The organism is Vibrio sp. 10N.261.51.F12, from assembly GCF_041471725.1.
In the GTDB taxonomy this organism is placed as follows: Bacteria; Pseudomonadota; Gammaproteobacteria; order Enterobacterales; family Vibrionaceae; genus Vibrio.
Genome location: NZ_JBFROV010000001.1, coordinates 288,357 through 346,027 on the forward strand (window position 1 = coordinate 288,357; position 57,671 = coordinate 346,027).

A 57,671-nucleotide genomic window follows, 5' to 3' on the forward strand; every position below is an offset into this window, starting at 1 on the left:
CCCCTTGATGGTGAGCCTGATGGTTGTCGAGAGGTCTTGCTGGGATGCTTGGATTACACTAAGCAAGTCAGCTACATGGGGGCGACGGTTGGCCGCTATGCCAATCGCATCAAAGCTGGGCAGTTTTCTATCGAAGCGGATACTTATCAATTGGCTTTGAACCAAGCGGGCAATACGTTGCATGGTGGCAGCGACGGCTTCGATAAGCGTCGTTGGCAAGTGTTGGCGCAGGGAGTCAGTTTCGTTGAGTTGAAACTTTGCTCCGCTGATGGGGATCAAGGCTTTCCTGGAAATCTTACTGTCATTACCCGTTATGATCTGACCGATGACAATGAGGTGGTGATCAGCTATCGAGCGACGACCGATTCGCCAACCGTGGTGAACCTAACCAATCATGCCTATTTTAACTTGCTTGGTGCTGAGAGCGGACAAGACTGTTTGGGACATCGTTTGATGGTCAACGCTGATCAGTTTTTGCCGTCCGATGAAAAGGGGATCCCACTGGGTGAGTTGCAATCGGTGGCGGGCACGAGTTTTGATTTTAACGAATCAAAGCGTATTGACACGCATTGGATGCAAGACGAGCATCAACAGCGTGCAAAAGGGTACGACCACTCATTCTTGCTTAACCATGATGGCTTGGATGACAGACCTGTCGCCTATGTCCATTCTCCTGATGGCGCTTTAACGCTACAGGTATTTAGTAATAAACCTGCGATGCAGTTGTACACGGGAAATTACCTTGCTGGAACGCCAAATCGCTCCAAGGGGTGCTATACCGATTACGCAGGGTTTGCATTAGAAACTCAATTCTTACCTGATTCACCTAACCATCCTGAATGGCCGCAGCCTAGCTGTATTCTCCAGCCAGATCAGGAGTACTGGTATACGACGAGCTACCGCTTTGACATCTCGGGGGAGGAGTCATAGAGGTAGCGCGTTGCCTTTACTTATTACTCGTTTGAGTAAGGGGGGAACAGAATAAGAATAACCCCAGCTCGTCTTAATTTGAGCTGGGGTTCTTTTATTTGATTCTTTCGACTGAATTGCGCTGAACCAAGGTTGGAGAGTAAACCAGCAGATCTTTATCGATGGTTTCATTGTTCGACAAAGAAATTGCAATTTGCGCCGCTTTTTCCGCCATCATTTTAATTGGGTAGCGAATCGTCGTGAGGCGTGGATATAAATATTTTGCAATTAATGCATCGTCAAAGCCGATAATCGACATTTGATTAGGCAGCTCAAATTGGTTTTCTTCGAGCACCGATAGCGCACCTGCCGCCATATTATCGTTGTAGGCCACGATGGCCGTTATCGGCAATGATTTGGTGAGTAGGTTTGTCATGGCTTTTTCGCCACCATCACTGTCCGGCTCACCATATTCGATATAGCTTTTCGAAAGCTCGATATTATTGGCTTTGAGCGCTTCAAGATAACCTGCAAGGCGTTGATCCACATCTTCAATTTGATGAGATGAAGAGATGCACGCAATGTTGGTATGACCGTGACGGATGAGTTGCTCAGTGGCGAGGTAAGCCCCTTTATAATTGTCTAAGGATATACAGCGACCAGGAAGCTCTGGAATATTTCGGTTAATGTATACCAATGCCTTCACTTCTTCGGCATAGCGAATGAGTTCTTCATCAGGCAGTGCCTTCGAGTGAATGACCAATGCATCGCAACGGCTGTTAATCAGCAGCTCAATCGCTTGTCTTTCTTCTTCGGCGTTGTGGTAGCCATTACCAATTAGTATATGTTTACCATGCTGGTGAGCCACATCATCTACCGCTTTCACCAACGTTCCGAAAAATGGGTCGGAGACATCACTTACCAATACACCCACGGTTTTAGTGCTTTGACTGACGAGGGCTCTGGCATTGGCATTTGGTCGATAACCAAGTTTTTTCATCGCAGCAGTGACTGACGCAATCGAAGCGGCACTCGCTTTGGGTGAGTTATTGGTTACTCGAGAAACGGTGGCGACTGACACCCCAGCTTCTTTTGCGACATCTTTTATCGTTGCCATCTGACACCTCTTTTTATTTATAGAGTTATTAAACGCCTGTCGTGTAAATATCGCAATCAATGTTTCACAAAATTGAACGTTATGTGATGTGTGATGGCTTGCCCTGTGTGGTTTTAGGTTAAATGTAAACGTTACACACCGCGAGGGTGTGAGTAGACAAAAAAAGCCCCTCAACGGGGCTTTAGATTTACCAGAAACATCAGGTTTCTGTGCGAGGGTTACCATGTACTATTCAGTTACTATGTACTACTCAGTTACTGCGCAATTTAGTCACTTTGTGTCTTCTTATGCAGTCACTAACTCAGCTTTTGCTGAACGCATTTTTTTCAAACTGATACAAACTAAAGCCGTAACCACAGTACCAGCTGCCATACAAACTAACGCAAGCAGAGGTTTGTTCATCGCACCTAGAAGTGCCACTACTGGACCACCGTGTGCGACGCTGTTTGTTATGCCGAATGAGAAAGCCATCACCGCTGCCACCATTGAGCCTACAACGTTAGCTGGAATGACCGACATTGGGTCTTGAGCGGCGAACGGAATAGCGCCTTCTGATATGCCGACTAGGCCCATCGCTCCAGCGGCTTTTCCTGCTTCTAGCTCCGATTCTTCAAACAGATTGAACTTACGTCCCAATACCGTTGCCAAGCCCATACCAAGTGGTGCGACAGGAATTGCACAAGCCATTGCGCCCATAAACTGAGTTTGACCGCTTGCAATCATGCCGACAGAGAATAAGAATGCGACCTTATTAAATGGACCACCCATATCGAACCCTGCCATGCCACCAAGAACAATACCCAGCAGAACCACACTCCCCGTACTCATGCTAACGAGCATGGCGTTCAGACCGTCCATTAGGCTGGCAATAGGAGCACCGATAACAAAGATAAACAACGCCGAGATAAATAGAGAGCCAGTAATTGGCGCAATCATAATTGGAACAAGTGGTTGAATAAATTTGTGATAGTTACGACTGGTCACCCATTTGACAAAGTAACCCACGAGTAGACCTGCAACAATCGCACCAATGAAACCTGTCCCAGCTTCAGCGCCATAAAATGACCCATTATTTGCAATCCAGCCGCCGATTAAACCCGGAGCAAGACCAGGGCGGTCGGCGATGGCATAGGCAATGTAACCAGACAGGATCGGGATCATCAATGTGAAAGCGACGACACCAACATCGAGTACTTTTTGCCACATACTGCCTTCAGGAATAGCCATGCCAGCTTCTGTTGGTTGCCCACCAATAGCCAAAGCGAGCGCGATAAGTAGGCCGCCAGTCACAACAAATGGGATCATATGAGAAACGCCATTCATTAAGTAGCAGTAAAGATCGGAGCGCTTAGAATTATTGCTATCAGCTTTGGTTGCCTTCCCATCTGCGACGAACTTAGGTGATGTTAACGCATCACTAATGACGCCTTTAGCATTACTAATTGGCGCTTTAACACCCGTTTCAATGAGTTTTTTGCCGGCAAAGCGGTTCATGTCGACTGGCTTATCTGATGCAACAATAATGGCGTCTGCTTGTGCAATCTCCTCTGCCGTGGGGCTGTTTTTCACGCCGATAGAACCATTTGTTTCTACTTTAATTTTATAGCCAAGCTCTGCCGCGCCTTTTTCAAGCGCTTCTGCGGCTAGATAGGTGTGTGCTACGCCAGTTGGACAACCTGTGACGCCAATCAAGAAACCTTTATTGGCTTCCGGTTGGTCCTCATTAGATTCAGGTTTTGCTAATAGTAATTCGAGAGCTTGCGTGGTGCTCGTCGCTTTTAAGATGTTATCAATAAAGCCATCTTCAATGAGTTTAGAGGAAAGCTCGGCAAGCACTTCAATGTGATGATCAGAGCCGCCATCAGGAGAGGCAATCATAAAAAAGAGTTTTGATGGTTGACCGTCTTCTGCGCCGTATTCGATACCGGACTTACTGATGCCGATGGCGACGGCTGGCGAAATCACGGCTGCGCTTTTTGCGTGAGGTAAGGCAATGCCTTCTTCGAAGCCTGTATTGCCAATTTCTTCACGAGCGTAAATATCAGCCAGGAATTGAGCTTTGTCGTTTATTCTGCCTTGATGATGGAGTAGATCGGCCATTTCAGCAAAAACGTCATCTTTGTTGGTTGCTTTTAAATCTAGGCAGATCAATTGTTCATTGATGAGATCCGTGATCATAATGATTGTCCTATTACCAGGTGGAGTGGGGCCTGCATGGTATCTATATATGTCATCGCTTTATGGGCACCAACTATGCGTAATAGCTAAATATGTAGTAGCGATACGTATGATAGTGTTTAGCCTATCTGTGGGCGATGACGGCCTTGATAGATAATGTCACGATGCAGTGCGTCGATAGGGTAATTATGAGCGTGAATCCTTTGATTTTTTAGTGCACCACAGAGACATCTACTGGATTTTTGTAACAACCCTTTTTTAGTGTGAACTGGATCTGTTTTTTATATTGGTATCTACTGTTAGTTATTTTTAATTAAAATTCTTTTTAATTAATTACTTATGGTATTTTTCTTGTGATTTATTAGTGTGGTAATTATCACTATGCTAAACTTGGCTGGAACTTTGTAACCTAGTTGCTGAGCCGAAATACCATGATTTATATCACAACTATTGCCTCATACTTAGCCATTCGCTGGAGAATTGTCTTCGATGTTTTACAACCTAATTGAAGTATTGGTAGCAGAGAGAGAGCACATCAATCGGATTTGGTTTGCTTCTGATAAACAGACTCCGCCACCTTGTAGCTACCAAGTAAACTTTCCTAGGTTAGAGCTTGTGGTCAGTGGTGAGTATGAGAATGAGCTTGAAGATCCAGAGCAAGGCATTTCAACGGTGAAAGTGTTGTCGGGAGATGTACTTTACATTCCACCAAACTGCTGGAACAAACCGAACTGGCAGGGGGATTGTTCAGTACTAAGTTTGTTGTTTGGTAAGCGGCAATTAGGCTTTAGCTTGGTGAGTAAGCGACAGGGAGAGCAAGGGTTTTATGACATACAAAAGCATAGTGTCCCCACTCGAACGGGTCACGCCATTGATCATATTCTTGATGCCTTGAATGCGTTGGCGGAAGAGCCGAAGAAGTCTCCGATGGATGAGCACTTATTGATGGCTTTATTGTCCTATAGCCAATCAATGGTATCAGAACCTTCAGAAAATTTACGCAGTGGCGACCTGTATCAAGGGATATGTATTTATATCCAAGAGAATTTTCATCGTTCAATTACACGATCGAGCATCGCCCATCGCTTTCATATTAGCCCCAATCACCTATCTCGCTTGTTTCGACAGCAAGGCCATATGACGTTGGCGGACTACATTACTTGGGTGAGGCTAGATCGTGCAAAGTTCATGCTAAAAAAATATGATTTCACCTTGAAAGAGGTGGCGATACGTTGCGGCTATCAAGATGTGAACTACTTTTTCCGTGTTTTTAAGTCTCGAACTGGGCAGACCCCAAGCGAATATCGGCAAGCGCTATGATGAAGAACATGCTCTTTGGCCTTTAACCAATTGATGAATCAAGATCGCTTTGATCGCCTCTGGCTCTCTACTGGTGGTCAATAAAGAACAAAATTCATCGTCAAGCAGCGCTTTTGTTAGGTGAGTGAAGCTGACAAGTAAAGCGCGCTGTGGCGGGGAAGGTAAAACCAATGTGATGATGAGTTTAACAGGTCCAAGTTTTATTGATTGCCAATCAACGGGCTGGGGGCTTTGAATTACAGTCAGCGAGGCCGTTTCTATTTTATTCGAAATTAAATGCGGCAGTGCAATGGAATGGCCGATCGCAGTTGATGAATGACGTTCTCGGTCTCGTAAACCAAGCATGATCTCACGATGGTGTTGGATGGACGTCAATTGAGCTATTTGCTCTAAAATCATCGATTTATCCTGGCTTTCGTTGTGAGCAAAGTGGAAATCGATAGGAAAGGGCAACTGAAATGTAGTGAGCGCTTTTAGTAGGGGAAGGTTAGCCTTTTTATTGCTGCGATGCGCCGTGTTGACGAGCATGAAGTGTTCAGCGATAAAATCGGTGAGAACCATGCAAGCCAACTCGGCGTCCGAGCCTTCGATATGCAACTGACACAAATCGTCTTGCTTGCCCGCCAATGAAAGAATGTGGAGTGGGTGCTCGATGTTCGCGTTGTCCCAGCACGTTAAATTGTGCACGATGACGACGGAGCGAAACATGGCACTTAGGGTTTTCAGCCTGTTAATTTTCCAGCCGGAAAAGCCATCTTCGGGTAAAGCAAAAGTAATGCGTCGTTCGATCATAATATTAGCGTTTGACGATGTCACAACAGCGACGAATGACGGCATCAATATCCGTCAGTGCGTCTTCAATGGTTACACAGTGGATCTTACTGCCGGTAAACCGGGCACGATCTTCTATTTCTATATCAGAAGCAATTAGGACTAAATCAGCATTCGCGATATCTTGCGCGGTTAATAGGTTTTCGATCCCCATTGCCCCTTGAGTCTCGACCTTTATACCGATGTTGTCTCTCAGCGCGGCTTTTCGTAACGCCTCTGCCGCCATGTATGTATGAGCGATTCCTGTGGGACACGCTGTGACTGCTACAATTTTCATTGTCTAATCTCTGTAATATCAACCATAGTTGAATAAGTTAGTTAGATTATTAAGTGATTAGAGTACTAAGTTGTTGATAACGAGTATACGTTTGAGTGCAAATTTACTAAGTGAAAATTGACCTTATGATGTCCTAATGACATATTTCAGCTTGTGTCTATATGACTTTTATTTTTTGATTTTTGCATTTAACTTTATGATTATTATTCGTTTTTATTGTTGGTATGATTTGTGCAGATGTGGGTGAGTATTCTGTATTAAGTGAGTTGATATGCTAAATATTACTGATAAAAAAGTTGAGGAAAAAATCCCACCATGGTTACGACTTGGATTTCGTCCTTTCTTTTTAATGGGCAGCGTTTATGCCATTTTTGCTGTGGTTGCATGGGTCGTCATGTTTCAAAAAGGTCAACCCGACATTCTTCATGTGCCGGCGTTGTGGTGGCATGCTCATGAAATGATTTTCGGTTTTTCATTGGCAATTGTCGTTGGATTTGTGCTGACTGCTGTACAAACATGGACGGGGGTCAATGGAACCAAGCACTATCGCTTACTTCTTCTTGTTGTATTGTGGTTGGCACCTCGAATACTCTTCTGGACGCCGGCTCCGCTTTGGCTCACATCAGTGATAGAGTCAATGTTCATCTTACTTTCCGCGTATGAGATTGGAATTCGGGTCTATGCGTCGAAAGGCTGGAAAAATTTATTTTTTGTCCCTCTGTTTTTATTGGCTATTTTCGCAAACTTTGCCAGTTACGCAACAATCAAAGGTATGCCTCCTTTTAGCAGTAGCGCAGTGTGGCAGGCTATGCTTTGGTGGTTTACGATATTACTGTCGGTGATGGGAGGAAGGGTGATTCCCTTCTTTGCTGCGAAGCGCTTTCAGTATGAAAAACCGCAACCTAAGGTTTGGATTGAATGGGGCGCAACACTGCCCTTAATTGGCTTGTTTGCATTGAGCTTTTTCCCATTGTCTTTTGCGACTCTTGGTCAACCATTAATGCTTATCGCGGGCGCTTTTCAGTTAATTAAGTGGCTGCGTTGGAAGCCATGGTTAACACTGTCAGAACCACTAGTCTGGTCGTTGATGTTAGCGTACATGTGTATTCCACTTAGCTTGTTGTATCGAGGACTATTAACGGATGCATTTGCCGCGCATGCCATGTTACACCTGTTTGCCGTTGGAGCACTTGGTGGTTTGATTCTGGCGATGATTAGTCGTGTGACGATGGGGCATACCGGTCGGGCTATTTATAAAGGCCCTAATATGACATTGCCTTTCATTGCCATTACGCTAGCCGCTGTTTTACGCAGTATTGGTGTTGCAATGTGGCCAGAGCATCTGTTCGTTATGGTTGATGTCAGTGCCGCGCTATGGGCGTACGCTTTTTCAATGTACGTTTATCACTTTGGTAAGATGCTGGTGACGGCAAGAATCGACGGCTATCCAGGCTAATACTGCAATATTTCCCATAGGGTTAATCCAGTTACAAAAAAAAGGTCACGATTTCGTGACCTTTTTTTGGACGGCGTCACCTTTATTTGAACACGTTATCAATCGGTAACGACACCTAGATAAAAAGAAACCAGCCTAAAGGCTGGTTTCAGTCACTTGTATTAACTTAGCATCTAGTATTAGCGTCGTTAATAAGCATCGTTGTGAACGGCTTGTACGGCACGACCTGAAGGGTCAACACAGTTTTGGAATGACTCATCCCACTCTATAGCCTTTGCAGATGAACAAGCTACTGAAGGGCCACCAGGTACACATTGTGCAGCGGATTCTAACGGGAACAACTCCTCAAAGATTTCGCGGTACGAGTAACCTTCTTTTGTTGTCGGTGTATTGTAAGGGAATCTAAAGGCAGCGGTTTCCATCTGCTTATCCGTTACTTTTTCTTCAGCGACAGCTTTGAGTGTATCGATCCAATCGTAGCCTACGCCGTCAGAGAACTGTTCTTTTTGACGCCATGCAATGGATTCTGGTAGGTAGTGTTCGAAGCACTCACGTAGGATGTGTTTTTCCATCTTACCGTTACCACACATTTTGTCTTCAGGGTTTAGGCGCATTGCCACATCGATAAACTCTTTATCGAGGAACGGTACACGGCCTTCTACACCCCAAGCGGCAAGTGATTTGTTTGCACGGGCACAATCAAACATGTTGAGTGCAAGTAGCTTACGAACGGTTTCTTCATGGAACTCTTTTGCGTTTGGTGCTTTATGGAAATAAAGGTAGCCGCCAAATATTTCATCAGCACCTTCGCCAGAAAGAACCATTTTAATCCCCATCGCCTTAATCTTACGAGCCAATAAGTACATTGGCGTTGATGCGCGGATGGTCGTGACATCGTAGGTTTCAATATGGTAAATCACATCGCGAATAGCATCTAAACCTTCTTGGATGGTGTAGGTCATTTCGTGGTGAACGGTACCAATCTGGTCGGCAACCTGGCGAGCAGCGATTAGGTCCGGTGCGCCTTCAAGGCCAACCGCGAATGAGTGCAGTTGTGGCCACCATGCTTCTGACTGACCATCGTCTTCAATACGCATTGCTGCAAAACGTTTGGCAACGGCTGAGGTAATCGATGAATCTAATCCGCCGGAAAGCAACACGCCATATGGAACATCCGTCATTAGCTGGCGTTTAACCGCCGCTTCTAGCGCTTCTGTTAGGTCTTCTTTGCTGGTGGAGTTGCCTTGTACTGCAGCGTACTCATTCCAGTCACGAATATAATAGCGTTGTGGTTCAGCATCTTGTGAGCGATAAAAGCTACCTGGAGGGAATTCACTGATGGTTTTACAAACAGGTACGAGTGCTTTCATTTCTGATGCGACATAGTAGTTACCATGTTCATCGTAGCCTTGATAAAGCGGGATAATACCAATGTGATCACGACCGACGAGGTATTGATCTTTCTCTTCGTCGTACAGAACAAAAGCAAAGATACCGTTGAGTTCTTCTAATAGGTCTTCGCCAAACTCTTGGTACAGCGCAAGGATAACCTCACAGTCGGAGTCGGTCTGAAAGTCGTACTTGTCTTCATAACGAGCGCGGATTTCTTTGTGGTTATAGATTTCACCATTAACCGCTAGGATGTGTTTTTTATCTTGGCTGTATAATGGTTGAGCGCCACTGTTCAAACCAACAATTGCCAAACGCTCATGTGCCAAAATAGCTTTATCCGATGAATAAATGCCAGACCAATCCGGGCCTCTATGGCGAAGCTTTTTCGACATTTCTAATGCCACTGGACGTAGCGCAGCCGCGTCACTCTTAATGTCTAAAATGCCAAATATTGAACACATACAACTTCCTTTTCATTGAAATCTAAATCTATTGGATTCAATTTGCCATCTGCTCAAAAAAAAGCAACCGCAATGAATGAAAAAGAAGATAAACCCCGACTAACATTAGATAAAATTTAATGATAGTGGCTTTATTGTAAATATTATCTAATCTTGGTGTGTTAGGTGAGCATTTGGTGGCCGTCCCCTTAAGCTGATGCCATCAGCGTAAAGGGACGTAACGTCTATTTTAGCGTGGGATTAAGCTGTTCACAGACATGTCGTGCAAAACCGCTGCCCGCTTCACTGTAAATATTGAAGGCAGCATTGACGCCCATCGCCTCCAGTTCTTCTAGTTGATCAGGGTAGGCTGCGATAGCGGCGACCTGGCCTTTAAAGTTGGTTTGTTGCAACAGTGATAGAGCCGTTTGGTTCCCTAAATGGTGTGGCATCGCCAATAAAACTAATTTCACATGCGCTGTATCTAAGATGCGCTCCCAAAAGTCGGGGTCAGTTGCGTCGCCAGAAATGACATTTCGTCCTTTTTGCTGATGAACAAGCGCCGCATCTTCACGAACCTCAACGCCGAGACTGACTTTGCCGTAGCGCTCATAGAGTTCGTCGTATGCACCTGTCCCTATTCTTCCCATGCCTAGAATCAATACCTGTGCTTCGCCAGGGTTAATGAACTGATCACGCAGATTTATTTTTTCTGCTGCTTGTTCTTTTAGCCATTTTGACGAGCGCAAATAAATCAGGTGTCCGATTCGATTAAGCGGCGCGGATATGACGAACGATAAGGAAACAGAGATCGCGATAGCGACGAGAATATCGCTGGAGATCCAGCCAAGTTTGTAAGCTAATCCACCGACAATCAGGCCAAACTCACTAAAGTTAAACAGGGTGAGGGTTGTCAATAAGCTGGTACGGACACGGAACTTGAAGGCGTTGATGACCGCAAAATACAGTACGCCTTTTAGAGGCAGCAAGAACAACAATAAGACGCCGAGGATAAAGCCCTCAATGGTGGGTTGATCTGAGAGGCCGATGTTAAGAAAGAAGCAAACGAGGAACAGCTCTTTCAGATTGAATAGTGATTTGGATAACTCGGATGCCTTTGGATGAGAGGCGAGCAACATGCCTAGTATCAGTGCGCCGAGATCGGGCTTCATACCGACAAGGTCAAATAACCCAGCGCCCATTACTAAGGCAAAAAAGATCCCGCTTAACACCAGCATCTCACCATGTCCGGCTTTATTAAGCAGTTTGAACATTAATGGCCTAGCGAGAGGCAGAGCGAACAGGCCAATGGCGTACCACTCGGGTATCTTTCCTGTTGATGCGGTCAAAAAGATGACGGCAAACACGTCTTGCATGACGAGAATACCAATCGCGAGAGTGCCATACGTCGCGTTGAGCTCGCCTTTTTCTTGCAGTGTTTTAACCGCAAAAACAGTACTCGAGAAAGAAAGTGCAAAGCCGAGCAAAATCAGTTGCTCCACTTCTAACGTGGCAAGGCTAGAAACACCGAGCACCTTAAGTCCAAGTAATAGTATGGCGAACAAAAGGGTGGACAGTATGTTGTGGATGGTGGCGCCAGCCCAAATTTCTTTGGAGAGCAAGGTTTTGATATCTAGCTTTAAGCCAATAGTAAACAGCAACAGTGTGACACCGAGATCGGCGAGAGTCACCATGGTATCTGAAGATTCGAAGCCAGCGCTATGCAGAGCAAAACCTGCGAGTAGAAAACCTACCATAGGCGGTAGTTGGCATTTTAATGCTAGAAAGCCAGCTAAGAAAGCAACGGTAACGAGTATAAGTTCCATAATTCAACTAATGTTGGTCTATAAAAAAGACCACACCGAAGTGTGGTCATCCCTTTATTCAAAGTATATCAAACTATTAGTTGATAAATTCGATACAAGTTCTCAATCTTCTAACAATTTTTGTAACAGAACACCGTTGAGCATGGCTCGTTTGATCATCGCAAATGCCCCCATGGTAGGTTGTTTGTCGATCTCAGAGGCAACGATAGGTAGCCCGGTATGGAATGTGGTGAGCGATTGGTTCTCAACATTACGCTGAATTGCCGGGAAGACGATGTCTTTTGCCATGGTAATATCGCCAGCAATCACGATTTTTTGCGGATTGAATAAATTCACTGTCATTGCGATGGCTTTACCGAGTTGGTTCCCGACTCGAACTAAACTTTGTTTTGCCAGTTCATCGCCATTTAATGCATGCGAACATACATCTTCGATGGTGATGTCTTCTTTGAGTGATAATGTTGACTCATAGCCTTGATCAATGAGTTTTTTTACGCGGTGAACAATCGCTGGGTTAGCGGCAACCGTTTCTAAACAACCAAAGTTACCACATTGGCATTGCTCGCCGAGTGGATCAATTTGGATATGACCGATTTCACCAACGTTGCGATTAAAGCCTAAGAATACTTGCCCATTGACAATGATGCCTGCGCCTGTTCCTCGGTGAACACTGACCAGGATTGAATCTTGGCAGTCTCGGCTTGAACCAAAGTAATGTTCAGCGAGGGCCATTCCTCTTACGTCGTTACCAACAAAACATTCAACGTTAAATTGGGTGCGTATGAGATCGGCCAGTTCCAGTTTATCGATATCGGTATTGGGCATGTACTCGACCACGCCGGTGGTCGGATTCACTAAGCCAGGAAGCGTGATACCAATGGCAATTAATTGGTCTATACGACGGCTGTGCTCATTTAAGAAGGCTTGAAGATTAGACACTAACCCTTTTGCCAGTTGATTTTGATCGGCGTAATGGAGTTCTTTTTGAACAAAGGCCAGCTCGTTGCCGCCCAGGTTGTATAGGGAGAGTTGGACATAATCTCGCCCCAGTCTTACAGCAATCGAGTGAAAAGGTGCGACTTCGGTTGTCAATGAAATCGCACGTCGTCCACCTGTTGACGCTTGTTGGGCGACCTCTTTGATGAGGCCACGCTCTAGCAGCTGGCGGGTGATCTTGGTAACGCTGGCTGGAGCCAGTTGGCTTACATCGGCAACTTGAATGCGCGAGATAGGCCCTTTTTGGTCTATTAAACGGTAAACCGCTGCGCTATTCAGTTGTTTTACTAAATCTACGTTACCTATCTGTCCGCCATTCATACTTAACTTTGCTCGTATTGTCCGTTAACAATTGTACCTTGGACGTTGAAATCTCGATCGAATATGGCCAAGTTAGCTATCATGCCTTTTTTGATGCGACCGAGTTTATTATCCAGTCCCATCGCTTTAGCAGGATAGAGTGTTGCCATTCGTAGCGTTTCGTCCAAAGCAATACCGGCGTGTTCAACTGTATTTTGAACCGCTTCTATCATAGTCAGTGCGCTACCGCCTAGCGTTCCGTCTTCGCCAACGCACTTCCCTTCTCTGTAATATACTTTCTTACCGACAAAAATAAAGTAATCCATCTCAGCACCCGCTGGAGCTGTGGCGTCGGTCACTAATACCAGCTTTTCACCCTTCACTTTATGCGCGATACGAATATTCGCGTAATCAACGTGGAAGCCATCGGCGATAACACCAGCGTATACATCGGGTGTGTCATAAATGGCACCAACCACACCAGGTTCGCGACCTGTCATCGGTGTCATTGCATTAAAAAGATGCGTGGCAAATGTGATGCCAGATTCAAACCCTTGACGAGCTTGTTCATACGTCGCATTTGTGTGCCCGATAGACACTACTATGCCAGCTTTATGCAGTCTTTCGATATGCTCTGGGGCATTTTGTTCTGGTGCGAGTGTTACTTTTGCGACTAAGTCGCTATTTTCGCAGATTAAATCGATCATTGCATCATCTGAACGTCGAATGAAGTCTGGGCTATGGATGCCTTTTTTCTCAACATTTAGATACGGGCCTTCTAAATGAAGACCAAGAGATTGATTTTTATATTTATTATTGTATTCACGCGCCGCATCTAGTGCTTGACGCATATTTTCATCCGACGAAGTAATTAAGGTTGGTAGAAAACTCGTACAGCCTGTTTTGATGTTGGTACGGTGCATCGTTTGAATAGTGTCAGCGGTGATTTCGTCATTGAACATAACACCACCACAACCGTTAAGTTGCAGATCAATAAAACCTGGGCTGACGTTGGCTCCGTTGAGGTCGATACGCTCTATGGACTCAGGAAGTTCAGATAATGGTAATACCGCTTCAATCTGGTCACCGTTGATAACAACAGCATGATTATTGAGAACATCACTACTCGTGAAGACCTTACAATTGGTTAATGCATACATAGTTAGCGAATCCTTGTGTTTTAATTCTATTTACCTCACCGCAAGTACCAAACTGACTTCTCGACATCGTCGTATTTGAAACTTAGTTTGTGTTACTTAGCAATGAATTCAATTTTTTATTTAGCAAGTTATAATTAGTTACACTTTTCATGTTAACTCAATGATAAAATGAGAATTATTGTTATTATTTTTAATTTTTGTGGACGTTTATTTATGCATTGCTCATAAAAACGTGACCACGTACTGCAACTCTCACCAATGAAATCTTACCGAGATCTCACCATTTTTTCGTATGATAAAATAAGTTTTATGATCTCGCTAGCAAAAAGCCTCTATTTTGACAAAAACTGGTGATTATGATCACAAATAGGGAGGTTTTAATTTGCGGAGCAAAATTAATTTCATAAACTGAGGAGGACTAAATTGAACGGCTAAAATAAGTCGTCCAAAATTAAAATTCCTATAGGGGGAACACACGGTGAATATATTAGGATATGCACAGAAGCTCGGGAAGGCATTGATGCTTCCTATTGCAACGCTTCCAATCGCAGCACTTCTACTTCGTTTGGGTCAACCTGACCTACTCGACATTGCATTTATGGCGGCGGCGGGTAACGCAATTTTCAGTCAACTACCTTTGCTATTTGGTTTGGGTATCGCGATTGGCCTATCTAAAGATGGCAACGGTGCGGCAGGTCTTGCAGGCGCAGTAGCTTACTTCGTATTAACGGCAACAGCAGCAACGATTAACGCAGACGTTAATATGTCGTTCTTTGGCGGTATCTTTGCAGGTATCATCGCGGGACATTCATACAACGCATTCCACGCGACGCGTTTACCTGAATGGCTAGCATTCTTCTCTGGCAAACGTCTTGTTCCAATTATGGCGGGTCTATTTGCTCTAGTCGCTGGTGCATTATCTGGTGTGATCTGGCCTGGCATTCAATCTGGTCTAGATTCTCTAGCACACGCTGTATCAACGTCTGGCGCAGTTGGTCAATTCGTTTATGGTACCCTTAACCGTGCACTTATCCCTGTTGGTCTTCACCATGTTCTTAACTCTTACTTCTGGTTTGGTATGGGTACATGTCAAGAAGTCCTAATCACTGGCGCTCAAGCCGCTGGTCAAGCACTTCCTTCTATCCAACAATTGTGTATTGACCCTGCTCTTGCGAAAACGCTAGTGGCTGGCCAAACACACACATTTGAGTTTGCTAACTCTGTAACACCAGAAATCACAGCAACAGTAAAAGAAGTAACAGAAACACTTAAGTCTGGTGACTTGCACCGTTTCTTTGGCGGCGATAAAGGCGCTGGCGTATTCATGAATGGTTTCTTCCCTGTCATGATGTTCGGTCTTCCTGGTGCTGCTCTTGCTATGTACCTAGCGGCGCCTGCTGAAAAACGCAGCCAAGTTGGTGGCGCACTGTTCTCAGTAGCATTCTGTTCATTCCTAACGGGTATTACAGAGCCACTTGAATTCATGTTCGTGTTCCTTGCTCCTGCTCTATACGCAATGCACGCTGTGTTCACTGGTCTATCACTAGTTGTTGCTAACATGTTTGGTACGCTGCACGGCTTCGGCTTCTCTGCAGGTCTTATCGACTTCGTGTTGAACTGGGGTCTAGCAACTAAACCATTCGTATTGCTACTTATTGGTCTTGGCTTTGGTGCTCTGTACTTCTTCACATTCTCGTTCGCTATCCGCGCATTCAACCTGAAGTCGCCTGGTCGTGAAGACGATGACGAAGTTGCAGCCGATGTATCTGCTGACGCACCTAAGGGTGACGTTGCTCGCCAATACCTTAAAGCACTAGGCGGACACGATAACCTGACATCTATCGATGCATGTATCACTCGTCTACGTCTAGCAATGAAAGACCGCTCTATCGTTGACGAAAAGGTTCTTAAGAAGCTCGGCGCGAAAGGTGTGGTTAAGCTAGGTGAAAATAACCTGCAGGTTATCCTAGGCCCTCTAGCCGAAATCGTTGCTGGTGAAATGAAAGCAATTGGTGCAGGTGAAGACCTAACAGAAGTTAAACTTCCTTAGGCTATCATTTAAGCGCAATTGACAAGTAAAGCCTCTCTTCGGAGAGGCTTTTTTTTGTTTTATGTATCCTGAATAGTTTGAGGTGGCGTGATAACCAAAAATAATCTCTATAAAGTGCGAGTTCTTGTTGTGGTTTTGCGAGGAATTGTGGATCATTGGAGCCCATACAATCTGACAATACTAAAACATAGAGGTGTTATAGATGAGTGAAGCTGAGGCTCGTCCATCGAACTTTATCCGCCAAATCATTGATAAAGATTTATCCGATGGCAAACATACTAGCGTGCATACTCGTTTTCCGCCGGAACCTAATGGTTACCTGCACATTGGTCACGCGAAATCTATTTGTTTGAACTTCGGTATTGCTCAGGATTATCAAGGTCAGTGCAACTTACGCTTTGACGACACTAACCCTGAAAAAGAAGATGTAGAATACGTTGAATCTATTAAGAATGACGTAAGCTGGTTAGGCTTTGATTGGTCTGGTGAGATCTGTTATTCGTCGAACTACTTCGATCAGTTGCATGATTATGCGGTTGAGCTAATCAATAAAGGCCTTGCGTATGTTGATGAGTTAAGCCCAGAACAAATCCGTGAATACCGTGGTTCGTTAACCGCACCAGGTAAGCCGAGCCCATACCGTGATCGTAGCGTTGAAGACAACCTAGCGTTGTTTGCGAAGATGCGTGCGGGTGAGTTTGCAGAAGGCACAGCGTGCTTACGTGCAAAAATCGACATGAGCTCATCGTTCATGGTGATGCGTGATCCTGTGTTATATCGTGTCCGTTTTGTTGAGCACCATCAAACAGGCGATAAGTGGTGCATCTACCCGATGTATGACTTTACGCACTGTATTTCAGATGCACTCGAGGGGATTACTCACTCGCTATGTACGCTTGAGTTCCAAGATAATCGTCGTCTGTATGACTGGGTTTTGGAAAACATTACGATTGACTGCCAACCACGTCAGTATGAATTTAGCCGCCTTAACCTTGAATATACCGTTATGTCAAAGCGCAAGCTGAGCCAGTTGGTATCTGAAAAATTGGTTAATGGCTGGGATGATCCACGTATGCCAACGATCTCGGGCTTGCGCCGTCGTGGCTTTACACCGGCTTCTATTCGAGAGTTTTGTAAGCGCATTGGCGTGACCAAACAAGAGAACATGATTGAATTTGGCTCATTAGAATCCTGTATTCGTGATGATCTTAATGAAAATGCACCACGTGCCATGTCGGTATTAGATCCAATCCGAGTGGTTGTTGAAAACTTTGCTGAAGACACAGTCGAGACGCTGAATATTGCCAATCATCCAAACAAACCTGAAATGGGTAGCCGTGAGGTACCATTTACTCGTGAGTTGTGGATTGAGCGTGATGATTTCCGTGAGGAAGCAAACAAAAAATACAAGCGCTTGGTATTGGGTAAAGAAGTACGCTTGCGCGGTGCTTACGTGATCAAAGCGGAACGCATCGAAAAAGATGCTGAAGGTAATATCACAACGATTTTCTGTAACTATGATGATGAAACTTTAGGCAAAAACCCTGCAGATGGTCGTAAAGTAAAAGGCGTTATTCATTGGGTTTCTGCTGATAAAGGTCTACCGGCACAGATTCGTCTATACGACCGTTTATTCACGGTTGCCAACCCTGCGGCAGAAGATAATTTTGCTGCTACGATCAACCCAGAATCTTTGGTTGTGCTTAATGGCTTTGTTGAGCCTAGCTTAGCAGCAGCGACAGCCGATCAAGGTTATCAGTTTGAACGTACCGGTTACTTCTGCGTGGATGGTAAAGATTCTCAGCCTGAAGCACTCGTATTTAACCGTACCGTTGGGCTACGTGATACTTGGGCAAAAATAGAGACAAACTAATACTATGCGCCTTACCATAGGCGCTTTTTAGTTATAAAAAAACCAGCCACTCGGCTGGTTTTTTTTGTTTCGAATTATAATCTAACTTGGTTTGTGCGCTTTTGGGTTTTCTTTGCACGCACCGCCAACGCATTTTCCATATAAATAGAGGCTGTGGTTGGTGAGCTCAATGTTGTATCGAGCGGCAATTTCTTTTTGGCGTGTCTCGATCATCTCGTCAGAAAATTCAATCACTTCACCACAATCTAGACATACAAGATGGTCATGGTGGTGTTGGGTTGATAATTCAAATACAGACTTACCACCTTCAAAGTGGTGACGAGTGACAATACCCGCATCGTCAAATTGGTTTAATACGCGATAAACGGTCGCTAAACCAATTTCTTCACCTAAATCGATAAGTTTCTTATACAAATCTTCAGCACTGATATGCTGGTATTCCGGTTTCTGCAAGACTTCTAGGATCTTAAGTCTAGGCAGTGTGACCTTAAGGCCGGCATCTTTGAGTGCTTTGTTATTGTCTGACATATACGTTCCTGTGATGATCTGCAGCAATAAACAGATGTCAATAATCCCATCATTATAGGGCACTAAGGCTTAACAATAAACCACGAACTTCAAGGGGTTACTAACTATTAACATAGAAGTCGAACTTCGTCACTTTACAAACACATCTGACCAGTTACAATTTGTTTACATTTCGTAACGAGCGACGATTGATGGATAGACGATTAGAAAAGATATATAAGCCCAAATACGTCAAGTTTGCACTTAACATATGGCCACCATTTTGGGGGGCTGGTATTCGAATTGTTGATATTAGTGAAGACTTCCGCTCGGTTAAGGTTCGTCTAAAGCTCAGATGGTGGAATAAAAACGCTAACCGCTCTCAGTTTGGGGGCAGTATTTTTGCTATGACAGACCCTATTTATTCTCTGATGTTAATGGGGATCTTGCGTGAGCAGTATTATGTTTGGGATAAAGAAGCGAGTATCGACTTCCTAAAACCGGGTTTTTCAGATTTAAACGCTGAGTTCGTCATTAGCCAAGATGCGCTTGAACAAATCTTACAAAGTACCGCCACAGGCGATAAATGTTTTCCAGAATTTATCACACACATCTGCAACCAAGATAGTGATGTGGTTGCCACGATTCAGCGTAAACTTTACATCCGCAAGAAACCAAAATTTCGCGATATAAGCGATGGTGAGTCGCCATCGGTGCAAGCTTAGATTCAACGACTGTACGATGACCATTGTCTTTTTTTGTTTATTATTAGTAGAAAGTAAAAAGTAGATGAAGGGTTAGGTATGAAGCGAATGACAATGGCATTACTGGGCTGTCTATTAAGTGGGGTGGTTTTTGCCGATGAATTAACACCACAAGTGCTTGATGAGCTGAATCGCGACCTCGAAAAAAGCCATTTTCAGCAAGCGAATCCTGATATTTCAGTGGTGGACATGCGCCTTAGTTTTGCCGATGGTATTTTATTTCGGACCACTCAGTATCAGTCCCGAGGGGAGCCAGAAACGGAATCAATGACGAGCTGGATGTTGGAGACCATGATTCAACAGGTTTGTCAGCAACTCACGCCTTTGCTGAAGGGGAAATTCAGTAACGTTGCGCAAATAGCTGCGACCGAAACGGTTGAGTTTGACAATGGTCAAACCGCGTCTAAAACTCGAATCTGTAGCAACTCAGTTCAATAAACAAGCCGCATAATAATCCGTAAACACAATAAAAAATGCCTCCGATTTGGAGGCATTTTTTATATGGCTAGGAGCAACGAATTAGTCTTCGAGCTCAGCTAAGCACATTTCTTCATAAAGTTGCTTCGTCCACGTAGAGACGCGAGCATCCGTTAGCTCTGGCTGACGATCTTCATCGATGCACAAACCAACAAACTGAGACTCATCGCCTTCAACGAGAGCTTTTGATGCTTCAAATTCATAGCTTTCTGTCGAAGTGTGGCCGATGATGGTGCCACCTTTTGCTTCAACGATATCACGTACTGTACCCATAGCATCACAGAAGTACTCAGCATAGTCTTCTTGGTCGCCACAGCCAAAGATCGCTACCAGCTTCGTTGAGAAGTCGATGCCTTCAAGCTCAGGGAAGAAATCGTCCCAATCTGCTTGAGCTTCACCGTAATACCAAGTCGGGATACCCAAAAGAAGCAAGTCGAAGTTATCAATATCTTCTTTGCTGCTTTTTGCGATATCTTGAACGTGAATGAGCTGTTTACCCAATTGTTTTTGGATCATCTTTGCGATAGCTTCTGTGTTACCAGTGTCACTACCAAAGAATAGACCTACACTTGCCATAGAATCAGTACCTTTTCATTGTCTATTTTTGACTAAAGAAGTGGGGATAGTTAACTTATCCCAGAGCCTTCCCAGCTGAGTTGGATGATGCCTTTGGCAACAAAACCAGCGCAACCAAGAAAGAGCACTAGCCACACAATACGGCGACCAAACGTTGGGACGTTACCTTGCTTGAGAACGTCTTTTATTGCCATACCGATTAAGAAGAAAATCGATGCAAACAACAAATCTAATCCAATAGATTCCAACTTGTCTATGTAGTCGTAAAGCATGCTATTCCTTTATGCCAATATGCTTGCGCGAAACTATACCACTGTTAAAAGATAAAGTTAATCCAAGCTCGTGAACAAGCATTCGTTTGATGTCAAATTAAATGAATTTTCGAATTGCTCGCAGTACTTCGGTTGGTTTTTCTGCATGCAACCAATGTCCAGTGTTGGCGATTACATGTGCTTTGGGGTGTGCGAACTGCGCCTGAATGAGTGGCTGGTGTTCGGCGGTAAGGTAATCAGAGTCGCCACCTTTAATAAAGAGAATAGGTACGTTGGTTTTGGTAATGGGTATCCAATCGAGTATATCCAGATAATTGGACTTGAGTGATTCAACGTTAAATCGCCACGTTAGGTGGTCGCCTCGCTTGAACAGTGATTTACCCAAAAATTGGCGTACCCCTTCCATTTCAACATGCTGCGCTAACAGCGCCATAGCCTCAGAACGGGAAGAGGGCGGGTGCTTGAGCACTTCATCAAGCCCTGCTATTACATTGTCATGGCGCCGTGACGTGTATTTCACGGGTGACATATCTAACACAACAAGCTTGGCGATAGGGTAGTGTTCACTAACCGCCATCGCCACCTTTCCTCCCATTGAATGCCCAATTACGATGGGCGACTCAATACTGAGAGTGGTGAGTAAATGACTCACGTCTTGGGCCATGCTTCGATAGTCGTGAATGTCGCTGTGAAAGGAGCTACCATGATTTCTGAGGTCGATACTGATGACATCAAAATCTTGTTTTAAGTCGCGCGCAAGCACACCTAAATTATTCAGGTCACCAAATAAGCCATGGATTAATACAACGGGCTGGCCGGTCCCTTCTCTTTTATAGTTTAATAGTACTGACATTTTTCTGTTATTCGTGATGCGTTTATCGTAGAGGTTCACGGCGGAACTCGTTATAATCAATCAGAGTTTAAACATAGAGATTGTGAAAAGCGAATGAAAACAATTGAGGTTGATGAGGATCTATACCGTTACATTGCCAGTCAAACCCACCATATAGGTGAGAGTGCTTCTGATATTTTGAGGCGACTCCTTGATGTGGATGCGTCAAAAACGGAACAGAAACCGGCCGCCGCTAAAACTATCGTTGTCAGCAAAGAAGCGCCAAAAGTTGAACAGGTTGATTTTGTTAAAGAAATGCGCACTTTGCTTATCTCTGACGAATTTGCAGGGTTAAAGAAAGCGATTGATAGATTTATGTTGGTGTTATCAACCCTTCATCGCTTAAACCCAGAAGGCTTTTCTGAAGCGACGCAGGTAAAAGGGCGCAAACGCGTATATTTCGCAGATAACGAAAATACATTGTTAGAGAGTGGCACTACAACAAAACCTAAAGCCATTCCTAATACGCCACTCTGGGTAATAACGAATACGAACACCAGCCGCAAACGGCAAATGGTGGAGCAGGTCATGACTGTGATGGGAATGCCTGCCGATATCGTCGAGAAAGTGACGGTATCCATTTAGAGTTTCGATTCAAGCCTCATAAGAACCGGCAACTAACGGTAATTATGAGGTTTTTTTTTGTTTTTTAGGCTTAATATTAAAAGGACGTCTGTTATGGCTATCCATCCTCGAGCGGGCCAAAAGGCTCAGCAAGAAGATTTGTACAACATTCCCGCATTAGTATCTAACTACTTTCTCATTCAACCGGAACCGCAGAATTCAGCGCATCGAGTTCAGTTTGGTACCTCTGGTCACCGAGGTAGCGCAGATAAAGGGACATTTAATGAAAACCATATTTTAGCCATCGCACAAGCGGTTGCTGAAGTCCGCGCACAACACGGAACCACAGGCCCATTGTTCATTGGTAAAGATACGCATGCCTTGTCAGAGCCTGCGTTTGCCAATGTGGTTGAAGTTCTTGTGGCTAATGGTGTCAAAGTCGTCATTCAAGAAGATGGCGGTTATACGCCAACTCCTGGTGTTTCTCACGCTATCCTGACTCACAACCTTGTCAATGATGCCAAAGCTGATGGTATTGTTATCACGCCTTCGCACAACCCGCCTCAAGATGGGGGCATTAAGTACAACCCTACTCACGGTGGCCCTGCTGAAGCTGAATTGACTCAAGCGATTGAAGATAGAGCAAACGAGATTATTGCTGATGAATTGAAAGACGTAAAACGTCTGCCGATTGCGACGGCGCTGAAATCAGACTTAGTTGAATCTCGTGACTTAGTTCAACCTTACATCGACGATCTCGTTAACGTTATCGACATGGAAGCGATTCAAAAAGCGAAGTTAAAAATTGGCGTTGATCCATTAGGTGGCTCTGGTATCGAGTATTGGCGCCAAATTGGTAAAACGTTCAACCTTGACCTCACTTTAGTCAGTGACGCTATTGATCCTTCTTTCCAATTTATGTCATTGGACAAAGATGGTGTAGTGCGCATGGATTGTTCATCACCTTATGCGATGGCTGGCTTGCTTGCGTTAAAAGATGACTATGACCTTGCCTTTGGTAATGACCCTGACTACGACCGTCATGGTATTGTGACACCAAAAGGTTTGATGAATCCAAACCATTACCTAGCGGTGTGTATCGATTACCTTTATCGCCACCGTACCCAATGGCGTGAGGATGTCGCTGTTGGCAAAACCTTAGTATCAAGCGCGTTAATTGACCGTGTCGTCGCGGATCTTGGTCGTACTTTGTGTGAAGTGCCTGTGGGCTTTAAGTGGTTCGTTGATGGGTTGTACAACGGTGAGTTTGGCTTTGGTGGTGAAGAGAGCGCTGGAGCGTCATTCTTACGTAAAGACGGAACGCCATGGTCAACCGATAAAGACGGTATTATTTTATGCCTGCTTGCGGCAGAAATTACCGCTGTAACGGGTAAAAACCCTCAAGAGTACTATGAAGCGCTAGCCGCAAAACATGGCGAATCCCAATACAACCGTATTCAAGCGGTTGCGAATACCGAGCAGAAGAATGTACTTAAGAAGTTGTCTCCTGAGATGGTGTCGGCAGAAACACTAGCAGGTGATGCGATCACGGCTCGTTTAACGCATGCGCCAGGTAACGGTGCCGCGATTGGTGGCCTGAAAGTAACCACTGAAAATGGCTGGTTTGCTGCCCGTCCTTCTGGGACAGAGGACATCTACAAAATCTATTGTGAAAGCTTTAAAGGCGAAGCTCATCTCAAGCTGATTGAAGCCGAAGCGCAAGAGATAGTTAACCAAGTCTTTGCTCAAGCTGGACTATAATTAACGATTAGCTCAGCTATTTGTAAAAATGTAAAAAACGGTCACAATATGTGGCCGTTTTTTTATGCCTGCGTTTACTGTTCACATGTCGAGTTGCTTGTATTGGAAAACTAAGTTACATCGGAAACCTAAGTTGTATCGGAAAACCTAAGTTGTAACGGTAAACCTAAATAGAAGGCAAAAAAAACACCGCCATAAAGGCGGTGTAAGAAAATTTGACAGACAGGTCAAAACAGGAAGTACATGCCTCGAATAGGGGATAACTAATCAAAGCATGGTGGTAGAAACTACCGAACTCGAAAATCGAGATTGCAAACACAACATCGCAATCACAAGTCAATTGATTCTAGAGAGAATCAAGCCGTTCAGACTTGTGCTTGCGGGATGAAATATAGAATTTCTCTGGCCGTTCGGCAATGGACAATTTATAATGTTTCAGATAAAAAAAACTAATGCATTTGAGAGAGCGCTATGTCTAGACGTTTACCCCCACTTAACTCTTTGAAAGTTTTCGAAGCTGCGGCGCGCCATCTCAGCTTTACTCGCGCTGCGGAAGAGCTTTTTGTTACTCAAGCTGCGGTGAGTCATCAGATAAAAGCCTTAGAAGAATTTCTTGGCTTAAAGCTGTTTCGTCGCCGAAATCGTTCGTTATTACTAACGGAAGAAGGGCAAAGTTACTTTCTTGATATCAAAGATATTTTCACGGCTCTTTCTGAAGCAACAGATAAGGTGTTGGAACGCAGTGAGAAAGGCGCTCTGACCATTAGTTTGCCGCCAAGTTTTGCTATCCAATGGTTGGTGCCTCGCTTAGCGGACTTTAATCAACAAGAGCCAGATATTGATGTTCGTATCAAAGCGGTCGATATGGATGAAGGGTCGCTGACGGACGATGTGGATGTGGCCATCTATTATGGTCGCGGCAATTGGTCTGGTTTGCGGGCTGATAAACTGTACCAAGAATTTTTAGTCCCCTTGTGTGCGCCCGCGTTATTACTGGGCAGTAAACCACTCGATACGCTTGCAGATTTGTCCCAACATACGTTGCTGCACGATACGTCTCGTAAAGATTGGAAACAATTTACCAAGCAAAATGAGTTAGATGGCGTAAATGTGAACCACGGTCCTATCTTTAGCCACTCAACGATGGTGTTACAGGCTGCCGCTCATGGCCAAGGTATTGCACTCGGTAATAACGTGCTTGCGCAACCTGAGTTGGATGCAGGGCGCTTGATTGCTCCCTTTGATGAGGTCTTAGTGAGCAAAAACGCGTTTTATGTCGTCTGTCACGAGAAACAAGCCGATATGGGACGAATTGCAACATTTAGAGATTGGATGCTAGCGAAGGCTCAACGAGAGCAAGAGGTATTGTTTGATGGATAAGGTATCGATAGATAGCCAATTGATGGACACCTTACGAATCGACGGTCCTGAAGGGGCACCGTTGTTTTTGTTTGCACATGGTGCCGGGGCAGGAATGGATCATGAATTCATGCAAGATATGGCAACACGATTAGCAGCCAAAGACATTCGAGTTGTTCGCTTTAATTTCCCTTATATGGTGAAACGTGCCGAAGATGGAAAAAAGCGCCCACCCGATCGCGCTCCCAAGCTCTTAGACGCGATGACGGCTGTAATTGATGCCATCGCAGGCGATAGTCAGATAGTCATTGGTGGCAAATCTATGGGCGGAAGAATGGCCTCATTGTTATCAGAGCACCCTAATGTGAAAGCAATAGCGTGTTTGGGGTTTCCTTTTCATCCGCCGGGCAAACCTGAAAACTATAAAGGTGAACAGCTTGCCAGTATCGCGAAGCCGTGCTTAATTTTGCAGGGCGAGCGAGATACATTTGGCAAGCGTGAAGAGTTTGAGCATTTTGAGTTTTCAAATGATGTTGTGGTGACCTTTATCCCTGATGGCGACCATAGTTTAAAACCGCGCAAAGCCTCTGGTTTTACTGAGACACAAAACCGCCAAATGGCCGTTGATCGCCTTGCGCTGTTTGTAAAAGGGATTACTGATGTCGAATAATGCCTTGGGTATCCAACCGTTCCTGACATGGAGCCGAGCTTTTATTATTATAGCGGCCTTGTCCGGCATGCTCAGTGTAGCGTTAGGGGCGTTTGCGGCTCATGGGTTGAAAGCAATACTTTCGCCTTCGTTACTGAGTACTTTTCAAACCGGCGTGACGTATCAATTCATTCATACCATCGCTTTGCTGTTCTGTGCGTTGTTAATTCGAAGCACGGGTGATGCTAATTCACAAAAGACATTTCATCGGGCTGCGATTTGCTTTATCATCGGCATCCTTTTCTTTAGCGGTAGTCTATACGCCCTAGCGCTAACAGGAGTGAAATGGTTTGGGCCAATCACTCCATTAGGTGGTGTGATGTTCATAGTCGGGTGGGGATTCCTTGCTCTGGCTGGATATCGGATGACTGACGATACGACCAAAGATGGAGTCAATCAGTGAAACAGTTAATGCTATATTGCCGCTCTGGATTCGAAAAAGAGTGTGCTGGTGAAATTCAAGACAAAGCGAATCAGCTTGAGGTTTTTGGTTTTCCAAGAGTAAAAAATAACTCAGGGTATGTGTTATTTGAATGCTACCAAGAAGGTGATGCAGCAAAACTAGTACGCGATATTGACTTTAAATCGCTGATCTTTGCTCGCCAGATTTTTGCTATTGCGAGTGAGCTTGAGTCACTGCCAACAGACGATCGTATCTCACCGATTCTTGAATCGTTGAATGACGTTGATGGCTTGCCAATGTGTGGTGATCTTCGTATTGAAACCCCAGACACCAATGAAGCGAAAGAGCTGTTAAAGTTTTGTCGTAAATTTACAGTGCCAGTGCGTCAAGCGATGCGTGGTAAAGGTTTGCTCTACAATAAAGACAACGCAAAAAAGCCAGTTCTGCATATCTGTTTTACTGAACCAGGTCACTGTTATATTGGTTACTCATTACCGTTGAACAACTCTGCGTTTTTTATGGGCATACCGCGACTTAAGTTTCCTGCCGATGCACCAAGTCGTTCTACGTTAAAATTGGAAGAAGCGTTTCACGTATTTATTCCAAGAGAAGAGTGGGATACACGACTCGCGTCTGGTATGTGGGGGGTTGACCTTGGGGCTTGCCCTGGTGGTTGGACGTATCAACTGGTACGTCGCTCTATGTTCGTTCATGCTATTGATAACGGCATGATGGCTGACAGTTTAATGAATACCGGTCAGGTTAAACACCACCAAGCAGATGGTTTCAAATTTGAACCACCTCGTAAAAATGTTACTTGGCTAGTCTGCGATATGATTGAAAAGCCGGCTCGCGTGGCACAGTTGATGGGCGAATGGCTTATCAAGGGGTGGGCGAAAGAAACCATCTTCAATCTTAAGCTCCCAATGAAAGGTCGCTATGATGAAGTACTTCAAGACATTGAGAATCTAAAGATTTTCCTCAATGACAATAAAGTGAAGTACACCCTGCAAGCTAAGCACTTATACCATGACCGTGAGGAAATTACGGTGCATATCCAAGTGCTATCAAATATCTCGCCATATTAATGATGACGTATTCACATCTAGGCTTTCGAGCCTAGATGTTCCGTTTCGTCAAACCGAATATCTTGTAGGTTAAACCCTAACTCAATATCTGTTTTTAACGCAGAAATCTGTTGGCATTTTCGTGCTAGCTCGATGTGCTCATCGAGTTTTTTTCGATATTTCTTCGGCAGGTCTTCACCGATGAAGGCGGCTTCAATCGTCTCGTACTGAGTGAGTATCTCTTTTGCTGCTTTTGGTCCTACCCCAGGGACTCCTGGAACTTGAGAAGAGCTGACGCCCGTCAGTCCCCAATAGTCAGCAAGCTGCGTTGGCTTAACACCAAACTCAGCTTCGATAAATGGCGCATCTAACCAGCGGTGTTGGAAGTAGTCACGGATCTGTAGTGTGGGTGATAGGAGTTGGCAGTAGCCTTTATCTGTCGAGATAATGGTGACCTTTTCACCATGACTGGCGACTTTTACCGCGAGTGTTGCCACCAAGTCATCAGCCTCATCGCCCTCCGACAATAATGAATCAATCCCTAATTGCCACCATGCATCTTGCACTTTTTCTAATCCGCGACACAGTGGTTCGGGCATTGGTTTTCTGTTCTGTTTGTACCCAGGTAAGATGTCACCTCGCCAGCCACGGTCTTGTTCATGGTGATCAAACACAGCAATGATGTGTGTGGGCTCCGACTCTTTGATGATCCGTTTTAGCGTTCTCGAGGTAGTCAGAATTGTACGTTCAATATCCTCTGGGTCAGGCTGTACAGCGTGCACACGTCGTAGAAGGTTAAGAGCATCAATAATCACAAGATGGATAGACATAAAAAAAGACCACGGAATAACATGGTCTTATTGTAATAAATCTACTTGCGAGTTTCAGAATTTTATTCGTTGTTAGTTATCTTATAACAAGGTATATATTCTGAGCCTGGCAGTTTCATTCGTTGTTGTTGGACGAAATCACCGAGTAATTTATCCATCTTGGTCATCAGGTTTTTGTCTCCATCGATCAAGAATGGCCCATGTTTCTCTATCTCTAGAATACCTTCCGCTTTCACATTCCCAGCGACAATGCCTGAAAATGCTTGTCTTAATGCAGCCGCTAGATTTTCTGGTCGTTGATTGAGATGCAAATCCAGTCCCGCCATATTTTCGTGTGTTGGAACGAATGGAAGCTGGAACTCGGGTTCGATATGTAGGGACCAGTTAAAGCTGTAGGCGTCGCCATTTTTTTTACGGTGCTCTCGCACCTCTGGCATCGCTCCCTTCATTACTCTCGCCGCTTTGGCTGGGTCATCAATGATGATCTGGTAATGCTTTTGCGCCTCTTCTCCCAATGTGTCACGTACAAATTGGTCAATCGAGCGGAAGTATGCCTCACTTTCCTTTGGCCCAGTTAAAACAATTGGCATTGGTTGTTCTGCATTGTTCGGGTGCATCATAATACCCAATATATAGAGTAGTTCTTCTGCTGTCCCTGGGCCTCCAGGGAAGATGATAATGCCATGCCCCATGCGCACAAAGGCTTCCAAACGTTTCTCAATATCCGGCATGATGACGAGCTCGTTGACGATTGGGTTTGGCGGCTCAGCGGCAATAATCGAGGGCTCGGTCAGACCTAAATAACGTTTTTCTTGGTAACGTTGCTTAGCATGGCCAATGGCGGCACCTTTCATTGGGCCTTCCATCGCGCCAGGACCACAACCGGTACAAATGTTGAGTTCACGTAGCCCTAGCTCATTACCGACCTCTCGAGTGTATTGGTACTCCGTTGGGTTGATGGAGTGACCACCCCAGCAAACAATTAAGTTAGGTTCTATGCCCGGCGTGAGTGAGCCGGCGTTACGTAAAATACCAAACACTAAATTTGTAATATGCGTGGAATTGGTGAGGTTTAAACGTTGGCTATCGGCAAGGTGCATGTTGACGTAAACAATGTCGCGCAACACGGAGAAAAGATGCTCTTGGATGCCTTTAATAATTTGACCGTCAACAAAGGCATGCTCAGGAGGGTTCGCAAGTTCGAGTTTTATCCCTCTTTCTCGGCGCATAACGTTGACATCAAACGAACGATTTTTATCGAGCAGCTCTTTGGAGTTATCGGTGTGGCTGCCTGAATTTAAAACGGCAAGCGTACAATTACGATAGAGCTGATAAAGATCGCTGGCGGCGGTTTTTTTAAGGCGCTCAACTTCAAGTTGAGAGAGAAGATCCATGCTGCCTGTAGGGCTAATATGCGTAATCATGGCATTTCCTTAGTCTAGAAAGGGAAGCGAATACCCACCTTTTGGATTGAGCCATATCTTTATGGACGGGGCTACTAGAATGGGCAGGAAGGGTAACGCGATCGTCTTAATTCGTATTGTCTAGTTACGGTCAATGAGCGGCGTTCACTTGACCACTGTAAACGGCGACACGTTAATTTCTTTGAAAGTGTCACGATGGAGTACAATTATAGATTAGCAAAGTTAAGACAACTTGCTATGGTTATTTGAAATATAACCGTATGAAATATAGATTATTTATAAATTACCAGTTTGGATTATCGTTCCCAAGCAAACTGGTTAGGCCCTTGTTTTTTCGATTGCCTTAAGATTTTGTGTAGGCGTCCTAGAGCCTCGTCAGGGGTATCATTTTGATTAAATGAAGTACTGGCCGCAGAGAGGGTAATCGTGATCAGCTGATCGCGAAATTTGAATGGTAAGCTGCTGATTTTAAGTTGAATTTCTTTGATTATTTTCTGGCAGTGTGCGTCATTTTGTTCTGGCATAATAAGCACAAACTCTTCACCCGCAAAACGAGCAACCGTATCGGTGTTACAAACCGTACTAGAGATGGTTCGAGCAATGATTTTTAATGCTTTATCACCAGCGCTGTAACCAAAGTTGTGGTTGATACTTTTGAATTTGTCGATATCAAGAATCACAATGCGAAGTGAGTGTTGGTTTTTTAGCCAGCGACGATATTCTAATTCGAGCTTGTCGAGCAATGCGGCTCGATTGTAAACCTTCGTTAGAGGGTCGGTGAGCAAGCGTTTTGATTGATCTTCCAGTCGACGACGATAGTCTTGCGTAACATCGAACAGCCCTTCTAATTGGTTATTGCTATATTGCATACGTTCCAATAAAGCTTGTTCTCGTTCTTCCGCGTGTTGCAGTCGCTCTGTTAGGGAGGCTAACTGCGCCAGGACCGGTTCCATCGTACGTTTAACTGTTTCTAAGTCTGAGCCTTGGTTGATGTTGGTTTTGCTGCTTGCGACTAAAGAACTCAGCTCTTGATGCGTTTGCTGCCTTTGTTCAAAATAGATTTGGTTTTGATCGAGGTTTTGCGTGCCGTTCTTGAGTGAGTGAGAAAGAGAGCCGTTGACTTGTTTTAAGAATTGCTCGGATGTTTTTCTCTCATAATTTGTGCCATCAATCACTAAGCGCAGTACGCGGAGCGTCAGTTCAAGTAACGCGTCACTTGAAATATCCATCAGTAATTTTGTTCGAATTTCTAGCAGTTGTTCCCCGGATTCACCTTCAAAATCGAGTTCGGTAATCAGGTTCTGAAGTTCCTCATTCAAACCAAAAAGCAGATTACTATTGGGTGCACTTTCATGTTCTTTAGGAGTGAGTGATGTATTCGAGGTGATTATTTTGATGGCGCGTTCATAAATACCGAGTAGCTTGATGGCATTGTCGGTTTTTTTGAAATTGTGTTTATCGCTGTAAGTGAGAACGGTGCGTAGGTCGCGCTTGATTTGAGCGGGTAGGCCAGTAATTCGTTGTAGGGTTTCTCCACTGCGACGAAGTTGTTCCTCTAATGAAATACTTTGCTTATCGAGCGCTGACGCTTTTTGGGTGATTAAACGCTCTAATATTGCAAAACGAGGGATTAAACTGCTGATGTCCGTGTTGTGCTCTAACTCTTGACGAAGCTCAAGCAGTTTTTCGTCAATACGGGAATGAGAGCCAATGTGGGCATTGCTGAGTGTTGAAATAAAGCGTTTTAATATGGTTTGTTCTCGCCGACATTTAAGGGACGCATCTCGTTGGGCAACGCGAAGTTGCTCCAACTGTATTTTCAACAGGTGGAGTTGCTCTGATGTATCGCGTTCAGTTGAGCCCATAAATTCTATAAAAACTAATTGGTTGTGATGTTTATTGATGGATTAAATGATAATAACAAAAAACATCACAACGTCACGTAGTCTTAGGTTCAAGTGCTGTTTTTTTACCCGTCAGTGAGCGTTTTTTTGAAGCCGTCCTCATTCTGGGAAGATGAATGGACTTTTATTAAGCCTTGATTGATGGCTGTCTTACACGCTTTCCTTATGTCATCAGTTGCAAGGCTTGCGGCTGGCGCGTTATCAATGGCTTTGAGGTATACCCAGTGACTTTTATTTTCTTGCATGCTGATGTGTCTGGCCATATGGGTTGAAACCAGAAGAATATCCAATAATTCTTTGTCGTTGATCGCCGTATACGCCCTTGGTAAAAAGGGGTAGTTGGCCATACCGACACGCACGATACGGTTGATCTTACGGTTAGGTTCAAACTCGGTGACCCAACTCTGTATTTCATCAAACAAGCTTTCTGCTGTACGTGGCTTAATACTCGGCTCAATGTACAGGAGGTTGGCATCGGAGAAATGGTAGATCCGTGAAGGATTATCGATCTTATTGCGAATAAATTCGCCAAATGCTCGCTCCAGTTCTAATCCGGCTTTGTAACCATTTTGAAGATACATATTGCGTAAGAATGGAATATCGATCATGACAAAGCGTAAGCGATCGCTTAGTGGTTCATTGATCAGTTCGCCTACTTGCCACTGTTCAAAGTTACGCTGGGTGCGCTGTAGTGAACTTGGAAGGTTAGCGTTCAGCAAACGCAAGTTAGGAAGTCCTGACCGAGCGTGTGTGAACAGATTTTCGTTGAGCTCGATGAGTTCGTTTTTCATACGACGATGAACAAAGAACATGCGAGCGCCAAACAAGAATATAACGCTTACTGCGCAAAAAAGACCAAAGGCAACTTTTTGAAATTTCGCTTGAGCAACAATGGCATCTTTCAGTTCTAGTTTTTGTGTTTCGTAATGAAGGCCTTGCTCGACAAATTGTTTTTGTTGGCGGAAGGCGTCCTCACTAATTTGATTCAGCTGATCTTGTTGAAATATCCGCAGAGAGTTAGCTTGCTTGATGTTCTCAAGTGCAAGTTTGTAATCGCCTTTTTGCTCATAACCTAACGCCAACAGTTGATAGGCCTGTTGTTCGATAGAGGTATGTTTAAGGGATTGGTTCAAGGTCAACGCTTCATTCGCATGCTCTAGTACTTTATCGCTTTCTTGCTGGTGGTAAGCCAAGCCCGCATAAAGCAAGGCTGCTCGGGCTTTAAGTGCTGGAAAATCCGAAAATGATAATAGGGTCTGAGCACGAGATAAATATTGCTCGGCCAATGGGTAGTTATAGAGCTGCAAATACGTTGAGGCCAAGCTAATTCGAATATCGATGACCTTTTCGATGTTTTTGTCAAAACTTCTATGGTCAACGACATTAAAGTAATGCACTAATGCGAGGTTATATTTGCCTTGCAGAAAATAGATATCGCCCATCAACTTTAAGACGTCGACCAGAACCGGTGAGTCTGGGTAGTTATCATAAAAATTAGCCGCTTGAGATAAATGCTCGAGTGCTTTATCTAATACCTGTCTTTGCATGAAAAGTTGCGCAAGCAGTTGGTTAATATGTGCTAATTGGTCGCCTGAGTCGAGTTCAATGGCGGTCCAGTAAGCCAGCAGTAATTCTGAAAGGGCTTCATTGTAGCGGCGATAGCGTAAGAAGTGCGTACCGTAAGCCGTATGATAGCTTATCGATAACTTCGATAAGGTGTCGCTTGGGACGTAAATACCGGCTTTTTGATACATGTGATTAGCCAGCTCGAATTCGTTCTCAGCAGACGCGATTTCACCTTGAAGGATCTTAATTTTATAACTTGTGCGGTTAGCGATGCTATGGCCTTTTCGGATGCCTTCTAACTCGCTTTCAATCAGCTTTAACGCATCCAACGCACTCGCCCCGTCGCCATCTTTAAGCCAGGTCAATCGTGTTTTTAAGATACGAACGTCAAGCTCAAGAAACAACAAGCGATACTTCTTTGTCATTGCCTCGGCGTCGGCTAAGTGCTCGAGCGCACTCTTCATATGACCAAGGTTAAACTGTGCTTGCGCTAAAATAGTGAGTGCGTTCACAGAGCTTAGAGGGGTGCGGACACGTTGATCGGTATCATCTCTGGATAGATTTGATGGTCGGTCATCATGCTGCTCGATGAACTTTCTACTTTCTAGATAGTTGCTGGCAATCTCGCTCGCTTTTGCAGGCTCAATCTCGACGAGTTTATCGGCCTCAACGAGAAGTGGGGACGTAAAATTGAGCGCATGAAGCGGCATGGAGTAAACGCCTGCCAATAGCGAGACAACCAACCCTAATACAGGCCAGAACTTAGATTTCATCAGTGCGTCCATTCTTAGTGATCATTTATTGTCTAGCCATACGAGTGTTGTGTGTAGGTAGTATCGTGCTGCTTGAGCGATAAGGATTAATATCTAAACCACCGCGTCGAGTGTAACGAGCGTATACGGTCAACGAGGTTGGCTGACAGTACTGCATAATATCGGTATAGATACGCTCAACGCATTGCTCATGAAACTCATTATGCTCTCTGAAGGACACAAGGTAACGAAGCAAGGCTTCACGGTTGATTCTCGGACCGTTATATTGGATTTCCACGCTGCCCCAATCTGGTTGATTGGTAATTAAGCAGTTCGATTTTAATAGGTGGCTATGTAACGCTTCCTCGACGATATCGCTACTCTTAATACCATGAGCATGAGCATGAGCATTCGCATCACCACCACTTGCCCCTAACAGGAGTTTGGCATCGAATTCATAGCTATCGATCTCAATATCTTGCTCGTCGATGCATTCACCGGCCATACCCACAATAGAAGATTGTTCAAAATCCTTAACGGCAGTGAGCGTTAAGCTTACTTCCTCACCGGCACACTGTGATAGATCGCGTTGAATGGTATTTTGAACCTCATCCCAATTCGAAAATCGTGTTTGGTTAAAACTGTTGAGGTAGAGCTTAAATGATTTCGACTCAATGAGATTCTCGCTGGTAGCAGGGATTGAGGCTTCACCAATGGCAACCTGTGGTAAGCCTTTGCTGTTTAGCCAAGATATCTCATAAAGCGTCCAAATATCACAGCCGTGAAACGGTAACTCGCCGCCCAGTTCAAGGTCGTCTCGGTTAAGACTTCTTGGCACAGGTTGCAACAATGATGGGTCATATTGATTAGTGTAATCGGTTTTCTGCCCGAGAGTGAGGCCAGAAAGCGCGGCAGCGTTTGAATATTTGCTCATAATTGTGTGATATTTCGATTAGAATAATGCGAATTTTACGAGATCCAGCAATAGCTGTCATCTTTTGTGAGCGGAAATACGCGGTCAATACGGTGATAAGTGGAGAGAATATGAATCAAAGTGTACAACAAGCGCTAGAGGCATTTGCCAAGCGCTACGAAGAATCATGGCAGAGTAAGCATCAATCACTCCCTGCAAATGAAGACCTATATGATTTGGTTTCTCCGTGTATTGAAAGCAAAAATGATGAACAGGTTTTCTGGCGCGCGAGTGTGCGCGAGACGCCAGAGCAATTAGAAAGCATCGAACGTGGTATTGAGCTGCTGATTCATGATGATATCAAAGCCTATTATGGGCATCAGTACAGTGCGGACATGGAGGCAACGTGGCAAGGTAATACACTGACACTGCTGCAAGTCTGGAGTGATGAGGACTATGTACGCTTGCAAGAGAATATATTGGGGCACCTTGTCACTCAAAAGCGTTTGAAGCTAAAACCGACCATCTTTATCGCAGCCACTGAGGCCGATATGGATGTGATCTCAATTTGTAACCTCTCTGGGCAGGTAATTTTGGAACGTATCGGAACCGACCGCCGCGATGTGATTGCCGATGATCTTGTGTCGTTTCTTAATGGTCTCGAACCGAACGTTTAATGGCATCCGGAGTTTACTTATGTATGTGATAGAGCTTCAGTTTGAATGCTTTGATAACACCACCATTACTGCCGTTGAAAAAGGCATTAATGGCTTAATGGATGCACTGCGCTTTAATGGTCAGGTGTTGGGTCGTGAGTTTCCAATTGTGATGGGGGATGGTGAGTTCTTCGTTCGAGTGGTGTGCCCGGAACAAGACAGTTTGCACCCTAGGCACCATTCTGATTTTGTGAAGGTTTGTTTCAAGCGCTTATCTGACGCCTGTTTACTGGCGCCTAAAATGCGCTTGCTTGGTCAAGATTTGAATTCGGAAGAATCAGCAGAGGAAGAAGCACCGAGTTGGCAAGTATTGTACACAACGTATGTTCATACATGCTCGCCATTAAGAAGTGGTGAAACCTTATTGCCCATCCCGTTGTATCGAAACCCTCCGACCTTAAACGGTGACCATAAGTCATTAATAAAGTGGCAAACTGAATGGCAAGCTTGTGATGAGGTTCAGATGGGGGGAGGCTGCAAAGCCGAGCACGCAACGCTAAGAGAGCTCAGTGACGTGAGCAGTGATTTGTTTAGACGAGGCTGGGATCTTCGTGGTCGGATTGAATTTATCACTCATATCCCGACTTATTATTACTTGTATAAGGTGGGGGGCAAGAGCTTAGCTGATGAGAAAGCGCGTAAATGCCCTAAATGCGGTGGTGAATGGTTATTGGATGAAGCGTTGCATGATATTTTTCACTTTAGATGCGAACCCTGTCGAATCGTCTCCAATATCTCTTGGGATCACTTAAAGTAACGGTGATGAATAAAAGTGATGTGGACAGATGGTTATGTCACTTTTCATACGAGATGAAAAAAAGGGAGATACATAAGTATCTCCCTTTTTTGATCTTGCTCAGATGTTGGTTAAATGATGCTTTCGCTATGCCATTGTCGCCCTAGTGATAGCAAAAAGGCGGTTACTCCCAGCCTTTAACCACACCACCTTTAAAGATCTCAGACGCTGCGTTGAAGACTTCTTCAGTTTGGTAAGCTTTAACAAAGTTCTGCACATTCTCAAGGTTTACGTTGTCTTCACGAGCAACAATTAGGTTGACGTATGGTGACTCACTGTTTTCAACAAACACGCCATCTTTTTCTGGTGTTAAGTCAATTGAACTTGCATACGTCGTGTTGATAATAGACAAGGCCACATCGTCAAGAGAGCGAGGCAGTTGCGCGGCATCTAGCTCTACAATAGTGATGTTTTTTGGGTTCTCTACGATGTCACGAACGGTTGCTTGAAGACCAGCGCCTTCACGAAGTGTGATAAGACCTTGTTGCTCAAGCAACAATAGAGAACGACCTAGGTTTGTTGGGTCATTAGGTACGGCAATACGTGCGCCTTCTGCAATATCATCGATAGAGGTGACTTGCTTAGAGTAACCCGCAATAGGGTAGACGAATGAGTTGCCTGCAACCGTTAATTTGTAACCACGATCAGCGACTTGTTGGTCAAGGTATGGTTTGTGTTGGAATGCATTGAGATCGATAGAACCGTCGTCTAGTGCCGCATTTGGCGTCACATAGTCAGTGAAAGTCACGAGTTCAACGTCTAGGTTGTATTTTTCTTTCGCTACTTTTGCTGCGACTTCCGCAACCTGAGCTTCTGCTCCAGCCATCACGCCAACTTTGATGCTGTTGGTATCGACTTCTTTTTCACCACAACCTGATAGCACAAGCGCTGATGCAGCGGCTGCAATAGCAAGCAACCCTTTAAGATTAAATTTCATGACTTTCTCCTTGTTATAAATCGTTAAATCTTTATTTATCTGTGGTCTACACGGCGCACAACATTGTCGCCAATAGACTGAATAATTTGAACTAATACGATGAGCATGACAACGGTAACGGCCATGATGACCACATCGTAGCGATGGAATCCGTATCGTATTGCAACATCACCTAAGCCACCCCCGCCAACGGTGCCTGCCATAGCAGAATAGCTGACCAGTGTGACGAGCGTAATGGTCACTGAATTGATGATGGTTGGCAGTGCCTCAGGAAGCAGTACCTTAGTGATGATCTGGTAAGGCGTCGCTCCCATTGATTGCGCCGCTTCGACTAATCCGCTTGGTACTTCAAGCAACGCACCCTCGATGAGACGAGCAACAAAAGGAATAGCGCCAATAGTAAGAGGCACGATGGCCGCCGTTGTGCCAATAAAAGTGCCAATCAATAGCTTAGTTAATGGAATGATGGCGACCATTAACACGAGAAAAGGAACAGAACGACCGATATTAACCACCGCCCCGAGTACTTTATTCAGGCGAGTGTTTTCAAGTAACCCTCCTTTTTTGGTCGTGTGTAAAATGACCCCCAAAGGAATACCGACGGCAAACCCTACAACACCGGCCACGGCAACCATATACAAGGTTTCCCACGTGGCACCTAAAAGCAGATCCCCATTCAGTGATAACCAATCTGAAACGGTATTAAAGGACATAACCAAGTACCTCTACTTTTACATTGTGGTCGCGTAAATAATCAATTGCAGCGTTATCATCAATTTCAGTACCAAAAATCTCAGCCACCATCATGCCGAATTTTACTCCGCCTGCATAATCAAGATCTGAACTTAAGATACTGATATCAATATTATATTTTCTTGCTATCTGTGAGATTAGCGGGGCATCTACGGTTGCTCCAGTGAACTCTAATCGAACCAGCGGGTGGCTACCGCTTACTCGTGAGTCTTGTAGACGGCGCTGGTAGTCCTCAGGAATCGATAAATCTAGAGTCGAACGGATAAACTGATGAGCGAGCTCGGTTTTAGGATGAGCAAAGATGTCACCGACGGAGCCTTTTTCAACTAGTTTGCCGTCACCGATAATCGCAACTTGGTGGCAAATGCTTTTGACTACATCCATTTCATGCGTAATCAATAAAATCGTAATTTTAAGCTTGCGGTTGATGGTTTTGAGTAGCTCCAGAATAGACTGTGTTGTTGCTGGGTCTAACGCACTGGTGGCTTCATCACACAGCAAGACTTTTGGGTCTGACGCTAGCGCGCGGGCAATCGCGACACGCTGTTTTTGTCCACCACTTAGATTGGCCGGGTAGGTATCACGTTTGTCATCCAGACCAACCAAAATTAATAATTCAGATACCTTTGCTTCTATTGCTGCCTGGTCTTTACCTGCCAACTCAAGAGGAAGAGCAATATTGTCAAATACAGAACGAGAAGACAGTAAATTGAAATGCTGGAAGATCATACCAATGTTACGACGTGCAGCGCTTAATTGTGATTTACTCAATTGAGTAAGGTCAACGCCGTCAACGATCACTGAGCCCGATGTCGGAGCTTCAAGCATGTTTACACAGCGAATAAGAGTACTTTTACCCGCTCCTGATGCACCGATCACACCAAAAATAGTCCCTTCTTTTATATGAAGGTCTATATCGGCTAGCGCATTAATGGCTTTCGTGCCTTGATAAAACACTTTGTTTACTTGATTAATTTCGATCATCTAAGCAACCTGAACTCAATGAGTAGCATAAAAGTTTGAACTACATCCCAATTACTAGAAGATGCTATGGGTTTCGCTTATTTGTGTCAATAGATATTTTTACGTCTAGACGTCTAAACGTCATTTTCATAGTGATGAAGCGATCAAAGCGTGTAATAATTCAAAGTACAAACATCCACATACAACAAGAGAGTAACCCGTGGCTAAACCCGCTGTGTTTTTAGACCGTGATGGCGTGATTAATGTCGATCATGGATACGTCAGTGATGAGCATGACTTTGAGTACATTGACGGAGTATTTGCGGCAACCCAAAAATTAAAAGAGATGGGTTATATGCTTGTGATCGTCACCAATCAATCTGGTGTCGCGCGTGGGATGTTTTCAGAAGATCGTTTTATGTCCCTGACGCAGTGGATGGATTGGAATTTTAGCGATAACGGCGTGGAACTAGACGGTATCTATTATTGTCCTCACCACCCTGAGCATGGTATTGGGGAATATAAACAAGATTGCGAATGTCGAAAGCCTAAGCCAGGTATGTTTATCTCTGCTCGTGATTTCCTTGATATCGATATGGCTAACTCGGTAATGGTTGGCGATAAAGCGGAAGATCTCATGGCAGCAGAGGCGGCGGGTGTGACGACAAAAATATTGGTCCGTACGGGGAAACCCGTCACAGAGCGTGGCGAGAATATTGCGTCAGCAGTACTAGATAGTATTCGTGATGTTCCAGGGTATTTGGCTGGCCGCTAACATCACTGGTGGCAACGATAAGCCATCACTAAACAGTAAGGTCGTGTCATGCATTGTGGATTGTGAAAATAGGCATCCACCGCATTTCCTTCTATTTACAGGACGTAACATTCGCTAGGGAGTAGCAATGAAAGTTATCAATACGAAGATTTGTCGTTTAGCAATGGTTGCCGCTATTGTGAGTTGGCTTGCTGGGTGCAGTCAGCATTCAGCACCCATCACAATGAATGAAGAACACGCTTCGACATCGACACTCACCAGCATGATCTACTCATGTGATGAAACTCAGTTTTCCGTTACGCCATTGGATGATGAACAGGTATTGCTGTTGTTTGATGGTACTGAAAACCACTTACATCGAGTGCCATCCGCTTCGGGTGTGAAATATGCGCTAGAGGGCCAACAAGAGGTTGGTTCAGAGTTAGAGCTATTTATGAAGGGCGATCAAGCGATGTTGACGGTAATGGATCAGGTTTACAAAAACTGCACGTTGAAATAAAAAAAATATTGAAGGTATTATGAGTAAGAAGCTCACCATTTTAGACATCGCTAAACTGTCGGGCGTTGGGAAGTCAACCGTATCTCGTGTCTTGACTAATGACCCTAAAGTGAAGCCTGACACGCGTCAAAAAGTTGAAGCTGTGATCGCTGAGCATGGTTATGTACCGTCAAAATCGGCGCAATCGATGAGAAGCGGCGGTAATCAGAAAGTCGTAGGTGTTATTATTTCTCGTCTTGACTCACCTTCGGAAAACAAAGCCGTCAGTGGCATGCTCAACGTTTTATATGGTGCGGGATATGATGTAGTGATCATGGAAAGTCAATTTGATCCTTTGAAAACCAATGAGCATTTGAATGTATTGCGTAAACGTAATGTCGACGGTGTGATTGTTTTTGGATTTACGGCTTTGGATGTTGAAGCCGTGAGCGGCTGGCAATCAAGAGCGGTCGTGATTGCGATGGACACCGATCTCGTTTCCTCTATCAACTACGATAACCAAGGGCTGATACGTTCCGTCCTCGATAAACTGTCTACCGATGGGTTGTCGCGTCTCGCGTTTATTGGTGTTGATCCCACCGATAAAACGACCGGTCTTGCTCGTCTTAAGGCTTACCAAGCATGGTGTGAAGAGCGCAATATCGATCCTCGCTTTGAAACCGGTGCGTTGCATCACGATAGCGCCTACCATTTGGTCGATAAAGTACTGAGTGAATCCTTACAAGCCATCGTATGTGCGAGTGATACATTGGCTTTGGGGACCGTCAAACGCCTGCAAGAATTGGGGCGAGAAGATATCTTAGTGACGGGTATCGGTGGAAATGAACTCCTTTCTTTTCTATTCCCTAAAATATACAGCATTGATCCTGGTTACCTTCAGGCTGGAAAAAAAGCCGCTAATCTATTGATTCGTCAGTTATCGGGAGACGATTCTATTCAACACCTAATGCAAGAAGCGGTTTAATTCTTCGTTTTCCTCGGTATCGAGTTCACGCCATTTATTCACGAATTATTATTTATAACGTTAGTAATGTGCGTTAAATATGAACAAACTTTGTGATCACGTTCAATTAATGGGAATGTTCCCATTCACATCTTTGCGCTGTGTTGGCACACTGCATTGGCTTGGTGGTGGGAATGTTCCCATGGCGAGGCGATATACTATAATTTATTAGAGATGAGCGGATCCTCGTCTCAATTATCAGAAAAGGTCTGCATACGATGAGTCATATAGCCAAGCAAGATGTTGCTGCCATCATCGACGGTGTTGGTGGAAAAGAAAACATTGCCAGCGTGAGCCACTGTTTAACTCGCCTTCGCTTCGTTTTAAATGATACCGACAAAGCGAACAAGGCGGCACTAGAACAACTGAAGCTTGTAAAAGGTTGTTTTACAAACGCAGGACAATTTCAGGTTGTAATTGGTACTGAGGTTGATGAGGTTTATAAAGTGCTTATTAGCATGACCGGTAAAAGTGAATCCTCAAAAGATGAGGCCAAGGTAGCAGCGCGCACCAATATGAACATCGTAGAGCGTGGTATTTCTCACCTTGCCGAAATCTTTGTGCCACTTTTGCCTGCAATTATCACTGGCGGCTTGATTCTAGGGTTTCGTAATGTAATCGGCGATATTCGAATGTTTGATGGCCAAACATTAACGGAAATCAGCCAGTTCTGGGCAACGGTGCACTCGTTCTTATGGTTGATTGGTGAGGCGATTTTCTTCTTTCTACCTGTTGGCGTGTGTTGGTCCACGGTTAAGAAGCTTGGTGGCACCCCTATTTTGGGGATTACCTTAGGGATTACGTTGGTGTCCCCGCAACTCATGAATGCCTATCTTATTGGTAAGGAAGTACCTGAAGTCTGGGATTTTGGTCTTTTTGTTATTGAAAAGGTGGGTTATCAAGCTCAGGTTATTCCTGCGATGTTGGCCGGTGTTGCGTTGGCTTTTATTGAAACCAATTTAAAACGTATTGTTCCGAGCTATCTCTACCTTGTTGTTGTGCCGTTTGTATCAATCATCTTATCGGTTGTTCTTGCCCATGCTTTTATCGGCCCTTTTGGTCGCGTATTAGGTGATGGTGTGGCCTTTGCTGCTAAAGCGGCAATGACAGGCGATTTTGCGGTCATTGGTGCGATTGTGTTTGGTTTTTTCTACGCACCTTTAGTGATTACAGGTATTCATCACACGACTAATGCCGTTGACTTACAGCTAATGCAAGAGCTTGGTGGTACCCCAATTTGGCCTCTAATCGCACTATCTAATATCGCTCAAGCATCGGCGGTTGTCGGCATCATTATGATTAGTAAACGCGAAGGAGAACGTGATATTTCCGTTCCTGCGGCCATTTCAGCTTACCTTGGGGTAACGGAACCGGCCATGTACGGTATCAACCTGAAATATAAATTCCCAATGCTCAGTGCCATGATCGGCAGCGCGGCGGCGGCGGCTATTTGTGGTAGTGCAGGTGTGATGGCAAACGGTATTGGTGTCGGTGGTCTACCGGGAATCCTTTCAATTCAACCCCAGTATTGGACTATTTATCTTATCGCAATGCTGGTGGCGATGGTGGTTCCAATCATGCTCACATTGTTCATGTATAAGCGCGCACAATCAAAAGGTGAGCTAGAGCTAGCCAGTGCGTAACCCTTAAGAGGTTCATGGCAATGAACCTCTGCTTTTCTTTTTTTAATGTGTAAGTGAGATAACGCTGATGGGTTTACAAACTCAACAAGAATGGTGGAAAACGGCCACTATTTACCAAATCTACCCGAAGAGTTTTTGTGATAGCGGTTCGACGGGAGTCGGGGACATTAAGGGCATTACCTCTAAATTGGATTATTTGGCGACACTAGGCGTGGACGCGATTTGGCTCACGCCTATCTATGCCTCTCCCATGGTTGATAATGGCTATGACATTTCTGATTATTACTCGATTAACCCCGACTTTGGCAGCATGGCCGACTTTGATGAGTTGCTAGCGCAAGCCCATCAAAGAGGGATCCGACTCGTCATGGATATTGTGGTGAATCATACGTCGACTGAGCACAAATGGTTTCAATCAGCCTTAGGGGATAAAAGCAGCCCGTATCGTGATTACTACATCTGGAAACCCGGTAAAAATCAGGCTGCACCCAATAACTGGCAATCGAAATTTGGCGGTTCAGCATGGAAGCTGGATGAACAAACCAATGAGTACTTTCTTCACTTATTTGCTGAAGAGCAGGCTGATCTTAACTGGGAAAACCCTGCGGTTAGAAATGAAGTGAAGCAAGTGATCGAGTTTTGGGCCCAAAAAGGTGTCGATGGATTCCGTTTAGATGTCATTAATCTTATCTCCAAACAGCAAGCGTTTATGGATGATGCTGCGGGGGATGGCCGTCGATTTTATACTGATGGTCCTCGGGTGCATGAATACCTTCAAGAAATTAGCAGCGCCGTTTTCCAAAAATATGGCTCAGTGACCGTCGGTGAGATGTCATCGACAACCTTAGAACACTGCCAGCAATACAGCGCGACAAATGGTAAAGAACTCTCTATGGTCTTTAATTTTCACCATCTGAAAGTGGATTACCCTGATGGTGAAAAATGGCGGCTTGCGCCATTCGATTTTATTGAATTGAAGAAGATTTTTAACCATTGGCAAACTGGGTTGCACAATCAAGGGTGGGGCGCATTGTTTTGGTGTAACCATGACCAGCCGAGAGTGGTTAGCCGTCTTGGGGATGATGAGCACTATCGAGTCGAGTCGGCGAAGATGTTGGCCGCATCCGTTCATATGATGCAAGGTACGCCATATATCTATCAGGGCGAAGAAATTGGCATGACCAACCCAAGGTTCTCTGAGTTATCACAATATCGAGACGTGGAAAGCCTCAATATGTATAAGGTGATGAAGGAAACAGGTGAATTAAATCACGATGAGATTATGGCTATTCTTCAGCAGAAATCACGTGACAACTCACGCACGCCTATGCAGTGGAGTGACAAAGCTAATGCTGAATTTTCGACAGGGACGCCTTGGATTGAGGTCGCAAGTAACTATCCTGATATCAACGCAAAGACAGCGCTTGCCGATAAGCATTCGGTGTTTTATTTCTACCAACAGTTAATCGCATTGCGAAAAGAGTTATCAGTGATTACGGATGGTCGTTATGTGGATTTGTACCCAATGCATGGTCAGGTACATGGTTACCTAAGAGAAAACGAGGACAGCCAATTGCTTTGTTTGAATAACTACTATGCAGAAGAGGTGCAGGTGTCGCTAGCCGAGCAATTTAATGGTCGGAAGGGTACGGTTGTGATTAGTAATTATGAGCAAGAGGAAGTGGTGAGGCTCACGAATATTGTGACTCTCAAGCCATACCAAACCATGGCGATTTTATTGCATTGATAGAAACGGTATGAATACCGTTTTCTTGTCATTCATGACTCAATAGCACGTAACAATAAGCCCCTCTTCGGAGGGGCTTATTGTTATTGATTTCGAATTTGTTACTGATTTCAAATTTGCTACTGATGTCTAATCTGCGTCATGCTAGCCGTACGTGACGACATAGCGTGTGGGTTTGTGATTCATGGCTAGTACAATATTGAGTACTACGGCGCCAATAATTGACACCAATATAACCGGTGGAGCAACGAAGAAACAAGACGCGAGTAAAATGGTGCAGTCGATGGCTAATTGTGTTTTGCCAACTGATATCCCAAAGCGCTCTTGTACGAACAAGCACAGTACGTTGAATCCGCCAAGGCTTGAGCGATGGCGGAATAAAATGAGCATACCTAAGCCCATCAACAACCCACCTGCTATTGCGCAATACACCGTATTAATGTGGTCCACTGAGACAACATGATGCATATTGTCAGCAAATATGGAAACCAATGCACCAGAGATAGCACTACTTAACGCAAAGCGCTTGCCAAAGCGGCGCCAAGCCAACAGATAAAATGGACTATTGGCGGCAAAATACAGCATACCAAAGGAAACCGGCAAAAACTGGCTCAATAACAATGCAAGGCCGGTTGTACCACCAGTAAGTAGTTGAGCAGATTGTAAGAAGAATATGCCTTGAGCCACAATAAAGGTGCCCGTCAAAATGGCTATCCAGTCTTCTTTTAGTGAGTGTTTTTCCATCAGGTTAAAAGTCTTCCAATAACAATTCGCGGCAATAATAATAAAAAGGTGACCATTTCGATAGCTTGGGTGTGAAATTTGCGGTAAACCTATGTAATTCAATTTTTACACACTGTAAAACGAATTATTGACACTTTAGATTACCTCTACGGCTATTTTCACTTGGTACATGATGTAATCTAACGTTCACTATGAAAAAACTGCATGAAAAAGATCCATTTTTTTCTTTATGACCTAGATCAAATTATGTATCATGCGATTCATCAAATGTGGTGACGAAAACGTTTGCTTTTGGTCATTGTGTGGTTTTTTTGAAACTTTCAGTACAATCTGAGTCAGGAGATACAGATGCTAAAGCGTGATATGAACATCGCTGATTACGATGCGGAACTATTTGCAGCCATTCAAGAAGAAACTCTTCGTCAAGAAGAGCACATTGAGCTTATCGCTTCGGAAAACTACACCAGTCCTCGCGTGATGGAAGCGCAAGGCACTCAATTAACCAACAAGTATGCAGAAGGCTACCCAGGCAAGCGCTACTACGGTGGTTGTGAGTATGTCGATAAAGCAGAAACACTGGCGATTAATCGTGCCTGTGAGCTTTTTGGCTGTGAGTATGCAAACGTTCAGCCGCACTCTGGCTCTCAAGCTAACAGTGCTGTTTACATGGCGCTTTTAAATCCGGGTGATACCGTTTTAGGCATGAGCCTAGCACACGGCGGTCACTTGACTCATGGCTCTCCAGTAAACTTCTCTGGTAAGCACTACAACGTGATTCCTTACGGTATTGATGAAGCGGGTCAAATCAACTACGACGAAATGGAGCAGTTGGCGGTTGAGCACAAACCGAAAATGATCATTGGTGGTTTCTCTGCTTACTCTCAAATCGTTGATTGGGCACGTATGCGTGAAATCGCGGACAAAGTTGGCGCGTACTTCTTTGTTGATATGGCTCACGTAGCGGGTCTTATCGCGGCAGGTGTTTACCCAACACCGGTTCCACATGCTCATGTTGTTACCACTACCACGCATAAAACACTTGCAGGTCCACGTGGCGGTTTGATTCTTTCAAATGCTGGTGAAGACATGTACAAAAAACTGAACTCAGCGGTTTTCCCTGGTGGTCAGGGCGGTCCTTTAATGCACGTAATCGCAGGTAAAGCGGTGGCATTTAAAGAAGCGATGGAGCCAGAATTTAAAGCGTACCAACAACGTGTTGTTGATAATGCCAAAGCGATGGTTGCGCAATTCCAAGAGCGCGGCTACAAAATCGTATCTAACTCAACAGAGAACCATTTGTTCCTTGTTGACCTGATTGATAAAGACATCACCGGTAAAGAAGCGGATGCGGCTTTGGGTTCTGCTAACATTACGGTTAACAAAAACTCGGTACCGAATGACCCACGTAGCCCATTTGTAACGTCTGGTATCCGTATTGGTACGCCAGCGATCACTCGCCGTGGCTTTAGTGAAGCTGATGCAAAAGAGTTGGCTAACTGGATGTCAGATGTTCTTGATAACATCGGTAACGAAGACGTAGTAGCAGCAACAAAAGCGAAGGTTCTAGAAATCTGCAAACGCCTACCTGTTTACGCGTAATTCGATGTTTAATGCCTTGCAGCGCAAGGCATTAACGTAAAAAAGCGAGCTAATTAGCTCGCTTTTTTTATGTCTGGAATTTACAGCCTGGCGTTACTTATTGATATTGAGTAATGTTCCAGATTTACACTTGAAGGAATAGTATTTACGACTCTCGTTAAATTGCCCCAGACCTTCACCGTTACAGTAATCAATATTGATGTCTCGCATGATTTCGAGGGTCTTTTCACTATTCATAGAGAATTTAGCGCCATCTTTACATACGACTCTTACACGGCCATCGTCGCTGACAGAATAGAGATTGACTTCGGTGTTACATAACTCGAAGGAGGCCTCTAAATAGTTGTCTTGCTGGGAGTTTTGAGCACAACCTGCAATGAGTGTGGCGGCAATGATCGGTAAACCTATTTTAAGCAGTTTCATGCTTACATCCTTGAATGGCTGATGTTTTTCATTAAGCCTACCTAAAAATGGCGAAAATGCGAGTGCGAGATGGTCATGTTGCATGTTTTTCTCAAAAAAAACACGGATAGCGCATCGCCAATCCGTGTTTCTTGTATCGAGCGCTGGTGATCGTCGATTACTTAATTTCAACGCCTTTTGCTTGTAGATCAGCGTGATAAGAAGAGCGCACGAACGGACCGCATGCCGCATGCGTAAAGCCAAGATCAAGTGCGATTTCTTTTAGCTCATCAAACTCTGAAGGCGGAACGTAGCGTTCAACGGGTAAATGGTGGCGACTCGGTGCAAGGTACTGGCCTAGAGTCAGCATGGTGACACCGTGGGCGCGAAGATCTTTAAGTACCTGTACTATCTCTTCTTTTGTCTCACCTAGGCCCATCATCACCCCAGATTTAGTGGGTACGTCAGGGTGCATGGCTTTGAATTTCTCTAGGAGCTGTAGAGACCACTTGTAGTTCGCTCCTGGGCGAGCCTTGCGATAGAGTCTAGGTGCTGTTTCTAGGTTGTGGTTGAAGACATCTGGCGGGTTGTCTTTTAATGCTTCTAGAGCCACATCCATACGTCCGCGGAAATCGGGTACGAGTGTTTCAATGCGAATCTCTGGGTTTAATGCGCGAATCTCACGCGTACAATTCGCAAAATGGTCAGCACCACCATCACGTAAGTCATCGCGGTCAACAGAGGTAACGACAACATACTTGAGCTTCATGTCTTTGATGGTTTGAGCAAGCTTTTGAGGCTCATTGGATTCAGGTGCATTTGGGCGACCATGGGCAACATCACAAAATGGACAGCGGCGTGTACAAATTGCGCCAAGAATCATAAACGTTGCAGTACCGTGGTTAAAGCACTCCGCAAGGTTTGGGCAGGAAGCTTCTTCACAAACAGAGTGAAGATTATTCTTACGCATCGCCTTTTTGATCTCTTGGATGCGTTGGCTATCAGACGGTAGTTTGATCTTCATCCATTCTGGTTTGCGTAGTACTTCTTTTTGCTCTTCCGGCATGTTCTTTACCGGAATGAGTGCCATTTTATCTGCGTCGCGATACTTGACGCCTTTTTCCATTTGTATAGGTTTGCTCATCGTCTTATGCTTCTTCGCTGAATTCTACTTGTGTGTAATCAAGTAGTTTTATTAGTTCATTGACCAGCTGCTCTTCGACACTGGCGATACTTTTGGGGCCACCGAGTTGGCTGACTTGGATCATTTCCATGCCGGCATAGCCGCACGGATTAATTCTTAGAAAGGGGGCAAGATCCATATCGACATTTAAGGCCAGTCCATGAAATGAACACCCTTTGCGGATACGAAGCCCAAGGGAACAGATCTTTTTCCCATCAACGTAAACACCAGGTGCATCTGGCCTCGCGGCTGCAGCTATATTATAAGTGTTTAACGTATTGATGACGAGGTTCTCTATGTGAGTGACGAGATCTCGAACGCCTAATTTCTTTCTGCGTAGGTTAATGAGGAAGTAGGCCACCAGTTGACCGGGACCATGGTAAGTGACTTGTCCACCACGATCGCTTTTGACCACTGGAATATCACCGGTATTGAGTAGATGCTCTTCTTTACCCGCTTGCCCTTGCGTAAAGACCGGGTTGTGTTCAACTAGCCAGATTTCGTCACGAGTATCGTCATTACGATCATCAGTGAACGCGTGCATCGCTTTCCAGATTGGTTCGTAATCCTTGCGACCGAGCTTTCTTACTACTAGCTGATTCTTCACCGGCACTCCTAGTACTACTTAATAAAGTGTTCGCATTATAAACCTGATCGATTGCCTGAACTACCAGTAAATCGTGACAATTTAACGCTTTGGCTACATGTTTTATCTAAATTATTGAAAGATAAAAAGAAAGCAGCCAAGGCTGCTTTCAAAAAAAATTGAATTTTTAAAATTATTATAGAACCATGCGAACAATATCAATCTCACCTAACTCTTTGTACAAGATTTCGACTTGTTCGATAGACGTGGCGGTAATGTTGATTGAAACGGCATTATAGGTGCCTTTTCCGCTTGGTTTTACAGTTGGAGTGTAATCGCCAGGTGCATGACGCTGGATAACTTCCACTACTTTTTCAACAAGTTCGGGCTTAGCGTAGCCCATAACTTTATATGTAAACGAGCAAGGAAACTCTAACAGGTCCTTGAGTTTTGCATCTGAATTGATGTTTAACATAATTGGGCTCCAAAAAATGAGATTGTTTACGACGGTGCGAATAGTAATGTCAAAGTCGACGAAACTCAAGATGAGTCCGTTGTCAGTAAGGATAGCAAAAGATATTTGTTAAAAAGCAACAAAGCCGCAAGAGGCGGCTTTGTTGTTCATCGTCGTTTAGTTAACGCTTAGAAGAAGCTTTTCACTAACAATACGATATAGTCCCATAGACGGCTAAATAAGCTGCCTTCTTGCACATCTTCAAGTGCAAGTAATGGGTACTCGGCTACGTCTTTACCATCGAGTTGGTAGAATAACTTACCAACGACATCACCCTTAGAAATGGGGGCTTCAAGTTGTTTTTCAAGTACGAAGCTTGCTTTTAGGTTCTTTGCTTGTCCGCGAGGTAATGTCACGAACGTATCTTCAGCAACACCGAGAGCGACAGTATCTTTGTCACCCATCCAGACCTTTTCGTCTACGAACGTTTCGTTTGCAGTATGTGGATTAACGGTTTCAAAGAAACGAAAGCCATAGCTTAGTAGCTTTTTACTTTCTGATTTACGAGCATTGGCACTTTTTGTGCCCATCACCACGGCGACAAGGCGCATTTTGCCTTCGGTCGCTGAGCTTACTAGGCTATAACCCGCCTTGCTGGTGTGACCCGTTTTAATACCGTCCACATTCATGCTTTTATCCCACAGCAAACCATTGCGGTTATATTGTGTGATGCCGTTGTAAGTGAACTTTTTCTCTGAATAAACACGATATTCATCAGGAACGTCTTTGATTAAAGCGCGCCCTAATAGTGCCATATCATAAGGTGTGGAGTAGAGGTTTGGGTTGTCCAAGCCGTGAACGTTAGCAAAATGAGTATCTTGCATGCCGATAGAGCTTGCCCACGCATTCATGAGATCAACAAAGGCATCTTCAGAACCAGCAATGTGTTCAGCCATGGCAACACAAGCGTCATTTCCCGATTGGATGATGATGCCTTTGTTTAGCTCTTCAACGGTCACTTTCGTGCCGACTTCGATGAACATCTTTGAAGAATCAGGGAAATTTTTAGCCCATGCATTCTTGCTAATCGTCACTTCATCAGCCGGTGAAATCTTACCGCTTTTAAGCTCTTGGCCAATGACGTAACTGGTCATCATTTTGGTTAAGCTGGCAGGATGAAGCTGTGTGTTCATCTCTTTCTCAGCGAGAACTTTACCGGAGTTAAAGTCCATAAGTACGAAGCCTTTTGCAGCAATTTGCGGCGCATTAGGCATCACGACAGGAGTAGCTACGGCATAATTAGCCGTTAATGTTGCTGCAAGAGCAATAGAAGTAATGAATTTCATAGAAGACTTTTTTTATTCATGTTGAACACAACTTTTAGGTTGCCCGTATAGTAACAGATAGACCGTTGCGCACTAAAGATAATACACACTAAGTAACAACGGTGATTTATGTCAATGGAGTTTACAGTTTTTTTACGAAAGCTGATGGGTAACCAAGCTTTTGTACTTGCTCCAACGCGTCATGAGTGTCTTTATAGTCACTAAAAGGACCAAGCATTAAGCGATAATTATTGTTGACCGGTGATAGGAACGTCTCAACCGATAGGGTTTTGCTTAATTCATCTGACAGCTTTGTGATCCTGTCTTTGTGTGGCGACGCCGCAACCTGTACGGCGTATTTTGGATGCTTATCGAGTTGACGTTGGCTGGTCGGTTTCTCTACTGTAATCACCTCTATTTCGACATTCGAAGTGCCGGTTTTGATCACATCTAACTTTTTTGCCGCGGCATAGCTAAGGTCGATGATACGACCTTCATGAAATGGGCCTCTGTCGTTAACTCGAACGATGATTTCTTTATTGTTATCAATATTGGTGACTTTAACATAGCTTGGAAGTGGCAATGTTTTATGAGCCGCAGACATCGAGTACATATCATAGACCTCACCATTCGAGGTCAGGTGCCCATGAAACTTTTTACCATACCAAGAGGCTTGCCCTTTTTCAGTAAAGCCTTCTGCATCTTTTACGATCGAATATTGCTCGCCACGCAGTTTGTAATCTTTATTGCCGCCTAGACTATAAGGCTCATACCTAGGTTGGGCGCCCTCGACATGTTCAACAGAAATTGGTGTCGATGGGGCAACATCGTCATTGATATCATAGCGGCTGTCCGATGAAGAACAGCCCACCATCACAAGAATACTCAGACCAGCAAACAGCCAGCGAAGTTGAAGAGACGAAAGAAACTGAGTCATTTACGTTGCCTTTGAAAACGCTTTGCGGTGAGTGTGTATAGACATCAAAATGCCGAAACCAGCCATGAGTGTAACCATTGAGGTACCGCCATAGCTAATCAACGGTAAGGGCACACCTACAACAGGTAATATACCGCTTACCATACCAATATTTACGAAAACGTAAACAAAAAAGCTAAGGACGATACTGCCCGCCATCATTCGACCAAAAGCCGTTTGGGCTGAGCTGGCCAAATAAAGGCCACGTCCGATAATAAACAAGTAAAGTGATAATAGCAGCAAGATACCTATCATACCCCATTCCTCTGCGATGACTGCAAAGATAAAGTCAGTATGGCGTTCAGGTAAGAATTCTAACTGTGATTGTGTGCCGTGTAGCCAACCTTTGCCGGCTAAGCCACCCGAACCAATAGCAATTTTACTTTGGATGATGTGATAACCTGCGCCAAGTGGGTCGGACTCTGGGTCAAATAAGGTTCTCACTCGTACCTTCTGATATTCGCGCATTAGGAAAAACCACAATACCGGAATAAAAGCCCCCACAGCAATGGCGGCCCCCGTAATGATTTTCCAGCTAATACCGGCCAGAAAAATAACGAATATGCCCGAGGCAGCAATCAGGATTGAGGTACCAAGGTCGGGTTGTTTCGCAATGAGAATGGTGGGCACCATGACCATGATTAACGACACGATCAAGGTTTGAAAGCTAATCGGCAGCGAGCGTTTGCCTATATATCTTGCCACCATGAGAGGCACCGCAAGTTTCAGAAGCTCTGAGGGCTGAAAGCGGACGAATCCAAGGTTTAGCCACCGCTGAGCACCTTTAGATGACTCACCAAAAAACAAGACGCCGAGTAAGAGAATGACACCGGTAAAAAACATCAGAGGCGCCAGCGTTTCGTAGGTTCGTGGTGAGAGTTGTGCGAGGCCAATCATTACAACTAAAGCCAGTACCATACGCATGGCTTGCCTATCCATCATCGCAAGATTTTGTCCGCTCGCGCTGTACATCACAACCAGACCAAACCCCATTAGCGCTAGGATACCCAGTAGAAGAGGCAGGTCTATGTGAAAGCGTTCAAGCAGGAATCGATTTTGTCCTGTCGATGGGTCGAATTTCATTATTCTTCTTCACTCTCTTCATTTTCACTGAGTGCAAGGTCAAAGACTTGCCTAACCACAGGGGCACCATTGGTGGACCCGCCACCTGCATTCTCTAGCACCACTGTCACGACCGCTTTTGGGTGGTCAAACGGGGCAAACCCAGTAAACAATGCGTGATCTTTTAGGTGCTCGGCGATTTCATCCGCATTGTACTCTTCGTCTTGCCCTAGGCTAAAGACTTGCGCGGTGCCGGATTTACCGCCAGATTGATATGGCATGTTTTTAAACGAGCGACGTGCGGTACCTTTTACGCCATGGTTAACACGTCGCATGCCTTCAAGTGCAAGATCCCAATAACGTTTTTGCACACCGGTAATTGGAGGCCGGCTATCAACCTCGACCAAGGTTTGCTTATCAAAGCTATCGCCGTTGTTGATGGTTGCTCGTAGTAGGTGTGGAGAGAGCACCTCCCCTCTATTAACGAGAACCGAGGTTGCCTTAGCAATTTGCATTGGCGTCGCCGTCCAGTAGCCTTGACCGATGCCTACAGGGATGGTATCGCCTTGGTACCAAGGTGTGCGATGTCTCGCCATTTTCCACTCACGAGTTGGCATATTAGCCTTACTCTCTTCATGAATATCAATGCCAGTGTAGTCACCAAATCCAAACATCATCATCCACGAAGATAACCGGTTAATCCCCATGTCATAAGCAATCTGGTAGAAAAAGGTATCAACAGATTCTTCGATGGCTTTGACAATAGTTACCTTGCCGTGTCCCCAGCGTAACCAATCTCGATAGGGACGGGTTTTTGAGTTTGGAATACGCCAGTAACCTGGGTCATTACGGCTTGTCGTTGGTGTAATGACGCCCTCTTGCAGCGCAGCAACAGCAATAAAGGGTTTTACTGTAGACGCGGGTGGGTAAATACCCAGTGTTGCACGATTGACTAATGGGCGGTTTTTATCGTCAAGCAATGCTCGATAAGCCTTACTTGATATGCCATTTACAAAGGCGTTAGGATCATAGCTAGGGCTTGATACCATGGCCAAGACACCGTTATCGGTTGGATCGAGGACAATGGCAGAGCCGCGACGGCCTGCAAGAAGATCATGAACCTTGAGCTGCAGCTTTATGTCTAGGTTTAAAACGATGTCGTTGCCAGGGGTCGGTGGGACAAATTTAAGCGTGCGAAGTACTCGACCACGGCTATTGACTTCTACCTCTTGGTAGCCAGCCGTACCGTGCAGTAGGTCTTCGTAATAGCGTTCTATTCCCAGTTTGCCGATATCTCTAGTAGCTTGATAATTAGATATTTTTTCTTCGCGGGTAAGGCGCTGGATATCGCGGTCATTGATACGGGAAACGTAGCCGATTACGTGAGTAAGCACCTCCCCGTATGGGTAGTAACGTTTTAGCGTGGCGGCGATTTCGACACCAGGAAATTTATGTTGGTGAACAGAGAAAGTAGCGACTTGTTGTTCGTTGAGTTGCGTCAAAAGTGGAATTGACTTAAATCGTCGAGTACGTTTTCGCTCGCGTTCGAAGGCTTCAATCCTTTCATCAGGAATATCAAGGTACTGACGTAAGTCTAGGATGGTTTGATCCATGTCTTTGACTTTTTCAGGTATGACTTCTAAGTTGAAAACAGGTCGGTTTTCAGCGAGTAGTATGCCGTTTCTATCGTAGACTAACCCTCTGTTCGGGGCGATTGGCACGACCTTGATACGGTTATCGTTTGAACGTGTCTTATAGTCTTGATATTGGTTAATCTGGATGTTGTAAAGGTTAGCGACCAGAACGATCATCATCACTATAATGAAAATGAAGGATACGAAAGCGCGACTTTTAAACAGTCGCGCTTCTGCCTGATGGTCTCTTATCTGGCTACGTTTAAGTCTCATAGGGGGTGAAACTACTCTCGATGGTAGGGATGATTAGTGGTAATAGACCAAGCTCGATACAAGCTTTCAGCCATCACTATTCGTACCAATGGGTGCGGCAGTGTTAAAGCTGATAGCGACCAGCTTTGATCGGCCGCTGCCTTACAAGCTGGAGCGAGTCCTTCAGGGCCACCAATCAAAATCGATACATCTCGTGCATCAAGCTTCCAACTCTCCAATTGCTCGGCAAGTTGAGGCGTATCCCATTTTTTTCCCGGAATATCTAAGGTGACGACTCGATTTCCCTTTGGAACCGCTGCCAACATCGCTTCGCCTTCTTTTTGTAAGATGCGTGCAATATCGGCGTTCTTGCCGCGTTTACCTGCCGGGATCTCAATAAGCTCCAAAGGCATATCGTGTGGGAAGCGGCGGCGATACTCTTGAAAGCCTTCCTCTACCCATTTAGGCATTTTGGTCCCAACGGCAATGAGTTGTAGTTTCAAACGACTAGCCCCAGAGTTTTTCTAATTGATAAAGCTCACGGTGTTGTTCTTGCATGACGTGCAGCATCGTTGAGCCCATGTCAACGACTACCCATTCGCCTTCTTGTTCACCGTCGACACCCAGTGGCTCAACACCGACTTTTTTGACTTCCGATGCAACATGGTCAGCAATCGAGATGACGTGGCGTTTTGATGTACCTGTACACACGATCATAAAGTCAGTGACATTTGATTTGCCCACTACGTCGATGGTGACGATATCTACGGCTTTCATGTCATCGGCTTTGTCAGCGAGAAATAATTTCAATTCTTCGTGTTGCAAGGGGTGTTCCTCTTTTCAGGTAATAAATCGGGTCAATGGCATTTTCCATGACATTGATCTTGGGATTATAACAGGTTTTAAGGCTGTAAAGACATCGGTGTGTCAGTTACGCACAAGTTCATCGACAACTGGTGAATAAGTGGCCAGGGGCTTTGGTCATACTGAGTCTTAGCTTGAATCTCGATCAAGGCTAAGAGCTGTATCGATTGTCTGAGTCGAGTTGCTGATAGGCGTGTTAATGCAGCGTTATACAACGGCTTTTTATTTTGCCATACACGAAATTGATCAAAGACCTGAGCCATTGATGATTGGGTAAGGGCTTGTTGCATCTTTACCAGTTGGAATAATTCTCTTTGAATTGTTCTAAGTAAGATAACGGCCTCAATACCTTCTGATTCTAGTTGAGTTAGGATACGCTGAGCGCGTTTGCCTTTGCCCTCTAACATCGCATCAATCCAGTGAAAAACGGTAAAGTGATTATGACGGCTTAGTGCCTCTTGAACTCGAATTAGAGTGAGTTGCCCATCAGGGTACAATAAGGTGAGTTTCTCAAGGCTTTGAGACAAGGCAAATAAATTGCCCTCATGCCACTGACAAAGTAACTGTACCGCTTCATGATCAGGCATAAGCTTCACGGATTTACAACGCTGCATTACCCATTGAGGTAGACGCTTTATATCGGGCGTTACGCAGCTAACGTGACACCCATTTAACGCCTTAAACCAAGCGGCTGACTCTTGTGCTCTGGTTAACTTACTGCCAGATACAATGAGCACAATATCTTCATGGAGATGAGTCGCAATTTCGGCAAGCTGCTTGGAAATTGCGGCGTTGACGCCTGATTCAGGCAGTTCTATTTCGATAATTTGCTTGGCGGAAAACAGGCTCATCGCTTGGGTGCAATCAAAGACATCATTCCAGTCGATAGACGCATCTACGACAAAACGGTGGTGTTCTTCAAACCCCAGCGATTTTGCTTTGGCAATAATAGCGATACGGCTGTCTTGGATGAAAAGGGGTTCATTACCAAACAGCAGATAGCACCCGTACCATCGCTGAGCGAGTGACTCAGCGAGACGATCGGCGAAAACTTTCACATGAATTCCTTGAGGTGGTGCTATGAACGAGACGCGGTTTCTGGCGTTTCGCTTGTGCTTTCAACTTCTTGTTGGTGTTGCTCAAACTCTTCGATCTCTGTTTTTAAGCGCGCCATTTGGCGCATCATCTGCTGAGCCGCTAGCTCGCGCATTTCATTTTCTAAGAGTTTTCGCTCGGCAGATTTAGCAAGCGCTGACAATGGGTTGTCGAGGTAACTACGCGTCATTGTGGCAACAAAATCTTTAGACCCTACGTCAGGTATGGTAACCCGATAGTTGACTTCATAAGTGATTTCTTTCTCGGCCGCTCGGGTGTTTTGATACAAAGAAAGTGTGCGATCGCTCGTGGCTTCACCCGTAATATGAAGGTTAGGGATATTCATATTGGGTTGGACAAGTTCGATTTGGCTTAGGCGCAGTTGTTCCTTGATTTGACGAGTGATGAGACTGTATTGATCAAAACTAGTAACGGAGATTTTTTTGATGTCATCTGGCACTGAGTACTCACCACGCAGGTGGAAACCACAAGCGCTCAGTAATGACGTGAGTAAAAGTACGGAACAGAGTTTGAATAGATTGTGTTTTAACAGGCGCATAATACCGCTTACTCGTTAGACAATGGTTTATGTAAACGTCCTATCAAGAGGCTTACATAAAACAGTGAGTGTGATGTTGATGAATTTTAATCTCAATAAGATAACGTACGAAACAATAAAAGTCGCAGGTTAGGTGCCTGCGACTTTCGTCATATATTGTCTAGTTTGCTACGATATTCAGTAGTTTGCCAGGAACATAAATCACTTTACGTATGGTAAGTCCATCAAGGAACTTAATG

Annotated in this window: 55 protein-coding genes (2 of these 55 cut by a window edge); 21 read left to right on the forward strand and 34 right to left on the reverse strand. The window is 44.7% G+C overall.

Translation table 11 applies throughout. The features are described from left to right. Positions 1-930: the 3' portion of a galactose-1-epimerase gene (gene galM, locus AB4405_RS01225; RefSeq protein WP_372059306.1), read on the forward strand. Its footprint begins 141 nt before the window's first position; only the last 930 of its 1,071 coding nucleotides appear in the window; its start codon lies beyond the left edge, outside the window; it ends in the stop codon at positions 928-930. Positions 931-1,024: 94 nt separating this feature from the next. Here the strand turns inward: galM and AB4405_RS01230 are convergent, their stop codons facing one another. Both AB4405_RS01230 and AB4405_RS01235 read right to left on the reverse strand, forming a co-directional pair. Further along, positions 1,025-2,026 carry a substrate-binding domain-containing protein gene (locus AB4405_RS01230; RefSeq protein WP_102468431.1) on the reverse strand — a complete coding sequence of 334 codons (1,002 nt, stop codon included), beginning with the start codon at positions 2,024-2,026 and terminating at the stop codon, positions 1,025-1,027. A gap of 285 nt (positions 2,027-2,311) precedes the next feature. Further along, on the reverse strand, positions 2,312-4,204 hold the full coding sequence (locus AB4405_RS01235) for a fructose-specific PTS transporter subunit EIIC (RefSeq protein ID WP_372059308.1): 1,893 nt from the start codon (positions 4,202-4,204) through the stop codon (positions 2,312-2,314). A gap of 489 nt (positions 4,205-4,693) precedes the next feature. Between AB4405_RS01235 and AB4405_RS01240 the strand changes: the two genes are divergently transcribed. Next, positions 4,694-5,524, forward strand: a complete 831-nt coding sequence (locus tag AB4405_RS01240; protein ID WP_102468433.1) for a helix-turn-helix transcriptional regulator — start codon at positions 4,694-4,696, stop codon at positions 5,522-5,524. Here the strand turns inward: AB4405_RS01240 and AB4405_RS01245 are convergent. Both AB4405_RS01245 and AB4405_RS01250 read right to left on the reverse strand, forming a co-directional pair. Further along, the gene (locus AB4405_RS01245; protein WP_372059310.1) at positions 5,519-6,361 is read right to left on the reverse strand and encodes a PTS sugar transporter subunit IIA; all 843 of its coding nucleotides are present in this window, start codon (positions 6,359-6,361) and stop codon (positions 5,519-5,521) included. The two genes, AB4405_RS01240 and AB4405_RS01245, sit on opposite strands and share 6 nt — an antisense overlap. Beyond that, positions 6,321-6,632: a PTS fructose transporter subunit IIB gene (locus tag AB4405_RS01250; protein ID WP_102468435.1), complete on the reverse strand. Its 312-nt coding sequence runs from the start codon at positions 6,630-6,632 to the stop codon at positions 6,321-6,323. The genes AB4405_RS01245 and AB4405_RS01250 overlap by 41 nt, the downstream gene beginning before the upstream one ends. 271 nt (positions 6,633-6,903) lie before the next feature. Between AB4405_RS01250 and AB4405_RS01255 the strand changes: the two genes are divergently transcribed. Next, on the forward strand, positions 6,904-8,088 hold the full coding sequence (locus AB4405_RS01255) for an NnrS family protein (protein WP_372059311.1): 1,185 nt from the start codon (positions 6,904-6,906) through the stop codon (positions 8,086-8,088). A 188-nt stretch (positions 8,089-8,276) separates the two neighbouring features. On the opposite strand, the gene asnB is transcribed toward AB4405_RS01255, so the two are convergent. The 4 genes from asnB to nagA form a co-directional block, all read right to left on the reverse strand. Continuing rightward, positions 8,277-9,941: an asparagine synthase B gene (gene asnB / locus AB4405_RS01260; protein WP_372059312.1), complete on the reverse strand. Its 1,665-nt coding sequence runs from the start codon at positions 9,939-9,941 to the stop codon at positions 8,277-8,279. A 224-nt stretch (positions 9,942-10,165) separates the two neighbouring features. Continuing rightward, a complete protein-coding gene (locus AB4405_RS01265; RefSeq protein WP_102468438.1) occupies positions 10,166-11,746 on the reverse strand; it encodes a cation:proton antiporter family protein in 1,581 nt (526 codons plus the stop codon). Between the two features lie 102 nt (positions 11,747-11,848). Beyond that, positions 11,849-13,063 (reverse strand): ROK family protein, encoded by a 1,215-nt coding sequence (locus AB4405_RS01270; protein WP_102468439.1) that lies wholly within the window; start codon positions 13,061-13,063, stop codon positions 11,849-11,851. A 2-nt stretch (positions 13,064-13,065) separates the two neighbouring features. Next, positions 13,066-14,202 (reverse strand): N-acetylglucosamine-6-phosphate deacetylase, encoded by a 1,137-nt coding sequence (gene nagA / locus AB4405_RS01275; RefSeq protein WP_372059314.1) that lies wholly within the window; start codon positions 14,200-14,202, stop codon positions 13,066-13,068. Positions 14,203-14,680: 478 nt separating this feature from the next. On the opposite strand from nagA, the gene nagE reads away from it, so the two are divergent. Together nagE and glnS are read left to right on the forward strand one after the other, a co-directional pair. Beyond that, positions 14,681-16,252: an N-acetylglucosamine-specific PTS transporter subunit IIBC gene (gene nagE / locus AB4405_RS01280; RefSeq protein ID WP_372059315.1), complete on the forward strand. Its 1,572-nt coding sequence runs from the start codon at positions 14,681-14,683 to the stop codon at positions 16,250-16,252. Between the two features lie 202 nt (positions 16,253-16,454). Continuing rightward, positions 16,455-18,125 (forward strand): glutamine--tRNA ligase, encoded by a 1,671-nt coding sequence (gene glnS, locus AB4405_RS01285; RefSeq protein ID WP_372059316.1) that lies wholly within the window; start codon positions 16,455-16,457, stop codon positions 18,123-18,125. Positions 18,126-18,206: 81 nt separating this feature from the next. Here glnS and fcrX read toward each other — a convergent pair whose 3' ends face one another. Beyond that, a complete protein-coding gene (gene fcrX, locus AB4405_RS01290; RefSeq protein ID WP_102468443.1) occupies positions 18,207-18,653 on the reverse strand; it encodes a ferric iron uptake transcriptional regulator FcrX in 447 nt (148 codons plus the stop codon). 191 nt (positions 18,654-18,844) lie between these two features. Between fcrX and AB4405_RS01295 the strand changes: the two genes are divergently transcribed. Both AB4405_RS01295 and AB4405_RS01300 read left to right on the forward strand, forming a co-directional pair. Beyond that, positions 18,845-19,357: a DUF4442 domain-containing protein gene (locus AB4405_RS01295; protein ID WP_372059317.1), complete on the forward strand. Its 513-nt coding sequence runs from the start codon at positions 18,845-18,847 to the stop codon at positions 19,355-19,357. A 78-nt stretch (positions 19,358-19,435) separates the two neighbouring features. Further along, a complete protein-coding gene (locus AB4405_RS01300; RefSeq protein WP_372059318.1) occupies positions 19,436-19,834 on the forward strand; it encodes a hypothetical protein in 399 nt (132 codons plus the stop codon). 81 nt (positions 19,835-19,915) lie between these two features. Here AB4405_RS01300 and fldA read toward each other — a convergent pair whose 3' ends face one another. The 3 genes from fldA to AB4405_RS01315 form a co-directional block, all read right to left on the reverse strand. Beyond that, positions 19,916-20,449, reverse strand: a complete 534-nt coding sequence (fldA, locus tag AB4405_RS01305; protein ID WP_102468446.1) for a flavodoxin FldA — start codon at positions 20,447-20,449, stop codon at positions 19,916-19,918. 50 nt (positions 20,450-20,499) lie between these two features. Further along, positions 20,500-20,721 (reverse strand): DUF2788 domain-containing protein, encoded by a 222-nt coding sequence (locus tag AB4405_RS01310; RefSeq protein WP_102468447.1) that lies wholly within the window; start codon positions 20,719-20,721, stop codon positions 20,500-20,502. A 97-nt stretch (positions 20,722-20,818) separates the two neighbouring features. Next, on the reverse strand, positions 20,819-21,574 hold the full coding sequence (locus AB4405_RS01315) for an alpha/beta fold hydrolase (RefSeq protein WP_372059320.1): 756 nt from the start codon (positions 21,572-21,574) through the stop codon (positions 20,819-20,821). Between the two features lie 93 nt (positions 21,575-21,667). On the opposite strand from AB4405_RS01315, the gene seqA reads away from it, so the two are divergent. The 6 genes from seqA (at position 21,668) to rlmM (ending at position 27,497) form a co-directional block, all read left to right on the forward strand. Further along, positions 21,668-22,198 carry a replication initiation negative regulator SeqA gene (gene seqA, locus AB4405_RS01320; RefSeq protein ID WP_102468448.1) on the forward strand — a complete coding sequence of 177 codons (531 nt, stop codon included), beginning with the start codon at positions 21,668-21,670 and terminating at the stop codon, positions 22,196-22,198. 93 nt (positions 22,199-22,291) lie between these two features. Beyond that, a complete protein-coding gene (gene pgm, locus AB4405_RS01325) occupies positions 22,292-23,938 on the forward strand; it encodes a phosphoglucomutase (alpha-D-glucose-1,6-bisphosphate-dependent) (protein WP_102468449.1) in 1,647 nt (548 codons plus the stop codon). A 471-nt stretch (positions 23,939-24,409) separates the two neighbouring features. Next, complete coding sequence (locus tag AB4405_RS01330) at positions 24,410-25,318, forward strand: transcriptional regulator GcvA (RefSeq protein WP_102468450.1); 909 nt, start codon at positions 24,410-24,412, stop codon at positions 25,316-25,318. A gap of 22 nt (positions 25,319-25,340) precedes the next feature. Further along, positions 25,341-25,967, forward strand: a complete 627-nt coding sequence (locus AB4405_RS01335; protein ID WP_372059350.1) for an alpha/beta family hydrolase — start codon at positions 25,341-25,343, stop codon at positions 25,965-25,967. After that, complete coding sequence (locus AB4405_RS01340; protein WP_372059321.1) at positions 25,957-26,409, forward strand: DUF423 domain-containing protein; 453 nt, start codon at positions 25,957-25,959, stop codon at positions 26,407-26,409. The genes AB4405_RS01335 and AB4405_RS01340 overlap by 11 nt, the downstream gene beginning before the upstream one ends. Beyond that, complete coding sequence (gene rlmM / locus AB4405_RS01345) at positions 26,406-27,497, forward strand: 23S rRNA (cytidine(2498)-2'-O)-methyltransferase RlmM (protein WP_372059323.1); 1,092 nt, start codon at positions 26,406-26,408, stop codon at positions 27,495-27,497. Before AB4405_RS01340 ends, rlmM begins: the two co-directional genes overlap by 4 nt. 17 nt (positions 27,498-27,514) lie before the next feature. Here rlmM and xni read toward each other — a convergent pair whose 3' ends face one another. The 5 genes from xni to queF all read right to left on the reverse strand — a co-directional run bounded on the left by xni (position 27,515) and on the right by queF (position 34,886). Continuing rightward, on the reverse strand, positions 27,515-28,306 hold the full coding sequence (xni, locus tag AB4405_RS01350; RefSeq protein WP_102468453.1) for a flap endonuclease Xni: 792 nt from the start codon (positions 28,304-28,306) through the stop codon (positions 27,515-27,517). Positions 28,307-28,368: 62 nt separating this feature from the next. Further along, positions 28,369-29,730, reverse strand: coding sequence for a nucleotide 5'-monophosphate nucleosidase PpnN (gene ppnN, locus AB4405_RS01355; protein WP_372059324.1), 1,362 nt, complete (start codon positions 29,728-29,730; stop codon positions 28,369-28,371). Between the two features lie 296 nt (positions 29,731-30,026). Beyond that, positions 30,027-31,595: a diguanylate cyclase domain-containing protein gene (locus AB4405_RS01360; protein ID WP_372059325.1), complete on the reverse strand. Its 1,569-nt coding sequence runs from the start codon at positions 31,593-31,595 to the stop codon at positions 30,027-30,029. A gap of 104 nt (positions 31,596-31,699) precedes the next feature. Then, positions 31,700-33,973, reverse strand: coding sequence for a tetratricopeptide repeat protein (locus AB4405_RS01365; protein ID WP_372059326.1), 2,274 nt, complete (start codon positions 33,971-33,973; stop codon positions 31,700-31,702). Between the two features lie 25 nt (positions 33,974-33,998). Further along, positions 33,999-34,886 (reverse strand): NADPH-dependent 7-cyano-7-deazaguanine reductase QueF, encoded by an 888-nt coding sequence (gene queF, locus AB4405_RS01370; RefSeq protein ID WP_372059327.1) that lies wholly within the window; start codon positions 34,884-34,886, stop codon positions 33,999-34,001. A gap of 110 nt (positions 34,887-34,996) precedes the next feature. Here queF and syd point away from each other — a divergent pair, with 110 nt between their 5' ends. Continuing rightward, positions 34,997-35,542 (forward strand): SecY-interacting protein, encoded by a 546-nt coding sequence (gene syd, locus AB4405_RS01375; RefSeq protein ID WP_372059328.1) that lies wholly within the window; start codon positions 34,997-34,999, stop codon positions 35,540-35,542. Between the two features lie 19 nt (positions 35,543-35,561). Next, positions 35,562-36,338, forward strand: a complete 777-nt coding sequence (locus AB4405_RS01380; protein ID WP_102468458.1) for a Zn-ribbon-containing protein — start codon at positions 35,562-35,564, stop codon at positions 36,336-36,338. Between the two features lie 163 nt (positions 36,339-36,501). On the opposite strand, the gene AB4405_RS01385 is transcribed toward AB4405_RS01380, so the two are convergent. The 3 genes from AB4405_RS01385 to metN are packed head-to-tail and all read right to left on the reverse strand — an operon-like array spanning position 36,502 to position 39,051. Beyond that, positions 36,502-37,314, reverse strand: a complete 813-nt coding sequence (locus AB4405_RS01385) for a MetQ/NlpA family lipoprotein (RefSeq protein ID WP_372059329.1) — start codon at positions 37,312-37,314, stop codon at positions 36,502-36,504. 35 nt (positions 37,315-37,349) lie between these two features. Continuing rightward, a complete protein-coding gene (locus tag AB4405_RS01390) occupies positions 37,350-38,027 on the reverse strand; it encodes a methionine ABC transporter permease (RefSeq protein ID WP_372059330.1) in 678 nt (225 codons plus the stop codon). Then, on the reverse strand, positions 38,017-39,051 hold the full coding sequence (gene metN, locus AB4405_RS01395) for a methionine ABC transporter ATP-binding protein MetN (RefSeq protein ID WP_102468461.1): 1,035 nt from the start codon (positions 39,049-39,051) through the stop codon (positions 38,017-38,019). Before metN ends, AB4405_RS01390 begins: the two co-directional genes overlap by 11 nt. Before the next feature lie 199 nt (positions 39,052-39,250). Between metN and gmhB the strand changes: the two genes are divergently transcribed. The 5 genes from gmhB (at position 39,251) to treC (ending at position 44,697) form a co-directional block, all read left to right on the forward strand. Continuing rightward, the gene (gene gmhB, locus AB4405_RS01400; protein WP_372059331.1) at positions 39,251-39,805 is read left to right on the forward strand and encodes a D-glycero-beta-D-manno-heptose 1,7-bisphosphate 7-phosphatase; all 555 of its coding nucleotides are present in this window, start codon (positions 39,251-39,253) and stop codon (positions 39,803-39,805) included. A gap of 127 nt (positions 39,806-39,932) precedes the next feature. After that, entirely contained in the window at positions 39,933-40,304 is a 372-nt protein-coding gene (locus AB4405_RS01405) for an MliC family protein (protein WP_372059332.1), read from the forward strand. Positions 40,305-40,323: 19 nt separating this feature from the next. After that, the gene (gene treR / locus AB4405_RS01410) at positions 40,324-41,268 is read left to right on the forward strand and encodes a trehalose operon repressor TreR (protein WP_372059333.1); all 945 of its coding nucleotides are present in this window, start codon (positions 40,324-40,326) and stop codon (positions 41,266-41,268) included. 257 nt (positions 41,269-41,525) lie between these two features. Then, positions 41,526-42,950, forward strand: coding sequence for a PTS trehalose transporter subunit IIBC (gene treB, locus AB4405_RS01415; protein WP_102468465.1), 1,425 nt, complete (start codon positions 41,526-41,528; stop codon positions 42,948-42,950). A 67-nt stretch (positions 42,951-43,017) separates the two neighbouring features. Beyond that, the gene (treC, locus tag AB4405_RS01420) at positions 43,018-44,697 is read left to right on the forward strand and encodes an alpha,alpha-phosphotrehalase (RefSeq protein WP_372059334.1); all 1,680 of its coding nucleotides are present in this window, start codon (positions 43,018-43,020) and stop codon (positions 44,695-44,697) included. A 144-nt stretch (positions 44,698-44,841) separates the two neighbouring features. On the opposite strand, the gene AB4405_RS01425 is transcribed toward treC, so the two are convergent. After that, entirely contained in the window at positions 44,842-45,441 is a 600-nt protein-coding gene (locus tag AB4405_RS01425; RefSeq protein WP_102468837.1) for a YitT family protein, read from the reverse strand. 348 nt (positions 45,442-45,789) lie between these two features. Here AB4405_RS01425 and glyA point away from each other — a divergent pair, with 348 nt between their 5' ends. Next, on the forward strand, positions 45,790-47,040 hold the full coding sequence (glyA, locus tag AB4405_RS01430) for a serine hydroxymethyltransferase (RefSeq protein WP_102468836.1): 1,251 nt from the start codon (positions 45,790-45,792) through the stop codon (positions 47,038-47,040). Positions 47,041-47,133: 93 nt separating this feature from the next. Here the strand turns inward: glyA and AB4405_RS01435 are convergent, their stop codons facing one another. The 13 genes from AB4405_RS01435 to leuS all read right to left on the reverse strand — a co-directional run. Then, entirely contained in the window at positions 47,134-47,463 is a 330-nt protein-coding gene (locus AB4405_RS01435) for a hypothetical protein (RefSeq protein WP_102468849.1), read from the reverse strand. Positions 47,464-47,620: 157 nt separating this feature from the next. Continuing rightward, complete coding sequence (lipA, locus tag AB4405_RS01440) at positions 47,621-48,586, reverse strand: lipoyl synthase (protein ID WP_102468835.1); 966 nt, start codon at positions 48,584-48,586, stop codon at positions 47,621-47,623. 4 nt (positions 48,587-48,590) lie between these two features. After that, positions 48,591-49,232, reverse strand: coding sequence for a lipoyl(octanoyl) transferase LipB (lipB, locus tag AB4405_RS01445; protein ID WP_102468834.1), 642 nt, complete (start codon positions 49,230-49,232; stop codon positions 48,591-48,593). Positions 49,233-49,407: 175 nt separating this feature from the next. Beyond that, the gene (gene ybeD / locus AB4405_RS01450; RefSeq protein WP_102468833.1) at positions 49,408-49,686 is read right to left on the reverse strand and encodes a DUF493 family protein YbeD; all 279 of its coding nucleotides are present in this window, start codon (positions 49,684-49,686) and stop codon (positions 49,408-49,410) included. Between the two features lie 167 nt (positions 49,687-49,853). Further along, positions 49,854-51,011, reverse strand: a complete 1,158-nt coding sequence (locus AB4405_RS01455; protein WP_102468832.1) for a serine hydrolase — start codon at positions 51,009-51,011, stop codon at positions 49,854-49,856. A gap of 121 nt (positions 51,012-51,132) precedes the next feature. Then, complete coding sequence (locus AB4405_RS01460; protein ID WP_372059335.1) at positions 51,133-51,927, reverse strand: septal ring lytic transglycosylase RlpA family protein; 795 nt, start codon at positions 51,925-51,927, stop codon at positions 51,133-51,135. Next, positions 51,928-53,049 (reverse strand): rod shape-determining protein RodA, encoded by a 1,122-nt coding sequence (gene rodA, locus AB4405_RS01465; protein ID WP_102468830.1) that lies wholly within the window; start codon positions 53,047-53,049, stop codon positions 51,928-51,930. Beyond that, positions 53,049-54,935, reverse strand: coding sequence for a penicillin-binding protein 2 (mrdA, locus tag AB4405_RS01470; protein ID WP_372059336.1), 1,887 nt, complete (start codon positions 54,933-54,935; stop codon positions 53,049-53,051). Before mrdA ends, rodA begins: the two co-directional genes overlap by 1 nt. A gap of 11 nt (positions 54,936-54,946) precedes the next feature. Next, positions 54,947-55,417: a 23S rRNA (pseudouridine(1915)-N(3))-methyltransferase RlmH gene (gene rlmH, locus AB4405_RS01475; RefSeq protein ID WP_102468828.1), complete on the reverse strand. Its 471-nt coding sequence runs from the start codon at positions 55,415-55,417 to the stop codon at positions 54,947-54,949. A gap of 4 nt (positions 55,418-55,421) precedes the next feature. Continuing rightward, positions 55,422-55,739: a ribosome silencing factor gene (gene rsfS, locus AB4405_RS01480; RefSeq protein WP_102468827.1), complete on the reverse strand. Its 318-nt coding sequence runs from the start codon at positions 55,737-55,739 to the stop codon at positions 55,422-55,424. Between the two features lie 77 nt (positions 55,740-55,816). Continuing rightward, the gene (gene holA, locus AB4405_RS01485) at positions 55,817-56,836 is read right to left on the reverse strand and encodes a DNA polymerase III subunit delta (RefSeq protein WP_102468826.1); all 1,020 of its coding nucleotides are present in this window, start codon (positions 56,834-56,836) and stop codon (positions 55,817-55,819) included. A gap of 20 nt (positions 56,837-56,856) precedes the next feature. Beyond that, a complete protein-coding gene (gene lptE / locus AB4405_RS01490; RefSeq protein WP_372059337.1) occupies positions 56,857-57,432 on the reverse strand; it encodes an LPS assembly lipoprotein LptE in 576 nt (191 codons plus the stop codon). Between the two features lie 160 nt (positions 57,433-57,592). Beyond that, positions 57,593-57,671, reverse strand: partial view of a leucine--tRNA ligase gene (gene leuS, locus AB4405_RS01495; RefSeq protein WP_372059339.1) — the end only. Its footprint extends 2,498 nt past the window's final position; 79 of the gene's 2,577 nt are visible here — the last part of the coding sequence; its start codon lies beyond the right edge, outside the window; the stop codon is at positions 57,593-57,595.

Coding starts and splice junctions, on each gene's coding strand:
- AB4405_RS01230 (WP_102468431.1), bottom strand. CDS start 2,026: ATGGCAACGATAAAAGATGTCGCAAAAGAAGCTGGGGTGTCAGTCGCC.
- AB4405_RS01235 (WP_372059308.1), bottom strand. CDS start 4,204: ATGATCACGGATCTCATCAATGAACAATTGATCTGCCTAGATTTAAAA.
- AB4405_RS01240 (WP_102468433.1), top strand. CDS start 4,694: ATGTTTTACAACCTAATTGAAGTATTGGTAGCAGAGAGAGAGCACATC.
- AB4405_RS01245 (WP_372059310.1), bottom strand. CDS start 6,361: ATGCCGTCATTCGTCGCTGTTGTGACATCGTCAAACGCTAATATTATG.
- AB4405_RS01250 (WP_102468435.1), bottom strand. CDS start 6,632: ATGAAAATTGTAGCAGTCACAGCGTGTCCCACAGGAATCGCTCATACA.
- AB4405_RS01255 (WP_372059311.1), top strand. CDS start 6,904: ATGCTAAATATTACTGATAAAAAAGTTGAGGAAAAAATCCCACCATGG.
- asnB (WP_372059312.1), bottom strand. CDS start 9,941: ATGTGTTCAATATTTGGCATTTTAGACATTAAGAGTGACGCGGCTGCG.
- AB4405_RS01265 (WP_102468438.1), bottom strand. CDS start 11,746: ATGGAACTTATACTCGTTACCGTTGCTTTCTTAGCTGGCTTTCTAGCA.
- AB4405_RS01270 (WP_102468439.1), bottom strand. CDS start 13,063: ATGAATGGCGGACAGATAGGTAACGTAGATTTAGTAAAACAACTGAAT.
- nagA (WP_372059314.1), bottom strand. CDS start 14,202: ATGTATGCATTAACCAATTGTAAGGTCTTCACGAGTAGTGATGTTCTC.
- glnS (WP_372059316.1), top strand. CDS start 16,455: ATGAGTGAAGCTGAGGCTCGTCCATCGAACTTTATCCGCCAAATCATT.
- fcrX (WP_102468443.1), bottom strand. CDS start 18,653: ATGTCAGACAATAACAAAGCACTCAAAGATGCCGGCCTTAAGGTCACA.
- AB4405_RS01295 (WP_372059317.1), top strand. CDS start 18,845: ATGGATAGACGATTAGAAAAGATATATAAGCCCAAATACGTCAAGTTT.
- AB4405_RS01300 (WP_372059318.1), top strand. CDS start 19,436: ATGAAGCGAATGACAATGGCATTACTGGGCTGTCTATTAAGTGGGGTG.
- fldA (WP_102468446.1), bottom strand. CDS start 20,449: ATGGCAAGTGTAGGTCTATTCTTTGGTAGTGACACTGGTAACACAGAA.
- AB4405_RS01310 (WP_102468447.1), bottom strand. CDS start 20,721: ATGCTTTACGACTACATAGACAAGTTGGAATCTATTGGATTAGATTTG.
- AB4405_RS01315 (WP_372059320.1), bottom strand. CDS start 21,574: ATGTCAGTACTATTAAACTATAAAAGAGAAGGGACCGGCCAGCCCGTT.
- seqA (WP_102468448.1), top strand. CDS start 21,668: ATGAAAACAATTGAGGTTGATGAGGATCTATACCGTTACATTGCCAGT.
- pgm (WP_102468449.1), top strand. CDS start 22,292: ATGGCTATCCATCCTCGAGCGGGCCAAAAGGCTCAGCAAGAAGATTTG.
- AB4405_RS01330 (WP_102468450.1), top strand. CDS start 24,410: ATGTCTAGACGTTTACCCCCACTTAACTCTTTGAAAGTTTTCGAAGCT.
- AB4405_RS01335 (WP_372059350.1), top strand. CDS start 25,341: ATGGACACCTTACGAATCGACGGTCCTGAAGGGGCACCGTTGTTTTTG.
- AB4405_RS01340 (WP_372059321.1), top strand. CDS start 25,957: ATGTCGAATAATGCCTTGGGTATCCAACCGTTCCTGACATGGAGCCGA.
- xni (WP_102468453.1), bottom strand. CDS start 28,306: ATGTCTATCCATCTTGTGATTATTGATGCTCTTAACCTTCTACGACGT.
- ppnN (WP_372059324.1), bottom strand. CDS start 29,730: ATGATTACGCATATTAGCCCTACAGGCAGCATGGATCTTCTCTCTCAA.
- AB4405_RS01360 (WP_372059325.1), bottom strand. CDS start 31,595: ATGGGCTCAACTGAACGCGATACATCAGAGCAACTCCACCTGTTGAAA.
- AB4405_RS01365 (WP_372059326.1), bottom strand. CDS start 33,973: ATGAAATCTAAGTTCTGGCCTGTATTAGGGTTGGTTGTCTCGCTATTG.
- queF (WP_372059327.1), bottom strand. CDS start 34,886: ATGAGCAAATATTCAAACGCTGCCGCGCTTTCTGGCCTCACTCTCGGG.
- syd (WP_372059328.1), top strand. CDS start 34,997: ATGAATCAAAGTGTACAACAAGCGCTAGAGGCATTTGCCAAGCGCTAC.
- AB4405_RS01380 (WP_102468458.1), top strand. CDS start 35,562: ATGTATGTGATAGAGCTTCAGTTTGAATGCTTTGATAACACCACCATT.
- AB4405_RS01385 (WP_372059329.1), bottom strand. CDS start 37,314: ATGAAATTTAATCTTAAAGGGTTGCTTGCTATTGCAGCCGCTGCATCA.
- AB4405_RS01390 (WP_372059330.1), bottom strand. CDS start 38,027: ATGTCCTTTAATACCGTTTCAGATTGGTTATCACTGAATGGGGATCTG.
- metN (WP_102468461.1), bottom strand. CDS start 39,051: ATGATCGAAATTAATCAAGTAAACAAAGTGTTTTATCAAGGCACGAAA.
- AB4405_RS01405 (WP_372059332.1), top strand. CDS start 39,933: ATGAAAGTTATCAATACGAAGATTTGTCGTTTAGCAATGGTTGCCGCT.
- treR (WP_372059333.1), top strand. CDS start 40,324: ATGAGTAAGAAGCTCACCATTTTAGACATCGCTAAACTGTCGGGCGTT.
- treB (WP_102468465.1), top strand. CDS start 41,526: ATGAGTCATATAGCCAAGCAAGATGTTGCTGCCATCATCGACGGTGTT.
- treC (WP_372059334.1), top strand. CDS start 43,018: ATGGGTTTACAAACTCAACAAGAATGGTGGAAAACGGCCACTATTTAC.
- AB4405_RS01425 (WP_102468837.1), bottom strand. CDS start 45,441: ATGGAAAAACACTCACTAAAAGAAGACTGGATAGCCATTTTGACGGGC.
- glyA (WP_102468836.1), top strand. CDS start 45,790: ATGCTAAAGCGTGATATGAACATCGCTGATTACGATGCGGAACTATTT.
- AB4405_RS01435 (WP_102468849.1), bottom strand. CDS start 47,463: ATGAAACTGCTTAAAATAGGTTTACCGATCATTGCCGCCACACTCATT.
- lipA (WP_102468835.1), bottom strand. CDS start 48,586: ATGAGCAAACCTATACAAATGGAAAAAGGCGTCAAGTATCGCGACGCA.
- ybeD (WP_102468833.1), bottom strand. CDS start 49,686: ATGTTAAACATCAATTCAGATGCAAAACTCAAGGACCTGTTAGAGTTT.
- AB4405_RS01455 (WP_102468832.1), bottom strand. CDS start 51,011: ATGAAATTCATTACTTCTATTGCTCTTGCAGCAACATTAACGGCTAAT.
- AB4405_RS01460 (WP_372059335.1), bottom strand. CDS start 51,927: ATGACTCAGTTTCTTTCGTCTCTTCAACTTCGCTGGCTGTTTGCTGGT.
- rodA (WP_102468830.1), bottom strand. CDS start 53,049: ATGAAATTCGACCCATCGACAGGACAAAATCGATTCCTGCTTGAACGC.
- mrdA (WP_372059336.1), bottom strand. CDS start 54,935: ATGAGACTTAAACGTAGCCAGATAAGAGACCATCAGGCAGAAGCGCGA.
- lptE (WP_372059337.1), bottom strand. CDS start 57,432: ATGCGCCTGTTAAAACACAATCTATTCAAACTCTGTTCCGTACTTTTA.